The organism is Paludisphaera rhizosphaerae (assembly GCF_011065895.1).
GTDB classification, from domain to species: Bacteria; Planctomycetota; Planctomycetia; order Isosphaerales; family Isosphaeraceae; genus Paludisphaera; species Paludisphaera rhizosphaerae.
In genome coordinates this window covers 1-56,201 of record NZ_JAALCR010000034.1, presented here as the reverse complement: position 1 = coordinate 56,201, position 56,201 = coordinate 1, and the positions used below count along the sequence as shown (strand labels likewise).

At 66.0% G+C, this 56,201-nt stretch carries 39 protein-coding genes and 1 pseudogene; 10 read left to right on the top strand and 30 right to left on the bottom strand.

Annotated elements, in window-relative coordinates; all coding sequences use genetic code 11:
- Positions 1–100: 100 nt before the first annotated feature.
- The 5 genes from G5C50_RS27985 to G5C50_RS27965 all read right to left on the bottom strand — a co-directional run bounded on the left by G5C50_RS27985 (position 101) and on the right by G5C50_RS27965 (position 7,143).
- Entirely contained in the window at positions 101–3,118 is a 3,018-nt protein-coding gene (locus tag G5C50_RS27985) for a zinc-dependent metalloprotease (protein WP_165074358.1), read from the bottom strand.
- Positions 3,119–3,418: 300 nt separating this feature from the next.
- Positions 3,419–4,510: a serine hydrolase domain-containing protein gene (locus G5C50_RS27980; RefSeq protein ID WP_165074355.1), complete on the bottom strand. Its 1,092-nt coding sequence runs from the start codon at positions 4,508–4,510 to the stop codon at positions 3,419–3,421.
- Between the two features lie 35 nt (positions 4,511–4,545).
- Entirely contained in the window at positions 4,546–5,742 is a 1,197-nt protein-coding gene (locus G5C50_RS27975) for a rhomboid family intramembrane serine protease (RefSeq protein ID WP_165074353.1), read from the bottom strand.
- Positions 5,743–5,761: 19 nt separating this feature from the next.
- Positions 5,762–6,472 carry a CAAX prenyl protease-related protein gene (locus G5C50_RS27970; protein WP_165074351.1) on the bottom strand — a complete coding sequence of 237 codons (711 nt, stop codon included), beginning with the start codon at positions 6,470–6,472 and terminating at the stop codon, positions 5,762–5,764.
- Positions 6,473–6,486: 14 nt separating this feature from the next.
- Positions 6,487–7,143: an HAD family hydrolase gene (locus G5C50_RS27965; RefSeq protein ID WP_165074349.1), complete on the bottom strand. Its 657-nt coding sequence runs from the start codon at positions 7,141–7,143 to the stop codon at positions 6,487–6,489.
- Positions 7,144–7,330: 187 nt separating this feature from the next.
- Here G5C50_RS27965 and G5C50_RS27960 point away from each other — a divergent pair, with 187 nt between their 5' ends.
- The 3 genes from G5C50_RS27960 (at position 7,331) to G5C50_RS27950 (ending at position 11,783) form a co-directional block, all read left to right on the top strand.
- Entirely contained in the window at positions 7,331–8,284 is a 954-nt protein-coding gene (locus G5C50_RS27960; protein ID WP_165074347.1) for an aldo/keto reductase, read from the top strand.
- Between the two features lie 188 nt (positions 8,285–8,472).
- Positions 8,473–9,837, top strand: coding sequence for a BNR-4 repeat-containing protein (locus G5C50_RS27955; RefSeq protein WP_165074345.1), 1,365 nt, complete (start codon positions 8,473–8,475; stop codon positions 9,835–9,837).
- Positions 9,838–10,154: 317 nt separating this feature from the next.
- Positions 10,155–11,783: a dipeptidase gene (locus G5C50_RS27950; RefSeq protein WP_165074343.1), complete on the top strand. Its 1,629-nt coding sequence runs from the start codon at positions 10,155–10,157 to the stop codon at positions 11,781–11,783.
- Positions 11,784–11,827: 44 nt separating this feature from the next.
- Here the strand turns inward: G5C50_RS27950 and G5C50_RS27945 are convergent, their stop codons facing one another.
- The 4 genes from G5C50_RS27945 to G5C50_RS27930 all read right to left on the bottom strand — a co-directional run bounded on the left by G5C50_RS27945 (position 11,828) and on the right by G5C50_RS27930 (position 17,689).
- Positions 11,828–12,814: a glycosyltransferase gene (locus tag G5C50_RS27945; protein WP_165074341.1), complete on the bottom strand. Its 987-nt coding sequence runs from the start codon at positions 12,812–12,814 to the stop codon at positions 11,828–11,830.
- A 117-nt stretch (positions 12,815–12,931) separates the two neighbouring features.
- Positions 12,932–14,314: a TolC family protein gene (locus G5C50_RS27940; RefSeq protein ID WP_206107885.1), complete on the bottom strand. Its 1,383-nt coding sequence runs from the start codon at positions 14,312–14,314 to the stop codon at positions 12,932–12,934.
- A 171-nt stretch (positions 14,315–14,485) separates the two neighbouring features.
- The gene (locus G5C50_RS27935) at positions 14,486–16,054 is read right to left on the bottom strand and encodes an HlyD family secretion protein (RefSeq protein ID WP_165074337.1); all 1,569 of its coding nucleotides are present in this window, start codon (positions 16,052–16,054) and stop codon (positions 14,486–14,488) included.
- 48 nt (positions 16,055–16,102) lie between these two features.
- Positions 16,103–17,689 carry a DHA2 family efflux MFS transporter permease subunit gene (locus G5C50_RS27930; RefSeq protein ID WP_165074335.1) on the bottom strand — a complete coding sequence of 529 codons (1,587 nt, stop codon included), beginning with the start codon at positions 17,687–17,689 and terminating at the stop codon, positions 16,103–16,105.
- A 287-nt stretch (positions 17,690–17,976) separates the two neighbouring features.
- Here G5C50_RS27930 and G5C50_RS27925 point away from each other — a divergent pair, with 287 nt between their 5' ends.
- The gene (locus tag G5C50_RS27925) at positions 17,977–19,119 is read left to right on the top strand and encodes an efflux RND transporter periplasmic adaptor subunit (protein ID WP_165074333.1); all 1,143 of its coding nucleotides are present in this window, start codon (positions 17,977–17,979) and stop codon (positions 19,117–19,119) included.
- A 3-nt stretch (positions 19,120–19,122) separates the two neighbouring features.
- On the opposite strand, the gene G5C50_RS27920 is transcribed toward G5C50_RS27925, so the two are convergent.
- From G5C50_RS27920 to infC, 8 genes and pseudogenes are all read right to left on the bottom strand, one after another.
- On the bottom strand, positions 19,123–20,724 hold the full coding sequence (locus G5C50_RS27920) for a GTPase family protein (protein WP_165074331.1): 1,602 nt from the start codon (positions 20,722–20,724) through the stop codon (positions 19,123–19,125).
- A gap of 362 nt (positions 20,725–21,086) precedes the next feature.
- Positions 21,087–23,108: a phenylalanine--tRNA ligase subunit beta gene (gene pheT / locus G5C50_RS27915; protein ID WP_165074329.1), complete on the bottom strand. Its 2,022-nt coding sequence runs from the start codon at positions 23,106–23,108 to the stop codon at positions 21,087–21,089.
- A gap of 4 nt (positions 23,109–23,112) precedes the next feature.
- The gene (locus G5C50_RS27910; protein WP_240907400.1) at positions 23,113–24,681 is read right to left on the bottom strand and encodes an APC family permease; all 1,569 of its coding nucleotides are present in this window, start codon (positions 24,679–24,681) and stop codon (positions 23,113–23,115) included.
- 3 nt (positions 24,682–24,684) lie between these two features.
- On the bottom strand, positions 24,685–24,921 hold the full coding sequence (locus G5C50_RS27905) for a hypothetical protein (RefSeq protein WP_165074327.1): 237 nt from the start codon (positions 24,919–24,921) through the stop codon (positions 24,685–24,687).
- A gap of 75 nt (positions 24,922–24,996) precedes the next feature.
- The gene (gene pheS / locus G5C50_RS27900; RefSeq protein ID WP_165074325.1) at positions 24,997–26,004 is read right to left on the bottom strand and encodes a phenylalanine--tRNA ligase subunit alpha; all 1,008 of its coding nucleotides are present in this window, start codon (positions 26,002–26,004) and stop codon (positions 24,997–24,999) included.
- A gap of 34 nt (positions 26,005–26,038) precedes the next feature.
- Positions 26,039–26,440 (bottom strand): 50S ribosomal protein L20, encoded by a 402-nt coding sequence (rplT, locus tag G5C50_RS27895; protein WP_165074323.1) that lies wholly within the window; start codon positions 26,438–26,440, stop codon positions 26,039–26,041.
- Positions 26,441–26,637: 197 nt separating this feature from the next.
- A pseudogene (gene rpmI, locus G5C50_RS33325) lies at positions 26,638–26,817 on the bottom strand (50S ribosomal protein L35); the annotation flags it as partial.
- 274 nt (positions 26,818–27,091) lie between these two features.
- Entirely contained in the window at positions 27,092–27,604 is a 513-nt protein-coding gene (gene infC / locus G5C50_RS27885; RefSeq protein ID WP_206107886.1) for a translation initiation factor IF-3, read from the bottom strand.
- 290 nt (positions 27,605–27,894) lie between these two features.
- On the opposite strand from infC, the gene G5C50_RS27880 reads away from it, so the two are divergent.
- Together G5C50_RS27880 and G5C50_RS27875 are read left to right on the top strand one after the other, a co-directional pair.
- The gene (locus tag G5C50_RS27880; protein WP_165074319.1) at positions 27,895–30,888 is read left to right on the top strand and encodes a thioredoxin family protein; all 2,994 of its coding nucleotides are present in this window, start codon (positions 27,895–27,897) and stop codon (positions 30,886–30,888) included.
- Positions 30,889–30,911: 23 nt separating this feature from the next.
- Complete coding sequence (locus tag G5C50_RS27875) at positions 30,912–31,886, top strand: NAD-dependent epimerase/dehydratase family protein (RefSeq protein ID WP_240907398.1); 975 nt, start codon at positions 30,912–30,914, stop codon at positions 31,884–31,886.
- Between the two features lie 30 nt (positions 31,887–31,916).
- Here the strand turns inward: G5C50_RS27875 and G5C50_RS27870 are convergent, their stop codons facing one another.
- From G5C50_RS27870 to G5C50_RS27860, 3 genes are all read right to left on the bottom strand, one after another.
- Positions 31,917–32,204 (bottom strand): hypothetical protein, encoded by a 288-nt coding sequence (locus G5C50_RS27870; RefSeq protein WP_165074317.1) that lies wholly within the window; start codon positions 32,202–32,204, stop codon positions 31,917–31,919.
- A 384-nt stretch (positions 32,205–32,588) separates the two neighbouring features.
- The gene (locus G5C50_RS27865; protein ID WP_165074315.1) at positions 32,589–35,123 is read right to left on the bottom strand and encodes a heavy metal translocating P-type ATPase; all 2,535 of its coding nucleotides are present in this window, start codon (positions 35,121–35,123) and stop codon (positions 32,589–32,591) included.
- 766 nt (positions 35,124–35,889) lie between these two features.
- Entirely contained in the window at positions 35,890–36,426 is a 537-nt protein-coding gene (locus G5C50_RS27860; protein WP_165074313.1) for a DUF3568 family protein, read from the bottom strand.
- Between the two features lie 367 nt (positions 36,427–36,793).
- On the opposite strand from G5C50_RS27860, the gene G5C50_RS27855 reads away from it, so the two are divergent.
- Positions 36,794–38,581 carry a 30S ribosomal protein S1 gene (locus G5C50_RS27855; protein WP_165074311.1) on the top strand — a complete coding sequence of 596 codons (1,788 nt, stop codon included), beginning with the start codon at positions 36,794–36,796 and terminating at the stop codon, positions 38,579–38,581.
- 109 nt (positions 38,582–38,690) lie between these two features.
- On the opposite strand, the gene G5C50_RS27850 is transcribed toward G5C50_RS27855, so the two are convergent.
- Both G5C50_RS27850 and G5C50_RS27845 read right to left on the bottom strand, forming a co-directional pair.
- On the bottom strand, positions 38,691–39,341 hold the full coding sequence (locus G5C50_RS27850; protein ID WP_165074308.1) for a PEP-CTERM sorting domain-containing protein: 651 nt from the start codon (positions 39,339–39,341) through the stop codon (positions 38,691–38,693).
- Positions 39,342–39,638: 297 nt separating this feature from the next.
- The gene (locus tag G5C50_RS27845) at positions 39,639–40,838 is read right to left on the bottom strand and encodes a DNA methyltransferase (RefSeq protein WP_206107884.1); all 1,200 of its coding nucleotides are present in this window, start codon (positions 40,836–40,838) and stop codon (positions 39,639–39,641) included.
- A 510-nt stretch (positions 40,839–41,348) separates the two neighbouring features.
- Here G5C50_RS27845 and G5C50_RS27840 point away from each other — a divergent pair.
- Complete coding sequence (locus tag G5C50_RS27840) at positions 41,349–42,185, top strand: sigma-70 family RNA polymerase sigma factor (protein WP_165074306.1); 837 nt, start codon at positions 41,349–41,351, stop codon at positions 42,183–42,185.
- Here G5C50_RS27840 and G5C50_RS27835 read toward each other — a convergent pair.
- Positions 42,085–42,933 carry a PEP-CTERM sorting domain-containing protein gene (locus tag G5C50_RS27835; RefSeq protein WP_165074305.1) on the bottom strand — a complete coding sequence of 283 codons (849 nt, stop codon included), beginning with the start codon at positions 42,931–42,933 and terminating at the stop codon, positions 42,085–42,087. The two genes, G5C50_RS27840 and G5C50_RS27835, sit on opposite strands and share 101 nt — an antisense overlap.
- 810 nt (positions 42,934–43,743) lie before the next feature.
- On the opposite strand from G5C50_RS27835, the gene G5C50_RS27830 reads away from it, so the two are divergent.
- A complete protein-coding gene (locus tag G5C50_RS27830; RefSeq protein WP_165074303.1) occupies positions 43,744–45,315 on the top strand; it encodes a hypothetical protein in 1,572 nt (523 codons plus the stop codon).
- Between the two features lie 640 nt (positions 45,316–45,955).
- Here the strand turns inward: G5C50_RS27830 and G5C50_RS27825 are convergent.
- The 7 genes from G5C50_RS27825 to G5C50_RS27795 form a co-directional block, all read right to left on the bottom strand.
- A complete protein-coding gene (locus G5C50_RS27825; protein ID WP_165074301.1) occupies positions 45,956–46,642 on the bottom strand; it encodes a metallophosphoesterase in 687 nt (228 codons plus the stop codon).
- A complete protein-coding gene (locus G5C50_RS27820) occupies positions 46,639–49,260 on the bottom strand; it encodes a DEAD/DEAH box helicase (RefSeq protein ID WP_165074299.1) in 2,622 nt (873 codons plus the stop codon). The genes G5C50_RS27825 and G5C50_RS27820 overlap by 4 nt, the downstream gene beginning before the upstream one ends.
- A 97-nt stretch (positions 49,261–49,357) precedes the next feature.
- The gene (locus G5C50_RS27815; protein ID WP_165074297.1) at positions 49,358–51,238 is read right to left on the bottom strand and encodes a YXWGXW repeat-containing protein; all 1,881 of its coding nucleotides are present in this window, start codon (positions 51,236–51,238) and stop codon (positions 49,358–49,360) included.
- Positions 51,239–51,407: 169 nt separating this feature from the next.
- Entirely contained in the window at positions 51,408–52,211 is an 804-nt protein-coding gene (locus G5C50_RS27810) for an ExeA family protein (protein WP_240907397.1), read from the bottom strand.
- 31 nt (positions 52,212–52,242) lie between these two features.
- Positions 52,243–53,004, bottom strand: coding sequence for a tyrosine-protein kinase family protein (locus G5C50_RS27805; protein WP_165074293.1), 762 nt, complete (start codon positions 53,002–53,004; stop codon positions 52,243–52,245).
- Entirely contained in the window at positions 52,991–53,458 is a 468-nt protein-coding gene (locus tag G5C50_RS27800; protein ID WP_165074291.1) for a hypothetical protein, read from the bottom strand. The genes G5C50_RS27805 and G5C50_RS27800 overlap by 14 nt, the downstream gene beginning before the upstream one ends.
- Before the next feature lie 338 nt (positions 53,459–53,796).
- Positions 53,797–55,347: a hypothetical protein gene (locus tag G5C50_RS27795; protein WP_165074289.1), complete on the bottom strand. Its 1,551-nt coding sequence runs from the start codon at positions 55,345–55,347 to the stop codon at positions 53,797–53,799.
- 575 nt (positions 55,348–55,922) lie between these two features.
- Here G5C50_RS27795 and G5C50_RS27790 point away from each other — a divergent pair.
- Positions 55,923–56,201: hypothetical protein (locus G5C50_RS27790; RefSeq protein WP_206107883.1), on the top strand; the 279-nt coding region annotated here is incomplete at its 3' end.

Genomic DNA, 56,201 nt, shown 5'->3' with positions numbered 1-56,201 from the left:
GCCCCTACGAAGACCGGGCTGACGGTGGCCGGAAGCCTGTCCCGCGTTCCTGAGCGGACACCCCGCCCGGCTCGTTGGAGCGGGGCGGGGGATTGCTGGATCACAGGTCGCGCGCGTCGATGCGGGCGTCGAGGATCTTGGCGATCTTTTCCTTGCTCTCTTCCAGGTGGGCCCGGGACAGGTCGTCGAGCTGGGCACCCTTGGTTTCGAGGGTCTTGGTGATGCGGGCGGCGACGTCCTTGAGGTGGAGTCGCGCCAGGGCGCGGGCGTCGGCGGGGACGGTGTTTCCACCGCCGCCGCGGCCGAGGACGACGACGAAGCTGGCGCCGTCGCCGAGGCCGGAGTTGCCGGTGCCGACGACCATCGTCCCCAGGCGACGCAGGTGCTCGCGCTGGAGGTTGCGACGGATGGTGGAGAGGGCCGGCTTGGGGTTCTTCTCGTCCTTGGCCGGCAGGTTGTCCAGGTCGCTCCAGACGCCGTCGGTCAGGGCGCGGAAGAGTTCGTCCATCCGGAGCGGGGTCGCGCCGGGGTCGGCCTGAAGCTCCTGGTTCTGGAGCCGCGACAGGGTGGCGCCGCTGAGGCAGTGGCCCAGGACGATCCGCTGGATGCCCAGGATCCGCTCATAAACCGAGATGTCCGCGTTCGGACCGCTGAAGACCCCCTCGTTCCCCCAGTGCATCCAGCGCTCGTTGCCGAGGCGCCGCATCACGGCCGGGGAGAACGTGAAATCCTTGTCGGTCAGGACGTGCTCGGAGAGGAACTTCAGGCACTCGCGCTGCTTGTCGCCGGGGACCGGCTGGATCGGGTCGCGGGCGTCCTTGTCGGCCTTGTGGTCGCGCGAGACCGACTGGCCGGCGACGTACTGCGAGGCCAGGGTCGCGGCGTTGCCCCACTGGTTGAGCAGGACGCTGAACGCCCGACGCATCCGGGCCCAGGGCTCACCGTCCTTGACGACGCGGCCGTCCAGATCCTTCATCAGCTCGCTCGCCAGCGCGATGCGGCTCTTGGAGAACTCGCAGGGGTCGGCGCCGAGGTCCCAGCGGTTGACGTAGGGGTCGTCGTTCAGGACCACGTCCTCGTCGGTCGCGTAGGCCAGGTCCTTCTCCGCGGCCCGCGAGGCGATCTTCTTCAGCTCGGCCGCCTCGTCGCCGTCGACCTGCTTGTAGCCGTACTCGATGGCCCAGTAGTCGTAGGGCCCCAGGGTCGTCGTGTAGTAGTCGCCCTGCTTCGCTCCCTTGGGGGCGAGGTTCACCGGAGCGTAGTCCATGACGCTGCCGACAAGGCCCTTCTCATGCGTGACGGCCGTGTCGTTGAGCTTGTCGGCGGGGAGCATCGTGCTCGACTTGAAGTTGTGGCGGAGGCCCAGCGAGTGGCCGACCTCGTGCATCACGATCGACTTGATCGCCTGGCTGACGAACTCCTCGGGAAGCTCATCCTTGGTCTCAGCGCGACGACGCAGCATCTCGATCCGAGGATCTTTCTTCTCGTCGTCCTTCTTCTCGCCGTCCTTTTTCTCCTCTTCCTTCTTCTCGCCGGCGGGCGGGGCCTGTTCGGCGGCGAAGCTGACGGCGGCCAGGCTGAGGTCCTGGGTGAAGCCCTGCAGACGCTGGCAGAAGCCGCGAGCCTGCGAGTTGCGGGCCAGGTTCCGAGCAAGCTGCCACTGGAGCGGGCCCTGATCGGCGGGGATGAACTCGGGGATCATCCGGCCGGGGGTCTGCTGGAGCGCTTCGAGGCCGAGGAGCGAGGGGGGCGTGGGGTCGCCGTAGCCGAGCTTCGAGGCCAGGATCGGGCTGACGACCTCGCCCAGGGCCAGCGGCGTGGACTGGGTCGAGCCGTCGGCGGCCGTCGTGTTGCCGACGAGCAGGGCGTATTCCTGCCGCCAGTGGCGGATGAAGCTTGAGTCGAAGATCACGTCGCCGTCGATGATTTCGCCGGTGATCGGGCTGGCGCGGAAGCAGGAGCGGGCCGCGCCCGACTCGCTGGCCACCCAGCGGAACGTGCAGTAGTTCGCGTCCTCGGGATCGAAGTCGTCGCGCCCGGCCTCTTGCCAGCGGACGGCCAGCGCGTTGCGGAAGCCGATCTTCTCGAACGCCTTGTTCCACTCCAGAATGCCGTCCTCGACGTAGGGGCGGTACTCCTGCGGGACGGTGTCTTCCACGTACCAAACGATCTGCTTCTTGGGGGGCGAAAGCTTGGCCCGGGGGTCGGACTTCTCCAGCCGCCAGCGGTCGATGTAGCGGACGAAATTCCCGTCCTGGCTGCTGCTGCCGAAGTCCTTGGCGGCCGAGAGGAAGTAGCCGACGCGGTCGTCCGCCACGCGCGGACGGTATCCCATGTCGGGGGCCTTCATGATGCTGTAGTGGACGACGATCGTCAGCCCGCGGGGGTCGGCCACGGCGCCCTCGCCGCGACCTCCTCGGCCGGCGGCGTAGGTCGTCTCAAGCTGCAGCTCCATGTTGTTCGGGAAGCCCTTGATCTTCTGCCAGGTCGTCCGCGAGCGGTCGATCGGTCCCAGGCCGAGCTGGGCGAAGTCGCTCATGAAGACGTCCGACAGGTCGATCAACGCCGCGCCGCCGCGCATCGGGTTGAGGGTGACGATCGGCAGGGCCTGGATGATCGAGTCGGTGTAGTTCTGCTTGACCGCCTTCTCGATGGGCGTCCCCGACGGAGCCTTGAAGTGGATGTTGCGGCGGATGATCTGGACCCGGTCGCCGACGCGCTTCAGGACGATCACCAGGTCGTCGTCGCCGGCCGGCATGCCGGTGTTGGCCATGCCGCGGGCGATCGTGACGGGGACCAGCAGCGGCTGGTTGTACTGGTCGGGACGGATCTCGGCGTAGAGGTGGTCGCCGGTCTTGTACAGGGTGAACAGGCCCTCGATCTTCTCCGCGTCCTTGGTGACGTCGTTGAAGTCGCGGAAGTTGCTCGACCCGCCGAACCGGGGGCCGCCCGGGCCTCCGCCCTGAGCGGCCCTCGCCGCGGCGATGGCCTCGCCGATGTCGATCTTCGCGCCGTCCTGCTGCTGTTGCGCCGGCGGCTGCGCCTGCTGCGCGCTCGCGGCCGGGATCGTCCCCAGCGCCAGCGAGGCCAAAACCCCGAAACGACCGATGCGACTCATGAAGCCCTCCTGGAACCGTGGATGTGATGCCCTGGGATGTCGCTCAACGGGATGACGAAGGGAGCGCACGTCGACGACCGCGTCAAAAGGGTGGGAATGAAGCGGGGGCGCCGCCGGGGAGAGGGCGTCCCGTCGACGAGACCGCCCGGCCTTCTCCAGGACGTGCGACCCGTCCATCCTGCCTAACGCATTCGGTTTTTGCAACCTCGGCAATCGGCGCGCGGACGCCCGCCGCCGCCCACTCTGACGGGGTTTACGATTGCAGCGGATGAAGGGTTCGCTGGAGCCGCTGACGCTCGCTCATTCGATGGCGTCGAGAGCCTTCCGCGCCAGCTTCATTGGATTGAACCACTCTGAGTTCGACATGACCGCAACCCCCTTGCCGGTCTGAGGGTTGAGGAGCAGGCCGGTGCGGCTCTTCTCCTGGCTGCCGTCGTGGCCGACGAGTTTCCGGCCGTCATCGAGTTCGTGGATGAAGAACCCATAGCCGTAGGGCTTCGCGCCGGTGGGGTCGGACGGCTTGTTGGGCGTCCACATCGCCCGCTCGGTCTCCTGGTCCACGACTTTGTGCTGGATCAGCCCGACGCCGAATCGCGCCAGGTCGACGGCCGGCGAGGTGAAGCCGCCGCCTCCCAGCTTCCAACTGACGTCGTGCTCCGGATCGCGACGGACGATCTTGCCCTCGTTTTTGTGGTAACCGGCCGCCCGGTTGGGGATGGCTTCCCACTGGTAGTCGGGGCGGAAGTCCTTCATGCCGAGCGGCTCCGCGATCCGTTTGTGAACCTGGTCGGCGTAGCGCTCCCCTCCCGCACGCTCGACGACGGCCGCCAGCAGCATGAAGCCGTGAGTCGTATACGAGTATTTCGTGCCGGGCGGGCAGATCAGCGGCGATTCCTTGAACTCGTCCAGGGCCTTCACCACGTCGGCGAAGGGGTGCGGATCGGTGTAGGTCTGGAACGTTCGAACGACGGGGCCGTTCGTGTAGTGGACGATCCCCCCCTGGTGGCAGAGCAACTCGCGGGGCGTGATCTTCACGCCCTTGTCGGGAAACTCTGGGACGTACGATCGGACGTCGGCGTCGAGGTCGAGCTTCTTCTTCTCCGCCAGTTGCAGCGCCGCGACGGCCGTCACCGGCTTGGAGATGGAGGCCCAGCGGAACTGTGTTTTCGCGGGATCTACCGGCACGTCGGCCTCGCGATCGGCATGGCCGTAGCCTCGCGACCAGGCGATCTCGCCGCCGTCGATCACGACCACCGCCAGGCCGACCGCCTCCTGTGCGGCGAACTCCGCCTGGGCGAGGGCGTCGACGCGTTCCGCCTTCGGATAAACCGGGGCCTGGGCGAACGCGGGCGAGGCGGCCAGCAGGAACGCGAACGCAAGGTGACGAATCATGGCGGCTCCGTCGACGGTTCGAGGGCGGTTGACTCTCAGATGGCGTGCACGGCGTCGTCCAGTTCCAGGGTGCCCTCTTCGCGGAGGTGCTCAGCGATCGCGATCAGCTTGCGGCGACCCTCGGCGAGCGGCGCGGGGAGGTCCGACTCGGGGACGCTTTCCAGAGTCTTCAAACCGGCAACGGGGCGGTCCATGCGGCGGATCAGCAACTCGGCCAGCTTGAGGCGGATCTTGGGGGAGGGGAGCATCGACTCGTCGAGATAGGCCTGCATGACCCCCGCGGCGTCTTCCCACTGCTGGGCCGCGGCCAGGGCTTTGATCAGGTCGAGGCGTTCGGGGTCGGGGGGCCGCCACGACGGCCGCTTGCGACGCATCGCCCGATAGAAGCCCATCGCGGCCTCGGTCTCGCCGGCGTCAAGGTGCTCGCGCAAGGTCCTCAGCGCGGCGGCGTCCGGATCCTCGCCGGCCGCCCGCGCCTTGCGTGCCTTCGACACCTTCTTCTGAACCTTCTCCGTGAACGAACGGTGCGTCTTGCGTTTGGTCGGCCGGTGCATGGTCCCCGTCCGACCGTGCTTCATTCGCGAGAGGAGGTCCCAGCCTTCACAGTCGACGAGGTCCAGCTTCAGCAGCACCAGCCCGAGGATCAGGCCCCCGACAGCGCCCGTCGCGTGGGCCATCGCCGAGGACGCCGAGAACCCATTCAGCGCCGAGAGCATAAGCTCCCACAGGATGTAGAAGGTCGAGAACCAGAGGATCGGGATCTCCGGCTGGAAGACCAGCAGCCGCATGAAGCCGGAGAGGAGCACGATGCAGTACAGATCGTTCCGGGGCGCCCAGATCATGCAGAGGGCCATCAGCCCGTAGATCGCGCCCGACGCCCCCAGCATGTACCGGGCCTCGCCGGGGTCGATGAGGATCTGGATCGTCGCGCTCTGAAAGACGCCCATCGCCAGGTAGACCGCCAGGAAGCCGATCGCCCCCAGCTTCCCCTCGACGATGATCCCGAACGCCCAGAGGAAGAGCAGGTTGCCGGCCAGGTGGAGGATGTCGGCGTGCAGGAAGATGTTCGTCACCCACTGCAACGGATGGACGCCGTCGCCGAGGTCCAGCAGGAACTCGCGGTGTTCGTGGGTCGGGTCGACGAGAAACGCCAGAACGCAGGCGACCATCACGCCGATGGTGGCGATGGGCCGGTGGTAGATCGGGGCGTCTGTCCCCCACGGGATGATCATGAGCGTCCCCGAGCGATTCTCACCAGAACTTCCACGCCTGGGCGGCGATCACGTAGACGCCCAGGACCAGGTTCGCGACCAGGTGGCTGATCACGCAGGCGGAAAGCGACTTCGTATAGGCCAGCAGCCCCGCCCAGATCAGGCCAGTGAGGAGTGCGGGGAGCCATTCGGGATGGGCCATCGCGAAGAGGGCGGCGGTCGCGCCGGCCGAGATCCACGTCACCTTGCCGACGGGGACCTTCCCGAAGTCCTGATCGATGATCCAGCGGTTGAGGAACGACCGCCAGAAAAGCTCCTCGAAGACCGGCACCAGCAGCACTAGGCCGAGCATCCGCACGGCGATGAACGCCCACTTCCCACCCGTTCCCAGCGTGTTGGGGTCGAACGCCTGGCGCGGGCCTCCCATGAACGGCAGGTTGGGATATCGGCCGTCGAGCCCGATCCAGAGCCCGATCACCAGGAACCCGAGAGCCACGGCCAGGACGATATCCAGCAGGCCCGGCATCGGCCGGAGGTCTTTCCAGGTCAACCGATAATGCCACATGATCGCCGCGACGATCGCCGCTTTCACCGCGTAGGCCGCCGGGTACCAGCTCGTCGAGGGGAGGTAGCCCTCCAGGCTCGACAGAGCGACGTAGGCGAACATCGGGGCGACGTAAGGGATGAAGTCGTGATCCTTCGCCTGGACGGCGTCGGGGCTGGATTCGAGCGTCTCGATAGGCGAGGACATCGGCGGTCTCCTTGTCAGCGGCCCAGCCGCGCCAGCAGCGTGGGGGCGTCGAGGCGGGGGACGATCAGGTCGGCCAGGCCCAGACCTTGGGCGACGCTGTGCTCATGCGGCACGGCGACGACGAACGCCCCCGCGGCGCGCGCGGCGGCCACTCCGGCCCGGCTGTCCTCCAGCACCATAAGGCATTCGGGACGAACGCCGAACCCTTCAGCCGCTTTCCGGTAGATTTCCGGCTCGGGCTTCCCCTGTTTAACGTCTTCCGACCCGAGGATGAACGTAAACCGGTCCAGGATCCCATGCCCGCCCAACAGGCGTTCGGCATGGGCTCGGCGTGAGGAGGTTGCGACGGCCTTGGGCACGTCCAAATCTTCGAGATGGTCCAGCAATGTCAACAGCCCGGCCGTCGGCGCGGCGTCGGTGTCCAGGACGGCGAGATACCGCCCTCGGACGTCGGCCAGCAACTCTTCGGGCTCGGCCTTCACGCCGCTCATCGTCTGGAGGACGTGACCGGCCTCGACGGCCCGTCGGCCGATCATGGCGGCCATCATCTCGTGGGTGAACCGACTCCCGCGCGCCTCCAGCGTCTCGCAGGCAACGCGGAAGAACAGGGCTTCCGTGTCGAACATCAGTCCGTCCAGGTCGAACGCCACCGCCTCGATCGTCGCTTGCATCGCCTCGTCGATTCCCTTCACGCCACTGGCTTTCCGATCCCTTCCCGATAAAGCCGAGCTTACCCGCAATCGATGCTCTCCGCATCCGCGCCCTGCGGCGACGGTATTGCCCCTCGGTTAGAATTCCCCGAGGCCCGCAGCCGGAGCGTCGGCTGGATCAACGCGCAACCTGATGGAGGATCGAGAGATGCAGAAGCGGAAAGTCGGTCGATCGGGCCTGGAGGTGGTCCCGCTGTGCCTGGGAGGCAACGTGTTCGGCTGGACGATCGACGAGCCGACGTCGTTCAGGATCCTCGACGCCTTCGTCGCCGCCGGGCTCGACTTCATCGACACAGCCGACGTCTACTCGCGATGGGCCCCCGGCAACCAGGGGGGCGAGTCGGAGACGATCATCGGCAACTGGTTCAAGGCGTCCGGCAAGCGCGACAAGGTGGTGCTCGCCACCAAGGTCGGCATGGACATGGGGGAGGGGAAGGTGGGGCTGAAGAAGTCCTACATCCTCCGAGCAGTGGAGGACTCGCTGAAGCGGCTGAAGACCGACCGCATCGACCTCTACCAGACCCACAAGGACCAGGACCCAGACACGCCCCAGGAGGAGACGCTGGAGGCCTACGATCAACTTGTAAAGCAGGGGAAGGTCCGCGCGATCGGCGCTTCCAACTTCACGGCCGCGCGATTGACGGAAGCCCTGAAGATCAGCGCGGAGAAGCGACTGGCTCGCTACGAATGCCTGCAGCCCCACTACAATTTAGTGGAGCGTGCAGGCTTCGAGAAGGAGCTGGAGCCACTCTGCTTGAAGGAGGATATTGCTGTCATCCCATACTACTCACTGGCGAGCGGCTTCCTGACGGGCAAATATCATGGCGAGGCCGATCTCGCTAAGAGTCCTGCTCGAAGCGGCAATGTGAAGAAGTATCTTAATTCCAAAGGATTGAAAATCGTCCATCATCTTGATGAGATCGCCTCGGCTCTGAAGGTCAAGCCGGCGAGCGTCGCGCTGGCCTGGCTGATCGCCCGCCCCAGCGTCACCGCGCCGATCGCCAGCGCGACCAGCGTGGAACAGCTCGACGACCTGATCAAGGCTGTCGAAATCAAGCTCGACCCCGCCGCGATCAAGCTGCTGGACGACGCCAGCGCCTGAGTGCGACGCGAAACTTGGTTTGAGAAATTCCGCTTACCAGGAAGTCCAAGATCTCGGGTGCCATGGCCACGCTTGCGTGGCCATGAACCGGCTTGGGTCAACTCAGTGACCGACGCCGATCGCATGCCCACGACGAGAGTGGGCATGGCACCTGGCAGGATCTCTCGCGAGTCTCCGGAGAATCGTCCATGAACGTCCTGGCCCTGCTGCTCGTCGCGACTCTCGCCGCCGACGATCCCCGACCGCTCGAACAAGCCGACGGCTACGTCGGTTGCTGGTATTCGGTCGGCACGACGAAAGATGAATACAAGTTCAAGTACAGCGGCGGGCTGGGGACGTACCCGCAGCAGCAGTCGCCGATGGCGATCTACGACGAGCCGTCGAACCGGACGTATTTCGTCTACGGCGGGGCCGACCCGGAGCGGAAGTCGATCCTGCATATGGTCTCGTACTTCGATCATGCGACGGGGACGGTTCCCCGGCCTCGGATCCTTCTGGACAAGAAGACGAACGACGCCCACGACAACCCGTGCCTCGCCACCGACGCCGAGGGCTATCTCTGGATCTTCTCCAACGCCCACGGCACGGCGCGGCCGTCGTTCATCCACCGCAGCGTCAAGCCTCGATCGATCGACGCTTTCGAACAGGTCGTCGAGACGAACTTCTCCTACGGCCACCCCTGGTACGTACCAGGCAAGGGCTTCCTGTTCCTTCATACCAAGTACAAGTCTGGGCGCGGGCTCCGCTACATGACGAGCCCCGACGGCCGCACCTGGCCCGAAGCCACGCCGCTCGCGCACATCGACCAGGGGGACTACCAGGTGACTGGGGCACGCGAGGGGACCGTCGCCACGATCTTCGACTACCACCCCAAGCCCCTCGGCCTGGACGAGCGGACGAACATGTACTACCTCCAGACTCGCGACTTCGGCGCGACCTGGACCCGCGCCGACGGCCAGCCCGTCTCGCTGCCGCTGACCCAGCCCGACAACCCGGCCCTGATCCGCGAGTACAAGTCGGAGGGGAAGTTGGTCTACCTGAAGGACCTGAACTTCGACGCCGAGGGCCGGCCGGTGATCCTGTATCTGACGAGCCAGGGCTACGAGCCCGGCCCCAAGAACGGCCCCCACCAGTGGCGAACGACGCGCTGGGACGGCCGCGAATGGATCGACCGGCCGTTCACGACGTCCGACCACAACTACGACCACGGCCCGCTCTACATCGAGAAAGACGGGATTTGGCGAGTCATCGCCCCCACCGAGCCCGGTCCGCAACCCTTCGGCACCGGCGGCGACATGGTGCTCTGGACGAGCGCCGACCAGGGCGCGACCTGGACCCGCGTCAAACAGCTCACTCACGACAAGACCCGCAACCACACCTACGCCAAACGCCCCGTCAACGCCCACCCCGACTTCTACGCCTTCTGGGCCGACGGCGACGCCCGCAAGAAGTCCGAGTCGAGCCTGTATTTCACCGACCGCCTCGGCACGAAGGTCCGACGCCTGCCGATCAAAATGACGGGGGATGCACAGGTGCCAGAGGATGTGGAGTAAGTCGGGCCGGTTGATCGCCGGCAAGCGGCTCTCAGGCCGGCATTGATATCCCCACTCCCGCCGGGAGAGGGCAGCCGCGCAGCAGCGGGTGAGGGACATCGGATTTCGGAGAGCATGTTGGACGCAGGCGAACGAAGCTCCCGTCGTCATGCCTGCAGTCCGACGACCCTCACCCGGCCCTCCGGGCCACCCTCTCCCGGTGGGAGAGGGGACTAGATCGCGGCCTCCTGCGAGCTATGTCATGGTGCAGCAAGCCGCTGTATCCTCAGGTCACTGGTATTGGCGCAGTAGATTCGACCAGCAAGAAAGGTGCGTTCATGACGGGCGTTCGGAAGGTCGTCTTGTGGGTGGTCGTCGCGACGGCGGCGGTGGGTGGGGCTTCGGCCTGCACGAACATCGTGGTGGGCCGAAAGGCGTCGCGGGACGGCTCGGTCATGATCACATACACCTCCGACATCACGATCATGCCCCGGCTTCTGCGCGTCGCAGGCGGCGAGCACAAGGCGGGGGAGACGGTCGAGGTCAAGGGCTGGGAGACGGACGACGTCCGGGGCCGTATTCCGCAGGCGTCGCGAACGTACTCGGTCGTCGGCCTGATCAATGAGCATCAGGTGTCGATGGGCGAGACCACCACCGGCGGCCGTCGCGAACTGCGCGACCGCAAGGGACTGCTCGACTACGACGCCCTCATGCTCCTGGTCCTCCAGCGGGCCAAAACCGCCCGCGAGGCGATCTCGCTGGTGGACTCGCTCTGTCGCGAGCACGGCTACGGCAGTTCGGCCGAGACCTTCTCGATCGCCGACAAGAACGAAGCCTGGATCATGGAGTTGATCAACAAGGGCCCCGGTCAGAAGGGGATCGTCTGGGTCGCCGCTCGCGTCCCCGATGATTGCGTCACGGCCCATGCGAACATGAGCCGGATCACCACCTTCCCGCTCGACGACCCCGAGAACTGGCAATACGCCCCGGACGTGGTCTCGTTCGCCGTTGAGAAGGGGTATTACGACCCGAAGTCCGGCAAGCCGTTCAGCTATCGCGACGCCTACCACCCCGACCACGGCCCCTCCGCCCGACGCGCCTGCGCGGGTCGCGTCTGGAGCATCTACCGCCGCTCCGCCCCCTCGGCGAACTTCTCCGACGCCTGGTTCCGCGGCGTGGAGGGCGTCGAGGATTACCCGCTCTTCGTGAAGCCGGACAAGCCGCTGGCGGTCCACGACGTGATGGGCCTGATGCGCGACCACTTCGAGGGGACGCCCTACGACATGACCCAGGGCCCGGACGCCGGCCCGTTCAACAGCCCGTTCCGACTCCGACCGCTGGTCTTCCACGCCGACGGCAAGGAATACATGTGGGAACGCCCAATCGCGGCCCCGCATGCCGGTTTCACGGTCCTCCACCAGAGCCGGGCGAGCCTGCCGGACGCGGTCGGCGGCGTGACCTGGTTCACCCCGGACGACGCCTCCACGTCGTGCTTCACCCCGCTGTATTGCTCGATCGACGCTCTGCCGGCGTCGTACGTGGCGGGGGACTACCAGAAGTTCTCGTGGCAGTCTGCGTTCTGGATCATGAACCTGGTCTCGAACCTGACCTACGACCGCTGGTCGCACGTCTTCCCGGACGTTCAGGCCGCTCAGGCGAAGCAGGAGGAGGCGATCCTCAAGATGCAGCCGGTGATCGAGGAGGCCGCCGCGAAGCTCGTTGCAACCGACCCAGCCCTGGCGCGGTCGTTCCTGACCTCGTACAGCACGTCAACCGCTGAAAGCGTCTTCCGAGGCTGGCAGACACTGGCGGAGACCATCCTGACCCGCCACATCGACGGTTACGTCAAGGACGCCGACGGCGACGCTCACGCCACCGGGTATCCCGAGGAATGGCTCCGGCACATCGTCAAATCCCGCCCCGGCCAGTTCACCGTCCCCGCTAAGATCGGGCTGACCGACTATTGAATCGCGGTCGTCTCTCCGAAGACGGGGGCGTTGCCTCGGGGGGCTCAGTCCAATCCGAGGAAGCGTCCCTGTCGGCCGTCCTGACTCAAACAGTCGCGGAGGTTGTCGTTGAACTTCGCGTAGCGGCCGAGCGCCAGCTCTTTCAGGACGACCGGGGCCCGCAGGGCGCGAAACCGAGACAGCGTGGAACGACGGCGGAGATGGCGGATCAAACCATCGAGATGGGATTGATACGCCGGAAACCGCACCGGCCCATTCGCCGATGCGAACTCGCAGATCCGGTCGCGGCAGTGCTCCAACTGATCGGCTCGCTGCTTCATCAAGGTGTTGAAGACGGCCGACGGCGGCGTCGATCCGTCCCCCTTCGTCACCTGGGCTGCGTGGTCCCGATACTGGTTGAGCGGTTCCTCGACGATCTGGATCCGACCGACCAGGGAGAGGCAGAGGGCCACCCAGTCGTCATGGCCGATTCCGTCCGGGACCGGGGCGATGCGACGCCACCAATTCGCTCGGAACGACATCATACAGCCGGAGACGCGCGGCGTGCGGGCCAGGACAGTGAAGGCCTTGTCCCCAGCCATCGCATCGCGAAGCCCTGGATCCCGGTCGAAGGTCGTCTGAAAGACGTTCCTGTCTGAGATGAGTCGTGAAGATGCGTCGATATATCGTGCGTTGTTGAAGATCAACAGCACGTCCGGTTCCGAGGCGTAGATCTCTTCGTGGCGTTGCAGTTTGTCCTCACGCCAGACGTCGTCCTGGTCGCAGGGTGCGACGACGTCGCCGGTACAGAAATCGATCGTGCGTTCGAAGTTCTTGGCCCAGCCCAGGCGACGGGGATTCTCGTGGACCTCGACGGGGAACGGCGCGGACTTCTGGAATCGACGCAGAATCTCCAACGTGTCGTCCTGCGAGCCGTCGTCGCAGACGACGAACTCGTCGGGCAGGCGCGTCTGCGAGAGGATCGAGTCGAGCTGCTCCTGCAGATAGCGACCACCGTTGAACGTCCCCATCGCGATCGAGAATCTGAACATCGGCGGCATTCCCGAATCGAATAATGATGGAATACTCCGCGCATGCGGGCCTGACACCTCCAGCTTAGGCCGCATTCGGAATGATGTCCTCGAATTCGGTACTTCCGTGAGGCCGGATCAGAGGTCCCCAACGGCGCGGTGAAGACGGAACTCGGCGAGGGACTTGTCGTAGAAGGCGTCGTAGTATCGGGTGAGACTCTCCAGGCGGCGGGTCTCGGCGTCGAGGACCTCCGTGTAGGTGCTGACCTGCTCCTTATAGCGGTTGAGGACGACCCGGATGTTCTCCTCCGCCTGCCTGACCGAATGTTGCGCGACGCCGAGGCTGACCTTCGCTTCCTGAAGCCTGCTCCACTGGACGTGGACCTGAAGGGCGATGTCGTCGGCGGCGTCGGCCCGCTGGCGGGAGACAGCGGCGTGCTGCAGCTCATAGGCCGTCGATCTTCTCCGCGCAGCGCCGCCGTCGAAGATGTTCCAGTCGACGAAGGCCGTCCCCAGAAAGTTGGTCTGCGGGTTGAGCGAGGACGACCCGGCGTAGAGCAGCCCCGCGCCGACGGACACTTGCGGCTTGTTGGCCGAACTGGCGACCCGAGCCTTGGCCTCCAGGGACTGGCCTTGGTGGGCTAGCTCGGCCAATTCGGGGCGGCTGCGAAGAGCCTGATGCACCAGGGCGTCGACCTCGGGCGAGGGCCCGCGGGCTCCCCGCGACATGGCGACGGCGACGGGATCCCCCTCTACCGGATATGTCGGATCCGTCGACAGCTCGACCAGCTCGACGTTGACGTACGCCGGTCGGCAGAGATAGCGGTTGTAGACGGCCCAGGAGATGTCCAGGGCTGTCACCGCCTGGACTTCGCGCAGCCGGGCGTTGCTGAGGGCGACGTCGGCGGCGAGCTGGTCGTTGCGGGTGGCGACGCCCTGTTCGACCCGGTTGTTCACATCGCGATCGAACGATCCGAGCTGGGCGACGTTGCTGCGAGCCACCTGAAGGCGTCGCTGACCACGGAGGACGTCGACGTAGGCTTCCGCGACAGCCAGCTTGAGGTCGAGAGCCGTGCGGAACTCAACGGCGTGTTGGGCGCCCGCCTGGCTGCTCGCCGCGTCGATGGCGCCCTGGATCCGCCCGGACGTATAGAGCGGATGGGTGGCCATCGTGAAGCTGATCGGCAGCCAACTCTGGTTGGCGCCGAGGAGGGGCGAGGAGATAGGCGTGGGAGTCGCCGAGGCAGGCGTGGCAAGCGTCGTGGTGAACCGGGGCGACTGACCGAAGTAAGCCGCGCCGGTCGTACTGTGGATCGTGGGGAACCTTGCCGCCCGCTCGGCCGCCACCGATACGCCGGCGGCCATGGAGTTGGTCTGCTCGGCGCGGAGCTTCTGATTGACCCCCAGAGCCGAAGCCCAGGCGTCGTTGAGATCCTCTGCTCGGGTTGACGGAGCGGCGGCGAACGCCGTGGCTCCGAGAAGCGCGAGACCGACCAGCAAAGGCCTACGGCTGGTGAGCATCCTGTTCACCCCCATTCCACGGAGAGTTAGGCACTTGCGAGGCGAGTCGGCCATCCTGGCGGGTCGCCTATCTCGGACGCGCCTTTTATCGGTCGACCAGTCGGCGCGTGGGCACTCGAAGCCAGGCGTAAACGAACAAAGGGACTCGCCCAGACGCGCAGGCCGCAGAGTTCACCGGGCCGGTGGCGCGGCCTCGGAGGATTCTCGCGGTGAGGAAGGGGCGTTGAGACTCGGCCACGACGGCTCGACGGGGACGTTCGGGAAACTCCCCCGCAGACGCTGGCCGGCGTTGGGGCCCTCCGGCTGAGCGTGGATCAGGACGTGTGGACGCGCCGAAAGGCCGATGAACAGCGGCGTAACGGGCGGATTGCCGCCGATGAGTTCGACCTTCACGGGCAGACGCTGAACGATCTTCACGAAGTTTCCCGTCGCGTTCTGCGCAGGGAGCAGTGACATGGAAGAGCCCGTTCCAGGGCTGAAGCCTGTGACTCGGCCGTGGAAAACTTTGTGGGGATAGGCGTCGACCTCAAGCTCGACCGGCTGGCCGACGCGGATCGACTCGAGCTGCGTCTCTTTGAAGTTGCAGTCGATCCAGACTTCCTGAAAGGAGCGGATCGCCATCAGTCGCTGGCCGACGGCCACATGATCGCCCGGGTTGACGTTGCGGTTGGAGACGAAGCCGTCCACGGCCGCGCGAATCTCGCAGTAGCTCCGGTTCAACTCGGCTTCGGCGAGTCGGTCGCGCGCGATCTGGACCTGCGCCGCGGCCGAGGTCACGACAGGGGCCTCGTGGACGATCTTCCCGATCAGGGCGTCGATGTCCCCGTCGGGGGCTCGGCTCTTCAACTCGGCGATGAACTGGTCGGGGGATTCGTAGTAGGCGGGGGTTGGCACCCCCAGATCGGCGAGGTTCAAAGCGAACTTGCCCAGGGCGTCGAGGACGCTGGAGTGCTTTTGATCGACGTCGGCCGGGACTTCGTCGAGGGGGTGCCCGGGGGCGGGCTCGTCGGGAATCTCCAGGCCCACCCGCGCGCTGTGAACTTCGCCCAACGCCTGGCGGACGCGGGCTTGGGCCTGCTCGAAGTCGGTCCGTCGAACGTCGGCCATCTCCTGGGTGACGGACTTGCGTTCGGCGAGCTCGGCGTAACGGGCCGCTTCCTTGGAGGCGAGAGCCTCGGCCGCCTTCGCCTCGTTGAGCCGGGCCACGGCCACGCGAAGGGTTGCGGCCTGGTTTCGGACCGCCGAAATCGCCGAAGCCAACTCGAACCGCCCCGCGCGAACGGCCGCGGCGCCCGACCACGCCTTGGCCACCGCTTGGTCGCGGGCCCTCTCCTCGGCCGTGAGGTTCGACTTCGCCTGCTGAACCCGGATGTCCCACATGGCTGGATCCAGACGCGCCAGCATGTCGCCGGAACGAACGAAGTCGTTGTCGTCGACAAGCACCTCCTTCACCGTCTCAGGGATCCGAGGCGCAACGTGCGTCACGTGTCCGTTGACGAAGGCGTCGTCGGTCGAGACCGTGGTCAACGATCGGTGGATGCCAGGATAGAAATAGACGCCGGCCCCAATCAAAAGCCCCGCGACCACGACGAACCGGACCATCCGACTCAGAAAGCTCGGCCGCGAGGGCGGAGGCGGTGCGGGGGCCGCAACCCGCGCCTCCGGCGGCGCGGGGGCCTCGGCGACGGGAGCGGTCGACGGCGTCGGTTTGGCTGCGGGAGTTGAGTCGTTGGGGCTCATCGACTGGGGCTCGTGGGAAAACGGTCGCGTCGCGGCGCACGATCGGGGTCAATGAGCCCCGACAGGCGTCCCCTCGGCGGCCTGCGACGGTTTGAGCAGGAACGCCAATGGGATCAGAGTGAGTGCGAGCAGCCCAAGGACCCAGAAGGCGTCAAGGTAGGCCATGGCCATCGCCTGCTGGCTCCGAAGCGTGTCCAGGCCGTCCAGCGCCATGCGGCCGGCCGTTTCCGGGTCGCCCGTCAGTTGATAGAAGTACGCCCGCAGGTTCGCGTAGACCTCATTGTAGGCGTGACTGTATGACGAGAAGTATTCAGCGAGCCGATCGGTATGGAACGGGAACCGGCGTGTGACGATCGTCTTTCCCAGGGTCGTTCCCAGGCTTCCACCCTCATTTCGCACGGCCGCGAAGATCCCGGCGGCCGGCCCTCTCAAATGCGGGGGCAGGTAAAGGAACGCGGCCACGCTCAGAGGGGCGAACATGCTCGCCGTGCCGATCTGCTGCACCACGCGCGGCCAGACGAAATGCCCCGGGCTCACCTCCAGGTTCAGCCTGGTGAACCAGAGGGCGCCCGCCGCCATGAGCAGGGCCCCGACCACGATGATCGCGCGGATGTTGACTCCTCGGCCGACGAGATAGCCCGAAAGAATCACCGCCGGAATCGAGAACAACCCGGCCGGCGACATGATCAGCCCCGACCACACGGCATTGTAGCCGAAGAGGGTTTGCACCATCCCCGGAAGAAGAATCATCGAGGCGTAGGTGATTGCCATGGTCACATAGCCGATGATGCAGCACCCGGCGAAATTGCGGTCGAGAAACGGAGCCAGGTTCAGGACCGGCGAGGGGTGTCGCTTCTCCCAGGCGATCAGGGCGACGAAGCCGCCGACGAAGCCGAAGGTCATCACCTGGACGCGGCCGAAGGGGTCGTCGAACCAGTCCCATTCCTGCCCCTTGCTGAGCAGGACTTCCATGCAGATCATCGACAGCACGATCAATCCCAGCCCGAGCCAGTCGAAATTCAGCGGCTGGCTCCGAAGCCGCCGGCGCTCCTCGACGAGATACGGCGGGTCGTGCAGGAATCGTTGGTTCATCCAGAGGGCTAGCAGGCCGGGTGGGATGTTGATCAGGAAGATCCACTCCCAGCCGTAGTTGTCGGCGATGTAGCCCCCGACGGTCGGCCCTAGCACCGGGGCGACGAGCGCGGACATCACGAACATCGCCTGCGCCTGGCCCTGTTTTTCAGGGGGGAACGAGTCAAGGAGCACGGCCTGAGTGACCGGCTGGAGCCCGCCTCCCCCGAGTCCCTGGAGGACGCGGAAGAAGATCAACTCCTCAAGCGACGTGGCGAACCCGCACGCCGCCGAACTGGCGGTGAAGACGGCCAGAGAGAGCAGGTAGTAGTTCCGGCGGCCCAGGTACGCGCCGAGCCATCCCGAAAGGAGGAGCACAGAGGCGTTGGCGGCCAGGTAGGCGGTGATGACCCACTCGCTGTCGTCGGCCGCGGCGGAAAGCCCGCCAGCGATGTAGCGCAGGGCCACGTTGGCGATGCTCGTGTCGAGCACCTCCATGAACGTCGCGATCGTGACCGCCGTCGCAATCAGCCAGGGATTGACGTGACCAGCATTCTCGTCCATTACAACGGGCCGACCGCCCTCCGTCTCCATCACGATCAAAAAATGCTTATTCGTTGATTGGAGGCGATGATCCTCGACGAACCCGGGGCCGGATCGGCCCACCTTGAGGATGACCCGAAGGTGCAAAGGTCGTCTCAGCACGCCATTATGCCGTCCACCATTCCCGCGTCAAGGTTTCGCCGTCGGACGCATTCGTCGTAAGATGGACCTCGGGACGGCTTCGGCCGAGGTCGCTTCCGTCCTACACCTCCACGGACCACATCCTCCCCCACCCGAGGGCCAAGCCGATGAAGACCCGAACGCTCGCCGCTGGGATGATCCTGGCGATCTCGGCCTCCGCCCAGGGCCAGACTCTCCCGACCTCGGCGACGATCGACGCGGAGCCGATCTCACTCACCCCGCCCGAACGCTTCCAGGTCGTCTCCACACTTGAGCCGATTCGACGGGTGACGATCGTTGCACCGGCTGATGGACTGGTCAGGAGCGTCGACGCGACGGTCGGCTCGACGGTCCGCGAAACCCAGCAGCTAGCCGAGCTGGACCGCGCCGAGGCCGCCGCCCGGCTGAAGATCGCCGAGGCCGAGCAGCGCGAGAAGCAGGCCGCCGCGAGCCAGGCGCCTTCCGCCGCCGGCAAGGCCCAACTCGACGCCGCCGACGCTCGCGTCGAGATGGCTCGGCTGGCCCTGGACCGCCTGACGCTGCGAGCCCCCTTCGCCGGACGGATCGTCGCCACACCCGTGGCCTCCGGCCAGTACGTCCTGAAGGGAACCGTGATCGCCGAGCTGGCCGACGTGACCATCCTGAAAGCCCTCGCGCCGGTGGACCGTCGGGCGGTGAAGGCGGGGGGCGAGACGTCCGTCTACATCGAGGATCAGGAGCAGTCCGCCAAGGTTCAGAACATCGTCCCCTTGCCGACGGACGACGACTTCAAGCCCGTCCGTGAGCTGGCGGCACCCTTCGCCGCGGCCTGGATCCAGGTCCCCAACACCAAGGGGGATCTTGAGCCGGGCCTGCGAGTCCGGAGCGCCAGCCTCCCCGTGTCGCCGGTGGCCGTCGTGCCGCGGTCGGCCATCAAGCCCCCGGCCGCCGGAGTGCCCGACTCCACGGTCCAGGTCATCCGCGCCGAGCATGTCGTCGACGTCCGCATCAAGCCCCTGGGCAACCTCGGCCCCGAGCGCATTCAGGTCGCCGGCGCATTCCGAGGGAGCGATTCGGTGATCGTCTCAACGTCCGTGCCGCTCCTGCCCGGCACGTTCGTCCGCTTCGGCGGCGAAGGGAAGGTCGAAGGGGCTCCTCCCGACCGCAACCAGCCGGGAATGCCGGCCTCGGTCGCTCCCACCGCGGGCGTTCCAGCCTCCCGCCCCGCGAGCAACTCGGGACGACGTCCGACGCCGCCAGCCGGGAACGCGGCGGGAGCCACGCCCTTCTGAGGGTCACGAAGGCTTGGCCGACTTCCCCCGCCGGTTCTTGAGGTGGGCCCAGACGTTCTTTCCCTGCTGGCCGAGTTGACTGGCGACTCGGCCGAACTTCGACCGGTTGGCCGCGGCGTGGAGGCGGCGGAGCAGGGCGGCCCGCTCGGCGCGGTGGAGCTGCTCGGCGAGGGCGGGGAGGACGTGTTCGATCATCCCGAAGGGCGTCCCCTCGGGAAGGCCGGCGGCGGCGAATTGGGTGAACGTCGGCGGCAGGGCGGCGCGGAGCGTGTCAAAGAGGCTGCGGACGGCCGTCTCACGCATGCCCTGGCCGACGGACCAATCGTAGGGAGGCTGCCAGACCTGTCCGAACTCCTCGCGGTCGACGCCCGTCACCACGACCAGGGTGGGGGGGGGCTCGCGGTCGGGATGCTGAAGGAAATATGCATCCCACGCTTTGGCGAAGGCGACATCGGCCGCCTGCAGCCCCTTTCGGCCGTCGATCACCAGCACGAGCATGTCGGCGTCGACCGTCGCCGCCACGGCCGCGTCACGCGAGGAACGATCGCCACGAGACTCGCGATCCGCGTCCCCATTGGACGTGTAGCCGACGGCCTCGACGTACTTCACATGCTTCAGACGGTCGACGAGGCCCGGGTCCAGGCCCATGCCCTCCATCCGGGCGCGGACAGGACGGTCATCCCCCTGGAAGACCTCGCGAGCCGCCTCGATCAGTCGCGTCTTGCCCGACTCCCGCGAGCCCACCACGGCGATGGAGAGGGGCTCGTCGAGGTCGGCCTTGATCGAGGACATCGGCCGTCGGCGAGTCAATCGGCGGTATTCGTCGACCCCGATCGCCAGCCGGCCGCTGAACAGCTCGATCAGGTGGACGCCCAGTCGGTTGACGTAGGCCTGGAAGAACCAGCGCAGGACGTTCTGCTGCATGTTCTTCCATGCCGGCTTGACCACGAGTTCGCGGGTCCCGATCCGCGTCAGGCCGCTGAGCGGGTTGAGGAACGGCGAGACCAACGCATAAAGGTCGTTGGCCTTGGAGATGTAATTGGAAAGCTGCATCGCCCTCCGCCAGTGCGACAGCGTGATCATGTCGCCGCCGGGGATCTGGCGGGTCAGCTTCGCGAGGTCTTCCGCGGCCAGTTCCAACGCGCTGAGAAGCTCGACGACGGGCACCTCGTCGAGTGGATGCTTCGAGTCCGGGTGATAGTGAACGGCGAGCCGTTCCATCAGCGCGCGGCCGGTGGCGATGTAGCGGTCGCCGTCGATGAGGGCTTCCATCGCCAGGGCTTCGGCCTCGTGGGCCTCGTCCTCGACAATCTTCCAGGCCTCGCGATCCATCGGAGCGAAGGTGCGGGGCGAGTCCCAATCGAGCGGCGGCAGGACGGTCCGGGTGCTGGTCGTCCAGCGCGCCGCCAGGAACGCGAACAGGCCGCCGGCAATGATCCAGGCCAGCACTGCTGGAATGATCCAGCCCTGCTCATACAGCCAGATCGTCCCGAACCCGATGTAGGCCAGGAACGGGCCGAAAAACAGGAGCAAGAGGACCCCCGTCCGCCACTCCTGGAGGAGCAGTCCCAGATTCGTCCGCCAGCGGGCCAGGGTTTCTCGCACGGTCGGGTCCAGGGGTTTCGGCGTAATTCAACGCCACGCCGCGTCTCATGTCCCCTCTCCCCCCGGGAGAGGGCGGCCCGAAGGGCCGGGTGAGGGTCGTCGGACTTCGGATCGAATGGGTGGTCGAAGCCGAGGACGGTCTTCCTCCCTCGCGGGGGAAGACAGACCGCAAAGCGGTCAGATGAGGGGGACGGCCGCCGTGGGATGCACGGTCGATGGTCGGACGATCAACCCCACGCCGATCCCCCCTCATCCGGCCGCTGCGCGGCCACCTTCCCCCGCGAGGGGGGAAGGCCGTTATGGTTCCGGATTACAGAAAACGGACGCTTGTTCCAACCTTACTCGCTACAAATCCCGCGCCGTCAGGCTCGAAGCGAGGCCCCCAGCTTCCGCGAGCAGGACGCAACGACGTCCTGGACGGCCTTCTCGACTTCCTCGCCGGTCAGCGTGCGGTCGTCGTCGCGGAAGGTCAGGGCGAAGTGGACGCTCTGCTTGTCGTTGGGGAGATTGCCGCCTCGGAAGGTGTCCAGATAGTCGGCCTGACGGAACGTCGGGCCGGCTGCTTCGCGGACCACGGCCGAGAGTTCGGCCCAGGCGACGTTCCGGTCGAGGACCAGCGACAGGTCGCGGACGACGGCCGGGTACGACGGCAGGGGTTTGTACTGGGCGACCGTCCGGGCCTTCTCCAGCAGGAGCCCAAGGTCCAACTCGCAGGCCGAGCAGGTGTTCCGTAGCTCAAACGCCTCCAGCTTGGCGGCGTCGACCTCGCCGATCCATCCCAGGCGGACGTCGCCCAGCGCGAGCGTCGCGGCGCGGCCTTCGGAGAACAAGGGCAGCGAGGCCGGCTCGGCCGAGAGGGGCTCGGCGATCAGCAGGCTTCGCAGCAAGGTCTCGACGACTCCCTTCAGCCCGCGGAAGTCCAGGCCGGCGGCGATCGCCAGCCGAGGTGGTTGGTCGGGCGTGCCGCCTTCCTCGCGGGGGATGTAGACGTCGGCGATCTCGAAAACGCGGGCGTCGGCCACGCCGTGAGCCTCGTTGTGGCGGCGGACGGCCAGCAGGCTGGGGATGATGCTCCGCCGCAGGGCGTTCTCGCGCTTGCGGCTGGAGTGCGAGACCCGTAGCGGCTGGGCTTCAGCGCCTTCCATCGTGACGGGGACTGCCAGCGAGTCTTCTACCAGGCTGAACGTCACGGCCTCGTCGATCCGCATGGCCGTCAGCGATTCGCGGATCGCGTCCTCGACCCGCTCGCGACGCCCGCGCGGAGCCGTCGTGACGGGGATCGGGCGGTTCTCGACGATCTTCTCGTAGCCGTGGATCCGGGCGACCTCCTCGATCAGGTCGATCTCCCGCTCCAGGTCGGTCCGCCAGGACGGGGGAACGGCCTTGATCGTGGCCGCAGTCTCATCCAGAACCACAAGACCGAGGGCTTCCAGAATGCGCCGGACTTCCACGGGGTCGATGGCGATCCCCAGCACCCGGGGGATCTGCGCCAGCCGGAGAATGATCGGCTTGCGGGGCGAGGCCGGCGCGGCGACGTCGATGACGCCCGGATGCAGGACGCTCCCCGGGCAGAGTTCCAGGATCAACTCGGCCGTGCGGCGGCTGGCCCAGTCGGCGACTTCGGGGTCGAGAGGCCGCTCGAACCGGAAGCTCGACGGGCTGAACAGGCCCAAAGCCCGCGAGGTCTTGCGGACCGACATCGCGTCGAACCGGGCGGCCTCGATCAGGATGCTGGTCGTCCCCGGGCCGATCTCGGTCTCCAGCCCCCCCATGACGCCGGCCAGGCCGACGGGTCGGGCGGCGTCGGCGATGACGAGCATCTCCGGCTCCAGGGCGTAATCCTTGCCGTTGATCGCCTTGAGCTTCTCACCCGCGCGAGCCTTGCGCACGATGAGCCGGCGGCCTTCCAGTTTGTCGAGGTCGTAGGCGTGCAGCGGCTGGCCGCATTCGAACATGACGTAGTTCGTCACGTCGACGATGTTGCTGACCGGCCGGACGCCCAGCGTCTCCAGCCGACGCTTCATCCACCAGGGGCTCTCGCCGACCTTCACGCCGGTCATCACCCGTGTTGTGAACCGCGGGCAGAGGCCTGGCTCCTCGACGGCGACGGCGGCGAACTTCTCGACCGGATCTCCCGACGTCCTCGGCGCAGCGGCCGGCACGCTTAAGGGCCGATCGAAGAGGACCGAGATTTCCCGGGCCACGCCGATCTGGCCCAGGCAGTCGGAGCGGTTGCTGGTGACCTCCAGGTCGATCGCCAGGTCGCCGCCGACGTCCTCGGTGGACTCGTGGTTCAGGCCGGTCAGGGCCAGGCGTTCGGTGAGGGCCTCCACGGGCATGTCGAGGCGCACGTAGTCGAGAAGCTGGTTCCAGCTGACGATCATCGGGCTATTCGCTCGCGGGCTCGGGGCTCGGCGACGCCGTTCGGGGACGGGCCGCTGCTTTCGACTGGGCGCGGGTCCACAGGAAGTAGACGGGGAGGCCCGTCAGCACGATCAGGAACCCAGCGCCCGAGGTCAGGGGCTTGAGAAGCAGGAAGTCGGCCACCAGCAGCGAGGCCAGGCCGATGTACAAAGCGGGAGGCAGTGGATAGGCCAGCGTCTTGTACGGCCGGTTCAGGAACGGGGCCTTCCGCCGCATCAGGATCACCGCCGCGACCATCAGGATGCAAAAGAGCAGGTCGACGGGGATGATGTATTCGAGGAGTTCGCTGTAGAGGTTCCCAAACGTCGGCGCGCCCGTCTCCGGATGGACGCCGACGGTCGCCGGCAGGGTCAGCAAGCTGGCCCAAACGCCCTGGGCGTAAAGCGCGACGGCCGGAACGTGGTGCTCGTTGGTCTTGGCCACGGCCTGGAAGAAGAGACGGTCGCGGGCCATCGCGTAGTAGACCCGCGCGCCGGCCAGGATCAGGCCGTTGACGCAGCCGAAGGTCGAGATCAGGATCGCGCCCGCCATCAGGTAGCGACCGCTCGCCCCGACGGCCGCTTCCATCGCCGCCGTGCCGACGCGGTCCTGCGGGGCGTGCTGGATGCCGTCGAACGGCAGCGTCACCAGATAGGCGACGTTCGCCAGCCAGTAGAGGGCGATCACGGCGACGGTTCCCCGCAAGAGCGCCTTGGGGAGCGTCTGGGCGGGGTCGCGTGCTTCCTCGCCCACGAACGTGACGTTGTTCCAGGCCGACGACGAGAAGATCGGGCCGACCATCGCCAGCCCCACCAGGAGCACCAGGCCGAGTCCGCCGTCGAGGCCGATCCAGCCGTTGTAGGCCGCCTGCGGAGTCCAGCCGTTCGCCCAGGGATTCCACCAGTTGGACGTCCAGGCGGCGGCCTGCTTGTCGATCCCCAGCGCGAAGCAGACCAGGATCAGGCCGATCAGGGCGGCCGTCTTGGCGAACGTGAATGAATTCTGGATCAACGCCCCGAGCTTCAGCCCGCGGGTGTTGGCGATCGTCAGCAAGACGATCACGACCACGGCGGTCAGTTGCTGGGTTGTGATTCGAAGCGCATAACGGCCCAGATGGAGTTCGGCCAGCGCGTTCTCGGCCGAAACTCCAGGGATGAAGACGCCGAGGAACTTGGCGAAGGCCACCGCCACGGCCGCGATGGTGCCGGTCTGAACGACCAGGAACATCGACCAGCCGAAAAGGAAGCCCGCCAGAGAACCGTAGGCGGTGCGCAGGAAGTAGTACTGACCGCCCGCTTTGGGCATCATGGCGGCCAGTTCACCCACGGAGAGGGCGCCCGCGATGGTCATCAGCCCGGCGAGAACCCAGGCGACCAGCAGCCAGCCGGGCGATCCGACCTGCCGGGACGACTCGGCCGACGTGATGAACACGCCCGAGCCGATCATGGCTCCCATCACGAGCATTGAGGCGTCGAGGACGCCGAGATCCCGTGACAGGGCTGGCGCCCTTCGGGCCTTGGCGGTCTTCGCCGGTTCGGCTTCCTCGGTCGCCACCGCTCAGCCTTCCCGCTTGACGTATTCAGAGACGTCGGTGATCGCCTTGGTCAGCGATTGCCGGCGCCAGTCGGTCAAGGCGGTGTCCATCGCGGCTGCCAGCTTGTTCGCCAGCAGCGCCGCGGCCTCCTTGGTCGATTGCCCCTCGGCGCGAACCTCGGGAAAATCGTGGTGATGTACGCAGACGCCGTGGGCGGTCGCCCCGGCGGTCACGATCACGCTGTCCTGGACTTCGTTCATCGGAGGCCCCCTGCTCGGTACGAGCGTTCGATCGCTGTTCGCCTCGAAGTGGGTGCTGCGGGCGGCCGGCTCGGGTCAGAACTGGTCGAGGAAACGGACGTCGTTCTGGTAGAGGAGGCGGATGTCGTCGATGCCGTGCCGACGCATGCAAAGCCGCTCAATCCCCAGGCCGAAGGCGAAGCCGGTCACCCGCTCGGGGTCGTAGCCAACCGCCTTGAACACGTTGGGGTCGACCATCCCCGCTCCACCCATTTCAACCCATCTGCGACCGCCGTGCCAGAGCATATCGACTTCCACGCTCGGTTCCGTGAAGGGGAAGAACGAGGGCCGGAAGCGGATCTGGACGTCCTCGCCCAGATAACTCTTGGCGAACAACCGGAGGATCGACTTGAGGTCGCCCATCGTCACGCCGTCATCGACCATCAAACCTTCGATCTGATGGAACATGAACGAGTGGGTCGCATCGACGGTGTCGGGCCGGTAGACCCGGCCGATGGCCACCACCCGGACGGGGGGCGGCTGGGACTCCATCACCCGGATCTGGATGGTGCTGGTCTGGCTCCGGAGCATGCTCCCTTCGGACAGGTAGAAGTTGTCCAGAGGGTCGCGGGCCGGATGGACCGGGGGGATGTTGAGAGCGTCGAAGTTGTGGTGAACGTCCTCGACCTCGGGGCCGCGGGCCACGGCGAAGCCGAGCCGGCCGAAGATGTCGATGAGTTCCTCGGCCGTCTGCGTCAGGGGGTGGCGACGGCCCAGGCGGGGAGCGATCCCCGGAAGGGTGACGTCCACCGCGTCGTCGGCCACTTTCTTCCGTTCGACGCGGCCGCGGGCGGCGTCGAATGCGGCCTCAAGGGCCTGCTTGACGCCGTTGAACTGCCGCCCGTATTCCTTCTTGCCGTCCGACGGCAGCGACTTGAGCCGTTCCTGGGCGGCCTTGAGCCGTCCCTGCTTCAGGCCCAGGTATTCGATGCGCGCGGCCTCGACGTCGTCCGGAGAGGCGGCCGACGTGAAGGCGTGCAGCGCCCTCGCCTGGAGCTCTTCCAGCTCCAGGAGGGCGTCTTGAAGCGATCCGGTGGGGGTCATCTCGGCTCGATCCGGCTCGGGTCGGGCGTCAAAATCAGGCGGTCTTAGCCTTCTGCTGACGGGCCTTGAGGGCCTCGTCGAACTTGTCCAGCTCGGCCCGAACCTTGGCGACGATGGCGTCGAAGGTCTCGGAGTCGTAGATGGCCAGGTCGGAGAGGCTCTTGCGGTCGAGGCCGACCTTGGCGAGCTTCAGGCCGTGGATGAAGCGGCTGTACTTGATCCCGCGCATCTCGGCGGCCGCGCTGAGGCGGACGATCCAGAGGCGGCGGAATTCGCGCTTCTTGGCTCGGCGGTCGCGGAACGAGAACATGCCGGCGCGGAGGAGGGTCTCCTTGGCCGACTTCAGCAGCCGCCCGCGGCCGCCGACGAACCCCTTGACGGCCTTGAACAGCCGATTCTTGGCCTGGCGGCGGGCCGCACCTTTTCTTGCACGCATGGTTCAGACTCTCGTGGGGCTCGCCGGAGTCCGGGGGCCCGTTTCGCTAGGAGATTCGAGGATTCGGGATCAGTCGGTCACTCGGCGGCGGGGGCGGCGGCGGCCTGGGCTTCCAGGGCCTTGTCTTCGGCCTGGGCGGCGAGCCGGGCGGCCTCGACGGCGTGGGGATTGGTCGAGATCCGGCGACGGACGGCCTTCCGCACGCGCTTGGTCTCGGCGGAGACGCTCAGCCAGCTCTTCTTGCGGAGCCGACGGATCTTCTTGCCGCTCTTGTGGCTGTTCAAGTGCGAGGATCCGCAACGCTTGTGCGAGACCTTGCCGGTGGCCGACACCTTGAACCGCTTCTTCATCCCCTTGTGGGTCTTCATCTTGGGCATTGCGCTACCGTCCTGTTCAGTCCAGTAAGTGTCGGCCGCGGGGCGGTCGCCCAGAAGGGGGGCGGAGCGTCGTCGCGGGTTCGGGTGGGCGGGCCGCCATGCTCGATGCGGCCCGACGCCCGTGAAGCATTCGGCTCGTCCGGGGGGACGCCGATCGTGAGCCGAGCGGAACATCGTAGCAAAGCGAGGCCGTCGTCGTCCAGACTGCCCGGCCGGCACGCGCACGAAAATCCGCGCCGGCGGGCGAAAATCAGGGTCGACGTCGGACCGGGCGTTACGCCCGAGGGGCCAGGATGGCGGTCATCCTTCGGCCTTCCATGGAGGGCGTCTTCTCCAGTTTGCCCACTTCTTCGAGGGCCTGGAGAACTTCGTCCATCACCCTGCGGCCTTCATCGATGTGCGCCAGCTCGCGGCCCCGGAAGAGGACGTTGACCAGCACCTTGTCCTTGGCTTCCAGGAACTCCTTCGCCCGCTTCACCTTGACCTCGATGTCATGATCGCCGGTCTTGGGGCGGACGCGGATCTCCTTGATCTGGACCTGGTGCTGCTTCTGCTTGGTCAGACGCTTCTTCTGGGTGTACTTGAACTTGCCGTAGTCGATGATCTTGCAGACCGGCGGCCGTTCGTTCGGCGCCACCTCGACCAGGTCCATCCCCGCCTCGCGTGCGGCCTCGAGCGCCTTGTTGGTCGGCATGACGCCCAGCATGGCGCCTTCCGCGTTGATGACCCGCACGGGGGAGATGCGGATCTGCTCGTTGACCCTCAGTCCTCGCTCGATCGGTCCGATGACGTCCTCCTCGGGGACGGGTTACTCTGGAAGCCTTGCAGGAAAGGTATGACGCGGGTCGCTCCAGCGGCCTCGGCTCCCCCGAAAACGACCCCGAAACGGCCAACCACAGCCGTTCGACCGATCGTTGCAAGGCAACCTTAACCATTACGGCTCGAGCGGGGGATTGTCAAGGTCGACCGCTCGCCGTGCTCTTCATTTTTCCTCCACACTTCCAATGATTGACTTGGCCCGTGGGCGCTGTTGACATGTGGCGACGCGACCATCCCGGCTTCACTGGAGCGACTTCCATGCGAAGGTCTGCCAAGTCCGCTCAAAAATGGTGGATTCTCGGGCTTTTCCTGTCGGTGATTCATCTTCTGGGTTCGCCCCGCACCGAGGCCTTCGGAAAGGCCCCAGACGAGACCATCCTGACGGGAGTCGTGGTCGACGAATCGGGAAAGCCAGCCGTCGACGTGGAGGTCGGCGCCGAAGGCCTGATCGCGTCCAACTCGACGAAGACAGACGCGAGCGGGGTTTTTCGCGTCAAGGTCGCCAGGGATCTGCAGGGCCGACCGATCGCCCTCGTCAGCGCACGCGACGGTGCGGGGAGGCTTGGTACGCTCAGGCTCGGATTTGGAGATCCTCCGGGGATTCCTGTCCGCGTCGTTCTCAAGCCGGCGCGAAGACTCGAGGTTCAGGTGGTCGACGGTCAAACTCGGCCAGTCCAGGATGCAGAGGTCCGGTTCCTCGTAGATGGGTTACCGTTCGTCGGCGGCCGTACCGACGCCTTAGGGCGATGGACGGCGAACGTTCCAACCGACGTAGCTCCTTGGGGAGTCTACGCCCTCAAATCGAAGGTCGGACTCGACTACCAGCAGGCCGAGCGGGCCCGGAATTCGGCCGAGCCCCTAATACCATTGCCGGAGAGGATGACGCTCACTCTCGACGGCGCGCGTCCCCCGCTGCGGGTTCGAATTGTGGCACCGGACGGAAAGCCGATCCCTGGTGTCATGCTCATGCCGACGAACTTCCAGAAGCCTGGTCGTGAAAGCACGTTACTGGCGTCGATGGCGGACGTCCTTCGACCGACAGACGCGGACGGCTATGCGATCTTCGACTGGCTGCCGGAGCGATTGGTCGACCACTATTACGTTTTGGACCGTTCTCCCGACTACTACCGGCAGAACGGAGTCACGAGGGTCCTCGCTGACAAGCCCGTCGATCAGGTCACGATCACCTTGTATCCGTACGTCCGCCTCTCCGGTCGCGTTTTAACACCCGATGGTCGGGGGGCGTCGAACGCAAAGGTCAATATCGAAGGCCATGGGGCCGGAATTGAGACCTTCCGCGGTCAGGTCGAAGCCGATGGCGACGGCCGATACGAAATCAAGGTCTACGGTGAATACGCCTATATCCTTAAGGCCTCGAAGGACGGCATGGCCGCCCCACTCCGCCCGGACGTGATCGTACGAGCCGGGAAGCCGGCCGAGGGCATCGACTTGGTGCTCGGTCGAGGGACTCGAGTGAAAGGCCGGGTAACGGTCGGCGAGGAGCAACCGCCGACCGAGTCCACCTATATCAGAGCCATCATCAAGAAGGGGGACGTTCCGGCCGACATCCTGCCTCCCGGGGTCCGAGCGCGCACGCTTTCGATGTCGTTCGACGCGCCGGTTGACGTAGATGGCCGTTACGAGTTTCTGCTTGGCCCCGGCGAATACCGGGTTGAGGGGCCTGCCCGAGTCGAGCCCGTCCAAATAGTGATCCCGGCCGAAAATCCACCTTTAGAGATCGTCCAGAACTTCGCAATGCCTCGGCCTGAGTTCGGCCAACTGAAGCTCACGGTGGTCGACGGTGACGGCAAACCCGTCGTCGGCGCTCTCGTCGAGGGGGGATACCACGCGGCGAGAGGCCAGGTCACCCCTCTCCGAACCAAGGAGGGAGGAGTCGCCCGGATCCGCCGGTGGCTCGATCCGCTGGTGTTGGGGGCGGCGACGCCCGACCGTACCCAGGGAGGCGTCGTGCGGCTGAACCCCACGGCGACCGAGGCGCGGATCGTCCTCAAACCGACGGCGACCGCTTCCGGCCGCCTCGTCGACCCCGAGGGAAAGTTCGTCGTCGACCGCGAGTTGACATACGCGGTTCGGGTCGTCCGTGGCTTCGATCGCCACGGGTCGGCGGGCGAGTACTTCGGCGGGGTGACCAGGACGGACCACGAGGGACGTTTCCAACTCACGGGACTGGTCGTCGGCGAGTTGTACGGGATCCATGCGGAGGACCGAGGGAATCGGAGGAGTTATACGGTGCGGACGGAGGTGATCGCCGATCGTCCAGGGCTGCTAGATCTGGGGCAGGTGTCCGTCGATATGAGTCCGAGCAAGCCCTACTCCCCGCTCACGGAGGAGCAGATCACCACCGCTTCATTCACCCAAAGCAAGGATAAGACCCCATCCGAGAAGCTGAAGGCCGTTCTTGAGGGGGCCGAACTCGAATACACTCGGCCCCTTCTCCTCTTCGGGAGAGCCGAGGATCCTGCCTGCCTCGAACTCTTCCGTCTCTTTAACGAACGGTCGGAGCAGGACGATATGACGTCCGACAATCCGAGCCAAAGGCAGGCCTTCTACAGGCTTCGATGGGAATTTGAACTGGCTTCTCTGGACGACTCCCAGGCCGACGTGCAGGCGTTCGCGAGTGACCTCGGAGTCGCGGCGAGAGAAGGAAAGCCGCCGGTCCTCGTCGTGCTTTCCGGTGAAGGCAAGCCGGTCGCCTCGCATTCGCTCACGCTCGAGCCTGACAGGAAGCTGGACGTCTCGGCGCTTGGTACATTTTTGCTGGCCCACAAGCTTCCCACGCGCGATGCCGAGGCCATGCTGTCCGCGGGCTTGAGGAGAGCGAAAGCCGAGGACAAACGCCTCTTCGTGGAAATCGGGGGTTCCTGGTGCGGTCCCTGCCGGAGTCTCGGGCGGTTTCTCGAGGCTAACAAGGCCGAGTTGGAGCGACACTACGTTCTGATCCGGCTCGACGCAAGCCGTGACGTGCACGCCATGGCGGTCGCAATCCAATGCTGGGGGACCGACCGATTCGGCGTCCCCACCTTCGCGATCCTCGACGCCGAGGGTAAGACACTGATCACCTCCAACGTCCATGATCTCGACGAGTACGTCGAAGCAAGGAACATCGGGTTCCCCTCCCCCTCGTCGAAGTCCGGGATCAACCACTTCATGACGATGTTCAAGCAGACCGCGCCGAGGATGTCCGACGAGACGCTCGCCGGGCTGCGGCAGCAGCTTGAGAAGAAGCCCTGACGGGACTGGAAGGGAGAACGCCGGTGCGGGTTTTGATGACGGGCGGCTACGGCTGCATTGGGTCGTGGGTCGTGAAGAAGCTGGTTGAAGGCGGGCACGACGTCTGGGTGCTGGATCTGGTCGAAGATACACACCGGCTCGATCTGGTCCTCGACGCTGACCGTCGCGCGGCGGTGCGGTTCATCGCGGGAGACGTCTCGGACGCGGCGGCGGTGCGGAAGGCCGTTGAGGAGACGGCGGCGACGCATATCCTTCACCTGGCGGGGCTCCAGGCGCCGACCTGTCGGGCGAACCCGATCAAGGGGGCGATGGTCAACGTGGTCGGCACGCTGGCGGTCTTCGAGGCGGCGGCCGACCTTCGCGAGCAGGTTTCACGCGTTGTCTACGCCAGCTCGGCGGCCGTCCACGGGCCGCCGGAGGAAGGGGCGACGGGGCCGCTCGCGGACCGCATCCGACTCGCCCCGCTGACGCACTACGGCGCGTTCAAGGTCTGCAACGAGCTGAACGCGCGGGTCTACTGGCTCGACCGGGGCGTGACGAGCGTCGGCCTGCGGCCGTGGACGGTCTACGGCGTTGGCCGGGATTTCGGCATGACCAGCGAACCGACGAAGGCCATCAAGGCCGTCGCCGCCGATCGCCCCTATCAAATCAGCTACGGCGGCTATCAGGACCTCCAGTACGTGGGAGACGTCGCCGATACGTTCATCCGCGGCCTGGAAGCCCCCTTCGAGGGTGCCGAGGCCTTCAACCTTCGCGGGGCCGTCGAACCGATCGAGGCGTTCGTCGAGACCCTCGTCCAGGTCGTCCCCGCTGCCGCCAAGCTCGTCAGCCACGGCGACCGGCAACTCCCCATCGCCCCCAGCCTCGACGACTCCCGCCTCCAGGCCTCCCTCGGCCCCATCCCGCGCACCTCGCTGCGACAGGGGATCGCCGAGACCTACGAGCGCTTCGCCGCCCTCCGTCGCGAGGCAAGGCTCGACCTGTCCGATCTGGGTTGAGCTGAGCCGAATCGTTGCTGACCGGTCTGATCAGTCTTCCGCGATCGAGTAGACGGCCACTTCGAACTTGCCGTCTGCTCGACGCGCGACCTTGAAATGATCATCCGACGACTTGTACGCCACGAGAAATTCCTCGTCCGCTTGGGCCTTGCGCGAAGCCCAAGCCAGTGCGGCCTTTTCGACATCCACGTCCACGGGGATGCCTTCCAGCACCATGATCATTTGTCGACCGGGAAAGATCGCAGTCGGAAGATAGTCGTCAAAACCCTGGTTGGAGATGACCCGCCGCGTCATACGCGCGAACTCCTCGAGCTGCATATACGACTTCTCCAAGCATGGATTCCGTGGGAGAGGATTCCGCGTCGGACCGCGACCAGAATTGGCCCCTAGGGAACAGAATATCTTTAGGTAAGCGGTGTGCGACGGCTTCGCATCGGACACCAGCCGCGTGTCGGGCAAGTTATCTCAACTACCGTTTTAAATTCCGTGAGGCCGTCTCAGGAAGCACGCGAAATGGCCGAACAAACCCAATTACCGGAGGCCGAAATCCGACGCCAAACCAATATGGGCGTTGAGTTTGCGGCCAACGGGTTCGGTCGTCGGCCAAGAGAAACCAACCCAATCGGCGAGGAGTCAACGGGCGACCGAGACGGATGCGCAGAGCCCCTCGAGGAGGAGAGTCGGGCCGGCCGAAAATCCGATTCAATCCTCCAGATCGATTTTCGAGAGCAGGCTCGATCGGGCGACAACCGTCACCGAGCTGAGCGACATCGCCAGGGCCGCGATCATCGGGCCGTATCGACCGAACAGGCCGAGCGCCGCCAGGGGGATGCCCAGCGTGTTATAGGCGAAGGCCCAGAACAGGTTCTGACGGATGGCGTGGAGGGTCTCTCGGCCCAGTTTGAACGCATGCGGAACGGCGCGGAGGTCTCCGGAGGAAACCACCACGTCGGCCGACGCCTTCGCCAGATCCGCTCCGCTGCCGAGAGCGACCCCCACATCCGCCGCCGCCAGGGCAGGGGCGTCGTTCAGGCCGTCGCCGACCATCGCCACCCCCTTCGTCCCCGGATCGTTCCGCAGCGCCTCGATCGTCGCCGCCTTGGCGTCGGGGAGCACGCCGGCGATCACGCGGCCGGCTGGGAGCCCCAACTCGCCGCCGACGGCCCGCGCAGTGGTCGGATTGTCGCCGGTCAGCAGGACGACCGTGGAGCCCTCGGCCTGGAGTTTCTCGACAACCTCCCGCGCATGGGGCTTCAACCGATCGGCAAGGCCGGCAGCGCCGACCGCCCGGCCGTCGACCGCGGCGCACAGGACGGTGTTCGCCCCAGCCTCCCAGGCGTCGACGATCTCGTCGAGCGGCCCAACGTCGACTCCCTGCTCGGCGAGCAGAGCCCGCGAGCCGACGAGCACCTTGCAGCCGTCGACGGTCGCCGAGACGCCTCGGCCTCGAATCGCCCGGAAGTCGGCAACGCTTCGGCCGTCCCCCTTGCCGGCGAAGGCGCGGGCCAGGGGATGCTCGCTGGGGCCCTCGGCGGCGGCGATCAGGGCGATCAATTCGGCGTCGGTCATACCGGGCAGGGCGCGGGCCTCGACGAGGCTGGGACGGCCCTCGGTCAGCGTCCCGGTTTTGTCGAAGACGATCGTATCGATGCGGTCCATCTTCTCCAGGGCGGAGGTCTCCCGGATGAACAGCCCCGCGCGGGCACCTCGGCCGCTGGCGACCGCGACGGCCATCGGCGTCGCCAGGCCCAGAGCGCAGGGGCAGGCGATGATGAGCACCGCCGCCGCGTTCAACGCCGCTCGGCTCCAGTCGCCCCCCAACAGCCCCCAGCCCAGGAAGGTCGCCAGGGCGATCCCCAACACGACCGGCACGAAGACCGACGAGATCCGGTCGGCCAGCCGCTGCACGCCCGACTTGGACCCCTGCGCTGCCAGAACCAGGCGGACGATCTGCTCCAGTGCGCTTTCCTTCCCCAGTCGCTTGGCCTCGATCACCAGGGCGCCGTCGCCGTTGAGCGTCGCCCCGGTGACGCGGTCGCCGGGCCGTTTGGCGACAGGCGCCGACTCGCCGGTGAGCATCGACTCGTCGACTTCGGACTCGCCCTCGACCACATCGCCGTCGACGGGGATCGTCTCGCCCGGCTGAACCCGCACGCGGTCGCCCCGCTTCAACTCGGCCAGAGGAACCTCGATCGCCCCTCCCGCCGAATCCAGCCTTCGGGCGGTCTTCGGCGAAAGGTCCAGCAGCCGCTCAACCGCCGCGCCGGCGTCTCCCTTGGCCCGAACCTCCAGGAATTTCCCGAGCGTGATGAGCGTCAGGATGATGCCCGCGTCCATGAAATAGTGGGATTGGTGCAGGTCCCCCCTGAGGAGATGGACAAGGCTGTAAATGAACGCTGTGGAAGTCCCCAGCGCGATCAGGGTGTCCATGTTGGCCGCCCCTTGTCGCAGCCGATTCCACGCCCCCTGGATGTAAGGCCCCCCCAGCACGACCTGCAGCAACGCCGCCAGGCCGAACATCGTCCAGCCAACCCAGGCTGCATGACCCCAGGCGGGAACGAACATCGACCCGAACCCAAGCAGCAACAAGGGGACCGTGGCCGCAACGCCGACCAGAAGACGTTTGCGCCAGAAGTCGACGGCCGCCGCCCGCTCCTCACGAAGCCTCGCCGCGGCCGCCGCCCCGAACGCAGCCTCCTCGCGACGCGCCGAGTACCCGGCGTCAGCCACGGCCTTTGCCAGGTCCGCGGGGTCGACCCGAGCGGGATCGACCACCACTGTCCCTCGTTCGGTCGCCAGGTTGACCCGGGCGTCTTCCACCCCGGCTACACCTTTCAGGGCGTTTTCAACCCGTCCGACGCAACTCGCGCAGTGCATGCCGCCGATCGCCAGGTTCCACTCTTCACGCTCGGGATTGGATGCGGCGGGTGGAGTCGGAGCCGGTTCAGCCGGCAGTGGCTTTGCTACCAGCCCGCCGATCGTCACGAGCGTCGGCGGAGCAGGGGGAGCCGGCTTCGAGGAGCCGACCTCATAGCCGGCGTCGCGCACAGCCTGTTCGACGGCCTCGCGACTCGCGACGGCCGGATCGACCGACACGGCGGCCCGGCCGGATTCCAGGTCGACGTTCGCCGACTCAACCCCAGGAGTCGCCTCCAGGGCCTGCGTCACGGCGCGAACGCAACGGCCGCAGGTCATCCCTCGGACAGGCAATTCCCACATCTCGGTTGCGATCGACATCGCTCGAATCCGCATGGGAGCACTTGAGAAGCCCTCGGCCGTCGAGCGGCCCCGGCCGTCATTATAGAGAAAACGAACGAGGACAAGACCCGTCGCCGAATTCGCCGAGAACCTATGAGAACGTCTACACAATCAAACCAGTCCGGATTCGCCAGGTCTACTTTGGCCAAACAAGGATGCTCGCGACCGTTCGGGCCCTCGGCGACCGCGCGGGCTCTCACGATCGACTTCGGGGTTCTCGACGCGCCTCTCGCAAGGCGACAAGCCGGAGAATGTCCGCTCATTGCGAGGGCCAGGCCGGCCCCGCCGATTTTGCGGACCTCTCCTAGAAAAAAGGAAGGAGGGTTGACGCAGGGGCGGATTGATCGTAATTTGTCGTTCGTTCGCGGCACGACAGCGAAAAAAACGACAAACAACGTCGTACCGCAGTGCGATTTCATCCTAACATCGACATCCCTTCATCCGGTTTCGCCGCTTGCCGATTCCAGGCGTTGCGGCTCCCCACCTGAAACTCAAGGTCCGATTCCCGGCGGCAAGGAAGCGCGCGTCGAGTTCGGCCTTTTTTCGAGCGGATCCCTCCGGTTGCGCCGGTGGTTCCGTTCCCGTTCGGCCACACGGTCCGGACCCCGATTTCACATGGATGTGAAGATCGGACCGGACCGCGGTTGGCCAACGAATCCGCCAAGATAAACATACCGACGAAACAACACCGGGCCCGCAAAGGGCCCGTTTTCACGCGCGTCGAACGTCGTGAAAACGGGAGGCTTCAGGGAATGACGCGGTCGGTGTAAGGTGCGTCGGCCTGGTCGCGGAGCATGACGGCATCGGGGACGGCGCTGCGTGAGAAGAAGGGGTTGGAACCGGGCGTGCTCGGTGGGGATTGGGAGACTGGCTGAGGAGGAAGTTCCCCAAGTCGGACGGCGATCCTCTCCAAGATCGCGCGAGAGAGGGCCTCGTCGCCGAACCACCCGACACGCGCGGAGGCCGCCGAGGAACCACCCAGGGAGCGGATCGTGACCGAGGCCGATCGGTTGTCGCTGGTCACGGCCTCGCAACGGACGACGGTCCCGTCGCGTCGGACGTTGACGTCGTGCAGTCCCAGGTCGCCGAGGGCCTCGCCGGCGGCCGTCGCGACCGCGACCTGCGAGGCTGAGAAGGACTGAGAGCCCTGACCGGCCGAGAACGAGAACCCGGGTTCCTCGGGGGTCGACGCGGGGACGACTCGCGGAGAGGTGACGGCGCATCCGGCCGTGGCCAGCAGCAGGCCCGCCAGTGAACATCGCCCCACCACTCGACGTATCATCCTGCATCCCCCTTGGTGCTCGTCTCCTGATCACACGGCCTCTCCATAAGGCGTGCGTCGACGATCGACCTGCGGGGGGACGCTATCGCGGGCTCCGGAACAGGTCAAGGTCGTCCTCGAAGCGGTCGACCGGACGCGTCGTCGGACAAGTCCCGTTGTCAAGGTCGGTCGTCCCACGCTACTATTGATAGAGTCCATCCATCTCGCGCGTAACGAGGTGGTTTTTTCTTTTTCGGCTTTCGCTTTTGTTCCCGCGACGAGTCGTCGAGGTCTCTCGATAACCCGTTCCGACGCGTCCCGGAACCAGCGAGTCCGTCTCGGCGTCCATGTGAGGCGTGGGGGCGGAAGACATCACGAATCGGGATTTATGGTAGATCGCAACCTCCTTCGCGAATTTGACGTCAACGAAGAAGAGCTGGCCTCGGTGGTGACCGCCGACGACGGTTCGAAGACTCTCGACCACTTCCTGAGCGAGGGACAGAGCTTCGAGATCGGCGGCATCGTCTCCGGCAAGGTCATCGAGATCGTCGGCGACCAGGTGGTCGTCGACGTGGGATACAAGTCCGAGGGCCTCGTGGCCCTGAACGAGTGGGAAGACGAGCCCGCGCCGCAGCCCGGCGACGAGGTCGAGGTTCTGCTCGAAGGGATGGAGGACGAGACCGGCGAGATCGTCCTCTCCCGCAAGAAGGCTCACCGTAAGCGAGCCTGGGAGCAGGTCATCTCCAAGCACCACGAGAACGACGTGGTGCGCGGCAAGGTCACCCGCAAGATCAAGGGCGGCCTGCTGGTCGACATCGGCGTCAACGTCTTCCTGCCCGCCAGCCAGGTCGACATCCGCCGTCCGTCGGACATCGCCGACTTCATCGATCAAGAGATCGACTGCATGATCTTGAAGATCGACGAAGCCCGCCACAACATCGTCGTCAGCCGCCGCAAGCTGATCGAGCAGACCCGCGAGCAGCAGAAGAAGGCTCTGCTCGAGGAGATCGCCGAGCGTCAGATCCGCAAGGGCACCGTCAAGAACATCGCCGACTTCGGCGCGTTCGTCGACCTGGGCGGCATCGACGGCCTGCTGCACATCACCGACATGAGCTGGGGCCGCATCAACCACCCCAGCGACATGCTCAAGATCGACGACCAGATCGAGGTCATGGTCCTCCACGTCGACAAGGAGCGCGAGAAGATCGCCCTGGGTCTCAAGCAGAAGAGCGCGAGCCCCTGGGAGAACGTGGCCGACAAGTACCCGGTCGGCACCCGCGTCGTCGGCGAGGTGGTCAACGTCATGTCCTACGGCGCCTTCGTCAAGCTCGAAGAAGGCATTGAGGGCCTGGTCCACATCTCCGAGATGTCCTGGACCAAGCGCATCAACCACCCGAGCGAGCTGGTCAACACCGGCGACAAGATCGAGGTCGTCGTCCTTGGCATCAACAAGGACAAGCAGGAGATCTCGCTCGGCATGAAGCAGACCCAGGTCAACCCCTGGGATCAGGTCGCCAACAAGTACCCGCCGGGCACGATGGTCGAGGGCACCGTCCGGAACCTCACCAACTACGGCGCGTTCATCGAGATCGAGGAAGGCATCGACGGCCTTCTGCACATCTCCGACATGAGCTGGACCCGCAAGATCGGCCACCCCAACGAGGTTCTCGAGAAGGGTCAGCGGATCTCCTGCCAGGTGCTCAACGTCGATCAGGACCGCAAGCGGATCGCCCTGGGCCTCAAGCAGCTCAAGGAAGACCCGTGGGAGACCGACATCCCCGGCCGCTACGAGCCCAACGACGTCGTCAAGGGGAAGGTCACCAAGCTCACCAACTTCGGCGTCTTCGTCGAGCTTGAGCCGGGCCTGGAAGGCCTCCTGCACATCTCCGAGCTGGCCGACCACAAGGTCGACAGCCCCGAAGAGGTGGTCAAGGTCGGCGACGAGATCGAGGTCAAGATCCTCCGGGTCGACCGCGGCGAGCGCAAGATCGGCCTCTCCCGCAAGAAGGCCCACTGGTCGCCTCGCGACGACGAGGAAGAGGGTGGCGCCGAGTCCGAAGCCCAGGCCGCTCCCGCCAAGGAGCCGAAGGAAGGGCAGAAGGAACTCAAGGGCGGCCTCGGCGGCGGCGGCCCGCTCTTCAGCATGGGCGGCACGCCGTCCACCGACGAGAGCTGAGCCTCTGGCTTGATCCGCTCCAACGACAACCACGACGCCGCCCCGGTGAATTCCGGGGCGGCGTCGTTTTTGCGCCTCGACCTCTCGACCCCCACCTCGGCCCGCTCGATCAGGAGCGAGTCCTACGGCCCCGCACCAGGCGGACGCCGACGAATCCCAGGCCGGCCCCCAGCAGCGCGATGCTGGACGGCTCAGGAACCGCGGTGGTCGCGAAACCGTACCGGACGTTGTCAAAGTCCACCACGTCCCCGTCCTGCGAATTCGCGATGCTGATCGACGTGAAGCCGATCGTGCTCGTCAAACCGAAGAACTGTTCGACCCCATGTGAATTGCTATGGTAGCCCGTGATGAAGCTCCCCGAATCAAAGGATGAGCCATTGCTCAGGCTGTAGGTCAGCGACGTCGTTCCGGTCAGGGTTCCGAGATCGTAGACGTTGAACGCGAAGGCCGTGATCGCCGACGCGAAGGTGAACGTGATCCCACCGCCGGTGTTCGTCGTGATCTCCAGGGCCTGGTTCGTTCCATAGGACGTGTTGCCGAGATACAGCCCCTGATTGGAGCCGTACTGGCTGACCGTGAAACCCGTGACGCTGATCGGAGGACTGAAGTCGTTCGGGCTGCTGTCGAAATTCTGCAGCGTCGTTCCCGGTGCGGCCGCCGTGAAACTCGACGACGTCGTATAGATCGTCGAGGCCGCCTGCGTGGAGGCGACGGTCGTCATAAACGCGATGCCGAACAACAAAACCCTGTGCTTGAGCATTCCCCCTCCCGGTGTGATGTCGATGAAGCGCCCGCGAAATCCACGCCTTTGAAGAACCAGGATCGGTTCTTCCTTCGCGGACCTAACGCGGCGTCGCGATCGATGGGGACGAGGGGGGCCTCCGTTTCAACATCGCCGCCCGCCAGGTTTCGGAGAGCCCGCTCTCGCTACAACGCGGCAACGTCTTCTCACGAGTCGGCCAGGGCGAACTATCTTGACGGGCAGGCGGGGGCCTCGAGGACGAACTCCCGGACCTCTCCGCTGGAGTGCAGCGTCCTCTATCAGGGTCGGGCGTTCCTAGCCCAGAAGCAGCTTGATCTGCACCCCGGGGGATTCGATCGCTTCCACGTCGGCAGGCCAGTTGGAACGATCGACGATGGGCTCGCGGACGATGAGAAGGAGCCGACCAGCGGCTTTCGACGCCCCCGCACGATGTAGTTTGGCCGCGGCGTCGGCTGGGCTTTCCCCCACGCGCTGGACGCGCACCAGAATCGGTCCACTGGGGCTCCGCTCCGTCAGAATCGCATCGACCCCCGCATTGCGATGAACCGGAGCGTAATCGAGGCCTGCGAGAAGAGCGAGGCACTCGGCGTCGGCCGTGCGATAGGATTCCCGGCCTCGTTCCACGAGCTTCGAGCGGCTGCGCACGGGTTCTTTGAGGCGTGAACGGGTCAGTTCAACAGCACGCTCCGAGACGTCGATCCCGACCGCTCGGCGGCCTAGCGACACAGCAGCCACCAGCGTGGTACCGCTGCCGCAGAAGGGGTCGAGCACCAGGTCGCCCGGCCTGCTCGCCAGCGCGATGATTCGCTCCAGAAGGACGAGCGGCTTCTGGGTGGGGTATCCCGTTCGCTCGCGGGCCTTGGGATTGAGGTGGGGAAGGTCCCACACGTCGCTCAAAGGCACCCCGCGTTTGGCGCCCGCCGGCACGGGACGGCCGTTCTCATCACGCTCATAGACCGACTTCGCAAACGCATCGCGTCGACGCCGCTGAAGCAACTGGTCCACGTTCGTCGCCGGCGAGTATTCGCCCCAGATCGTGTTGAAAACGAAGTCCTCCGACTTCGTGTAGTAGTGGATCGTCTGATGGGCCGGCAACAGCGCCCCGCTGCCGCTCGACCACCGCCGATAGTGCCAGACGATCTCGGAGCGAAACCGGTCGGGCCCGAAGACCTGATCGAGAAGGCCGCGCGCGATGTGGCCGGCGTCTCGACCGCAATGAACGAAGATCGAGCCCGTCTCGGCCAGGACCCGACGGACTTCGACCAGCCGTTCGAGCAGGAAGGCCGAGTAAGCCGAGGGCGACTCCCAAACGTCCTCGAATTCAAAGGCCTGCGACCGATCGCGAGGGCTCAGGCGATGGACCCGTCCCGTTCCGAAAGGGGGGTCCAAATACGCCAGGTCGACCGTCCCGGCCTCCATCTCGCGCAATCGTTCCAGACTGTCGCCCAGATGAAGACGCCATCCCGACGTATCGCGCGTCGCGTCTGTCGTCACGTCTGACCAACCCTCCCTCGGATCCCTCCAACTCAGCCACACGCCAGACGGACGACACGATCCGCACGACCCCGACGCCCAGCACTCCTTTACCGACCGTCAATCCACCCCGAATCCCCACGTTCCATGTATTCACAATACGTCCCAGATTTCCGGCTCCCTCTCAGCTTATCACGCGCAGGGAAGGCGTCCGATATTTCGATTGTCAAGCGGCGGAGCGAAGTAGGGAGGCCGGTAGGTGGGAAGCGCCGGAGGCGACGGATCGTGGGAAAGGCCGTTCAGGCCGGTTCCCGTCGACGTTGCTTTGAGACGCTGATCGCCTGATGCAAGGCGGATCGGTGAACGATCGGTCCGCCCGACGGCGCCGTGGCTTTGGGATTTGTCGCGTGGCTGAGTCGGACCGACCGCTCGGACGTTTCGTCGGAGTCGCCGGCCGCTCGGCCTTGGTTCTCGTCTACCGATTCGGGGACGTGAGCAGACCTTGTTACGTCCGATACAACGAGGATCTTCATGGCCCGGATTCGACGACATCGCCGCGACACGGTGCAGAGCCCCCTGGAGACTTATCTCCGGGAGATCAACGAGGTCGGCCTGCTCAACGCGGACCAGGAAAAAGACCTCGCCCATCGGATCGCCGCCGGCGACGACAAGGCGCGCGAGCACATGGTGCGGGCGAATCTCCGCCTCGTGGTGAACATCGCCCGAGGGTACGTCGGCAAGGGGCTGGCGCTCCAGGATCTTATCGAGGAAGGGAACCTGGGTCTCTTGCGAGCCGTCGAGGGTTTCGATCCGGCGGTAGGGACGCGGTTCAGCACGTATGCCAGCTACTGGATCAAGCAATCGATTAAGCGGGCCCTCGTGAACACGGCCAAGCCGATCCGCATACCTGCCTATATGGTGGAGCTGCTCTTCAAGTGGCGTCGGACTTCGGCCGAGCTGCAAGAGACGCTGGGCCGAACGCCGACGGTCGACGAGATCGCCAAGACGTTGAAGCTCCCGAAGAAGAAGCTGGCGATCGTCAAGAAGGCCATCAAGGTTTACAACCTCGTCCCCCAGACCGACCAACCGGAGAACGGCTGGAGCCTGGGCGAAATGCTGATGGACGAACGTACCCGCGCCCCAGACGTGGAGATGGTCGAAGCCGACAACCTCCGTCTGGTCATGAACCGACTGGACGAGATGGACAAGCGCGAGGCCACGGTGCTCCGGATGCGGTTCGGCCTCAACGACTGTCCGCCGAAGACGCTCAAGGAAATCGGCGAGTCGCTCGGGCTGACGAGGGAGCGCGTCCGGCAGATCGAGAACGAGGCGCTTGGCAAGTTGTCGGCGTCGCTCCAGGCCGACTGACCGACGCCGCGAGCGCCGCCTGCCGCCTCCGGGCCCGCCTCCGGCGAATCCCGCGACGGATGAGCAGGCCTCCCCCGCAGGTCCCCAGAAAGACGAGGAACGTGGGCTCGGGGACGGGGACCGGATTGGCCTCGCCCCGGGTGGCCCGCAGGCTCGTCTGCGGCCGCCCCCCGGCGAAGCTCTCGCCGAAGTCCCCCTGAAAGGTGCTATCGCCCTGGGGGGTGATTCGGAAATAGGCTTCGGGGCCGAAGACCCCTTCCAACTCGCCGCCAGTGACCTTCAGGCTCAGGTCGAAGACGCCGGCCGCCCCACCTCTCGCCTGGGCGCCGAAGGCTGTCGGTCGGGCAGTGAGCAATAGACCCTTGTAGATCTTGCCGCCGATCGTCACCGACCCCCAAAGTTCGAAGCCGTCTCCCGGCTGATGGATCAGCCTCCCCCGGCTGTCCAGTGTGATCTGCAAGGTCTCGTTGAGCGTCCCGTCCACGTCGGGGAGGACGTCGACCATCGCCCCCTGGCTGGGTCCCAGGGCGATGACGTGGGGGGCGTTCGTGACCCGGAACACCCCTCGTTGCAGACGCTCGTCGTAGCGGTACGTCTGCTCGCCGGCAAGCTCTCCGGCGATGTTGGGGTAAGCGCGGAAGCCGTGGGGGCGGATCAGCTCGGCGCGGAGGGGAACACCAAAGCTTCCCAGCGCGAGCAGGAACAAGGGGAAGAGCCGTCGACGGAACTGGTTGCGCATCCGGTGCATGGCGTCGTTCCTTCGTACGCCCGCGTCCCGCGGGCGCGACCTGACCTCCTGGTGATCGGCATCATGCTGATCCCTGCGGACGCGCGGCGGAGCGAATCGCGACGGCGCGCGAGCCGAAGAGCGTCGGCGGGGGCCCAGGGGAACGGCGAGGTCGTCAGGTCGTATGGTGCGGGGCTGGGCTTTCCGCCGGCCAGGGCGTTCGAGCCGTCCTGTAGGGGAAGGACGTCCGGACGACTCCCGGCGGCTGGGATTAAAGCCCGGACCGGCCCAGCCGTCAAGATCGGTTTTTCCCCCGATCGTCCGAAGCCGGACATTGCAATAATTACAAAGCCGAAAGGCGCGATCGTCTTGCAATTATTACAAACCAACGCGCAACCTCGATTTTCCAATGGTTCCATCGCACGAGACGCGCGGGTTTTGCGTACATTGAAGGTAGTAGCGATCTGAGGCGTTGCGAAACGCCGGCGCGCTGCTTGCTTCAAATCACCTGATGGACACACGCCTTCCTTTCGACGCATCCGTTGCGATCGCTAGAGGAAGAACCCAGCCTCCGGGAATTCCGGCCAATTCCTAAAGTCGCGAAAAAGGCCGGTGATATACTCCTTTACGTAAGGCCCTCATGGGGCTGGGAACGTATTGATTTCGGCATGAACGGGTCGGCTCCTTGAGGGAGTTTTCGAGGAGCCGGAAGAATTTTGCAGGGGAGGGCTTTCTCAGGGAAGAGACAGCGCACTCCTTCGGGACTCGCCGCGGGGCCTTAAGGGTCATCAGCGGCGAGGGGAAGCCCGAGGTTTCGCCCAGGAGTTCCGCATGTTCAAGTCCTTGAGAGCCGCCGGCCTGGGAGTCGGCGCAGCCGTCGCCCTGCTGACGGGGTCCGCCTCGCCGGCCTGGGCCACCTACGGCGGCGGGGCCTGCCATTCGTGCGCCCCGACCCCCGTCGTCGCCACAAGCGTCGTCGCCCTGGCCCCCCAGGTGCAGACCGTCTACCAGACCGTTTACGAAACGGTCTACGAGAACGAACCCGTCACCGTCATGGAGACGCGGTATCGCACGGCCTACCAGACGGAGAACTACACCGTCATGCGGCCGGTCGTCGAGACCTCGTACGTCCAGCGCAAGTACACGGTTACGAAGCCCGTCTATCAGACCGTCAATCAAGAGCGCAAGTACACGGTCATGAAGCCGGTCTATCAGACCGAGCGTCGCGAGCGCCGCTACACGGTCACGAAGCCCGTCTATCAGACCGTCAATCAAGAGCGCAAGTACACGGTCATGAAGCCGGTGGTGCGCACCCAGCAGATGGAGCGGCGGTACACCGTCGCCAAGCCCGTCTACCAGACGAAGCAGATGGAGCGGCGATACTCGGTGATGAAGCCGGTCTATCAGACCGAGCGTCGCGAGCGCCGTTACACGGTGACGAAGCCCGTCTATCAGACCGTCAACCAGGAACGGCGATACACGGTGATGAAGCCGGTGAGCGAAACCGTGATGGTCGAGCAGCCCTATACGGTCTGCCGCCCGGTCACGACGGTTCGTCAGGAGGTCGTGGAAACCGGCTATTACGAACGCCAGTACACGACGATTCCCGGCCCGGTCGTCGAGCGTCAGGTTCGAGTCCCGGTCAGCGAATGCAACGAATGCGGCTACGAAGAACGCCCTCGCGGCCTGTTCGGCTGCCTGCACAAGCGGAAGGTCACTGCGACCGTCGCCGTGCAGTGCCCGCCCCGAACCGTCAGCCAGCGGGTCTTCGTCTCTCGGCCCGTCACCCGCGACGTGACCGAGACTCGGTACGTCCGCGAGACGATGGTCCGCCAGGTCCCCGTCACCCGCTGCCGGACCATCGCCGAGGAACGCGTTGAGTCGGTCCCCGTCACGACCTGCCGATATGTCGCCGAAGAGCGGGTTGAACCCTACGAGGTCCAGACCTGCCGATACGTCGCCGAGGAACGGGTTGAGCCTTACGAGGTCCAGACCTGCAGCTACGTCAACGAGGAGCGGGTCGAACCTTACGAGGTCCGCACCTGCGAAATGGTGGCCGAAGAGCGGTCGGAGACGATCCCTGTCACCACCTGCAACTACGTCGCCGAGGAGCGGGTCGAGCCCTACGAGGTCCAGACCTGCCGCTACGTCGCCGAGGAGCGATCCGAGTCGATCCCCGTCACGACCTGCAGCTATGTGGCTGAGGAACGCGTTGAGAACGTCCCGGTGACGCAAACCCGGATGGTGGCCGAGACCGCCAGCCGCCAGGTCCCCGTGTGCGTGGCCGAGCAGGTGCCGGTAACGACCAACCGCGTCGTCGCCCGGTATGTGCCCCGGACGATCGCCGTGCAGCAGTGCACGACCGTCCCCGTGGTTGTTCCGACCTGCATGGGCTGCAACTGAGCCCACCGAGGCCGGTCGATTCGCCGAACCGATCGGCCGGCCTCAGGACCCAGGGGCGGCGGCGCTTCTTTCGAGAACGCCGTCGCCCCTGATCATTTCGAAGTCGATCGGCTCAGTCGTTGAGACTCAGGTCGAGTTTCAAGGGCTCGGCCTTCAGATCGACGAAGAGAACGGGTTTCTCAGGATTGAGATACTTCTCAGGGACGGGATAGCCCGAGGTTGATTGGCCCGACTCTCGGGAGGAAACAGCGGACTGAGGCGGTCGAATGGAAATGGCGTAGCGCCCAGGGATCAAGTCGATGTCGGATCGAGACGACTGAATCACGAAGCGGCCCCGAGAATCGAGAGGCCCTGCCCCCGCGCTATTCGCCTTCTCCGAAAGGGGCATGAGGATCACCACGCCATCGGTCAACGGCTTCCCCTTGCAAGTCACCCGGCCCCAGACGTGGGCTTCCGGATCTCTCGCTTCGCAGCCGACGGACAGGACGATTAGAGCGGCTGACCCGAACGAGACCGCTGCGCGACGAAGCCGAGCGGTCGAGAACCAGCATGGCATAATCATGAACGAGCGACCTTGTTCAATCGACGGCCTCGGGCGACTTGCTCCCCTCATCGTAATAGGTCGGTCGGACGCGATCAATTAATGAGAGCGGACAGCAGCCGTGAGTCGCTCCGTCAGCGTGTCCAGAGGGCCGAAGTCGAGCAAGGAGTCGTCAACCGCAGCTAGACATCGAAGATCGACGCCCTTCCAGGCCTTCGGCCGCGCCGCCGATACCACGTCGAGGCCCGCCGCATCGCGGGAGAACGCGGGGAGGACGAGAAGCCTCGGGCCCGCCACGAAACAGCGCGTCGACAAGCCTCCTGCTCGCAAGGCCGGGTGAAAATGGCCGATCACCGCGAGATCGCCCTCGACGGCTCGGTCGCCGTGCTGGATCGTCCAGCCTGCGACGACGAATGAGGCCACGGTCCTCGGCGCGTGCTCCCAACTCGACAGGCCGCGATCGTGGTTGCCGATCGCGAGAACCAGTTCCACCTCTCTCGCAGCCAGCCAGGCTCCCAGCCGGCCGACGTCGGCGGCCGTTCGAGCGCAAGGGCGGTGAGACTCCACGAGATCGCCGGCGACGACCAGTCGGCGCACGTTCGCGCGGCTCAGAACTCGCGCGAGCCCCTCGCAGGTCTCGGCCAGCGAGTGGGATGGGACGCAGTCGCCGGCGGCTCCGCGAGCCCACTCGTAGCCCAGGTGGACGTCCGCCACAACGGCCGTCGCCTCCTCGGGGCGGATCGCCGCCCCCTCGGGGGTCAGGAGCCAGCCCTCGTGATCGATCACGAGGACGCCCCTCCCGCCACAGCCGTCATTCGAGCGTGAAGCCGGCGCAGGGCGTCGCCCGGCGACTCATACTGCAACGACTCACCTTCGCCGGGCGCCAGCCAGGCCGAGGCGAACGGCGAGGGCGTCGAAAGACGCCGCAGCCGGATCGTCGGAGACGTGCCCAGCCAGCGGGCTGCGGCGGGGAGGTCGAGGACGTCGTTCAGAATCTCGCGGCGAGTCTCCCGGAGCAGGGGATGGTCGGGACACGCCGCCTTCACCAGGGGAAACAGGCGCGTCGAGACCCAGTTCATCCCGCCGACTCGCACTCGCCGGCCCGGCTCCGGGTTACGCAAAACCATCAGGGCCGTTGAGGCGACGTGCCGAAACCTCCGCGCCGCCAGTTCGCCCCGGTCGACGCCTTCCAGAACATCGTCCTCAAGACTCTCGACCGAGCCGATCCCGGCCAGTTCGGCCTCATCGAGCCGCACCTCGTCGGGAAACCGGATCGTCCAGCCGAGGTCGGCCGGCTGGAATACGGCGTTGCGACCGTGGCGACGAGCCAGCCGCGCCGAGACGGCCCGCCCCAGGGCCTCGCTGGCGGAGCGGTTCAACGGGACATGGAAGGCATACGTCCAGCCTGGTTCGAGGGGCGTTGGAAACTCCTCGACGAGCAGAACGTCGAGGCCCGGAGTCTCGCTCCAGCGATCCTGGGCCTCGATCAGTTCGGCGACCACCTCGGCGGCGCGGAGGTCGATGCGAAGCGTTTCCGATAGCCATGCTCGAACCGACTCCGGCCCGTCGCACGCGGCCCGTTTTGACGCCTCACAACGGAACGCGGCCAGTTCCTCGGCGAGCTCGGTGGAGAGGGCCTGGCGGTCGCTGTGCCAGACTGGCAAAGCGCCGGCCTCGCCGCCGACGGACTTCGCCTGAAGAACCAGCCCGTCGAGCCGACGGAACTCCAACGTCCGGCCGTCGAGCACGAACCGATCCCCGGGAGAGAGCCGATCCGCATAAGCGCTCTCCACGCTCCCCACCGCGACGCCGTCGGCGACGACGGCCGCGGATTCCTCGGCGTTGATCGTGCCGACGTTGCTCCAGAACCAGCGTCGGACCCGACCGGAGCGGATCCCGAACCAGCCGTTGCGCTTCCAGATCCGGGGCGACGTCCAGCGCGGAGCGGCCCCCGGTTCGGGCTCGTAGGCGCCGGCCGGAGAGGATAACTCACCGGAGAGGAAGTTGATACATGCGTCGAAATCGTCGCGTGTCAGGTCGGCGGTCGGCCCAGCCGTGCGGAACAACTCATAGGCGGCGTCGACAGAGGTCTCGCCCGCGCAGGCCATGCCGATCAATTGCTGGCAGACGACGTCGAGCGGCGACGCGACGGGTTTGAGCGGCTCGATCTCACCCGCGCGGGCGGCGCGAGCCGTCACCGCTCCTGCGGCGACCTCCGCGGCCGTCGCGGCCAGGATCAGCCCCCGCGCCCGACCTCCCACGCGGTGCCCCGATCGACCGATTCTCTGGACGCAACGCGCGACGCCGCCGGGCAGCCCGATCTGGATCGTCAGGTCCGCCGTTCCGATGTCCACGCCCAGTTCCAGACTGGTGCTGGTGACGACGGCTCGCAGCGAGCCCGTCTTCAACCGCTCCTCCACGTCTCGCCGCTTTGTCGCATCGAGCGCGGAGTGGTGAACGGCGACCTCGGTTTCTCCGTCGAATGCGGCGAGCCTCTCGCCTCGACCCGGCGGCGCATTGCGGAGGTCGTGCGCCACCTTCTCCGTCATCGGCCGGCTGTTGGCAAAGACGACCGTCGTGCGGTGATCGGCCACGGCTCGACGAACCCGGCGCAGGAGTCGGCTGTAGGTGAGGCTGCGGTGAGAGGCCTCGCCGGGCCTTATCAGCGACTCGACCTTGATCGCCAACGACTGAGACCCCTCGGGCCTGGGAGCCTCGACGATGCTGCAGGGCCGCGAAGGCCCCACCAGAAAGCGTGCGACCGGGTCAGGAGGCCGGCAGGTTGCAGACAGACCGACGCGCGACGGATCGCCGTCCGCGGCATCGGCGAGCCGCTCCAGGGAGATCGCCAGATCGGCCCCGCGCTTGGTCGCCGCCAGGGCGTGGACCTCGTCGACGAGCACATGCGACACGCCCCTCCAGTGGTCGCCCCAGCCGGGTTGGCTCAGAAGGAGAGAGAGGCTCTCAGGTGTGGTGATGAGGATATGTGGCGGCGTTTCGCGAAGCTTCCGCCGCTCGTGGGCCGACGTATCGCCGGTCCGCACTCCCACGCGGATGGGACACGTCTTCAGCCCCAGTCGTTCCTGAAGCTCACGGAGCGGGATCGACAGGTTCTTCTCGAGGTCGTATCCCAGACTTCGCAACGGCGAGACGTAAACGCATCGCAGGCCGGGAGCAAGCGTATCAGCCGCATGTTCGCGCATGAGACGGTCGACGATCGCGAGGAATCCCGCGAGTGTCTTCCCCGTTCCGGTCGGCGAGATCAGCAGAGCGTTTTCGCCCGCGCTGATCACCGGCCACGCCAAACGCTGAGCAGGAGTCGGCCCGCCCGGGAAAGCCCCGGCGAACCACTCCCGCACCGGATCGCACAGCATTCCGAGCGCATCATCCCTGGCGTCGGTCATGGGACATCCTGGAGACGAGTACGGCGATCGACTTCCGTGCACGTGTCCAGATGATACCCGACCGACGATTTCCAGGGAACAGGTCGCAGCGATTGAATCAGGAATCCGGGCCGGGGCGGGCTCCCACGCCGGCGGGACGCCGCGGGCCAGCCCCAGCCGGCCGAGGCGTCGGAGGAGGCCGACGAACGTTCGAACGCGGTCCATCGCCCGCTTCGGCCGGCCTGGACGCGACGCCCGGGCGGAGATGGCGAGGCGTCAACGGCCGACCGGTCGCTGCGTCATCCTGGCCATCCCTGTGAGCGACGGCAGGTCGGCCGGAGTCTGGCTGAGGCCGATGCGCGGGGAGGGGAGTCGTTGGGTTGGCGATCACGGGAGCTTCCGTGTGCGCCGGGCGATTCATGGGCTCGGGTCGGTTTACAGGGTGCCGGGGAGCCATGGGCTGACGAGCCTTCTCTGTGACAGAAGGTTCGACATGCTCGGGACGGCGCATCGGGCCGATCGTCGTGCGATCGGGCAGGGGGGCGGCGACCGGCGAAGCGGGCATCGCAAAAGGTCTCGGACGGGTCTGCGCTAATGGCTGGGCCTGCGGGAGTCGAGGACCGCCGCCTCCCGGTCGGGGACCGGCCGCAATCTCCCGATCAGCGCGCTGGACTCGGAAATCGGCCAGTTCCTGAGAGCGACTCCGCCACTGCTGGCGGGCGGCCATGTCCACGCGCTCCATCCTGGGCCCGTTCGTCTCGGCGCGTCGCATGGCGACCTGCTCGATCGGTCGGCCGATCAACTGGCCGGGTTGGGGTCCGGGACCCGGCCGACCGCCGCCTTCACGGATGATCGTCGTATTGCGCGTGATGTTGATGTTGGTCTGGACGATCCGGGTTTGCTCGATGTACGTCCGGGGCGGCCGCATGTCCATGTGGTCGCGGCGTTGGACGTAATCCTGGCGGCACTGGGCCATCCAGCCGGGATTGCTCCGTACGTTGACCGAGGCGTAGAAGGTGAAAAGCGGATCATAGAACGCCGGCGGCCGAGGGCCGGAGACATACGCGAACGAGAAGGACGGGAAGACGCCGACCGCCAGGAAGGAGGGGTCGTAGTAGTCGCCGAAGCAGTAGTGGTTGTAAGTCGGCTGAACGAACAGGTTCGCGACCAGCCCCGGCGCGGCGATGGTGATCGTCGGCGTGTAGACGTAGGCAGGCTGAAGGTAGACCGGCTGTGCGTAATAGACCGGGGCGAAGAGGATGCCGCGATCGATGACCGGCAGATCCCAGAAACCGTCGACGAACAGAAATCCGCCGGGCGTCCAGACATAGTGCGCCGGGACCCAGACCCACGCCGGCTGCACCGCAGCCCAGAAACCCGGCCGCCAGACGTATCGCGTCTGTCGCCACATCCAGCACCCGGGACTCCAGAAAACCTCGCCGGCCGGCTGGGGAATGTTGGGACCGACCTCCAGGCTGGCGGGAGGCTCCGGGAGATAGGCGGCCTCGCCCTGAGCGGCGACCACGCTCGCGTCGAGATTCCCCGGCGCCGTGTTCGCGATTGGGATCCAGGCTCCCGGCACCCACTGGACGCCGTCCGCGATCGGGTTCCAGTAACCGGGGACCCACTGCCGTCCCGGCGGCGGTTCGCGCCAGATCCCGCTCACCCAGACGAAGTCCTCCCGGCCCTGATCCCAGCTCCAGTATCCCGGCATCCACTGGACCTGATCGCCGGCCGGCTTCTGGTCGGGTGGCATCTCCTCGATGGGCTTCGGCGGCGTCTTGCGAACCACCAGCCCTGGTTTCGGGTCGTTGACGACGGGGACCGCGAAGGCCTCGTGGACGGGCCCTCGGGTGAGAACCTCCACCCCTGCCTGATCCCCGGCTCCCGGCGTTTGGGCCCTCGCCGCGACGTAGATGGTCGACAGCCCGACCAGCCACACTCCGACGACCGTCCGCGAACCTCGATACATGGTGCATCGCCCGGTTGTGTGAAACATCCCTGCGTCCCCCGGCGCCGGATCACAGCGGGAATCGGCGGACGCATGCAACGATTGCGTCCCGACCACCCCCGTCTGATCCGTCTATGAAGGAATACGCGGCTGCCGTGCCGCGCGGGGGGATTTCTACCAGAATCCGTCGCATCGGTCCCGGGCAATTCCGAGGAGGTCAGGCAGCCAGGGGCTCTGAAGAGAACTCGCGGGAGGCGACGGCGACGATCCGGGGATCGACCTGCGGCATCCCTTCAGCGTAGGCGATCAGGAGGGCGAGGTCGGCGATGTGGTTCAATCGCCTCGGCACACCCAGGGCCGCCTGGTGAAGGTCGAGAATCGCCTCAGAGGTGAAAAGCGACTCATGCACGCCGGCCGACGCGAGCCGGCCGACGATGTAATCGGCCGTTTCAGACTGCGACAGCGGCGGGAGCAGGCTGCGAGCCGCGAGCCGATCCTGTAAGCCGCCGGGGAGCTGGAAGACCACTTCGCCCGTCCCCACGAGCAGCAGGGCCAGGTCGGGCGTTCCCGCAGACTGAAAGTTGAGCAGGAGTCGAAGGGACTCGAAAACCGAGGCGTCCTGGACGAGTTGGGCCTCGTCGACGATCAAGAGCGGCCGACGTCCTCTCGCGACGTGCTCCGCCAGAGCCTCACGCAGCCTTCGCAGGGCGACGGCCATTGTGAAAACCTCAAGAGGCGATCCGCCGAGTTCATGGGCGAGATGGGCGAGCAAATCAACGGCCGGCATCGAGGGAAAGGTCAGGTGGACGGTCGGCGAGCCCATGTCGGCGGCCAATCGATTCGCGGCCAGCGTCTTGCCGACTCCCACGCCGCCGTAGAGCAGGGCGGGCCCCAATCCCTGTTCCAGGCCATACCGGATTCGTCTCAGGGCGGCCGCGCGGCTGGGAAGCGCGACAAAGGCCGAGGCGCAGGCGGTTTCGCCGAAGGGTCGTCGCTCCAACCCGAAATGCGCCTCGTACACGCCCGCGTCCTCCTGACGCCGTTCCGTCCGCTCAGGCGAAGGTTTCTGCGAGCCCCAGCAGGGGCACGCCTCCGGCTTCGAGGACCTCGCGAGCCCGCAAAATCGAACGCTGGCCCGTGGCGTCACGGCTGTGGACCAGCACCGCCGCATCAACCGAGCGGTGCATCACGGCCGCCGAGAGGCCCGTGAACAGGGGACTGCCGTCGACCAGGACCAGATCGAAATCGCGCCGAAGTTTGGCCATCGCGCAGGCCCAGCCCGCGCTCGCCAGGAACTCCTTCGGATGGGAGACCGCCGCGCGCATCGGCAGAACCCAGAGGTTCTCGCCGGGAGCCTCGATCAGAGCATCCTCAACGTCCCTGCCGTCCTCGATCACGTCGTCCAGGCCGACGGTCGTGCGAAGCCCCAACGACCGGGCCAGCATTGGGCCGGAGAGGTCGGCGTCGACGATCACCGTCCTGAGCGGGCGGCGGGCGAGGGTCCGGGCGAGGGTCAGAACGAGCGTTGTTCGGCCCTCGGCGCGGTGGCAACTTGTGAAGAGCAGCACACGAACGCCCAGGCGTTCGCGCGCCTGCAGGATGCGGTCGGCCATCTGACGAAAGCGATCGCCCCAGGTCTGCTCCAGAACCCCCACAACCTCCGGCCACTCCAGAGCGGCTCCGGCGGGGGCCTGTGGCATGAAGATCCGCGACGGCCGAGCCGGCGGCGATCTCCGCGCCGGTGAGTGGGGCGTGACGGACGCCTCGGTCCGCTGGGCGTAGGCTCGGCTTAGGGCCTCGTCAACTTCCCTCATGGGACGACTCCTGGGGATGCTCGTCGGGAAGAAGGTAGCCCGGGAAGACGACGGGGATTTCGGGCTCGGCCTCGACCGGCTTGATCGAGAGGCGAATCTTCATCGAGCCAGCGTCGGCGTTCTCCTCGGCGTTCGTCGCATCAGCGACCAGCGCGGCGGCAGCCGACCGGACCGGAGGCAGTCCCCAGGCCCCAATCGCCGTGGCGATCGGCGCGAAGACCAGGCAGACGCAGGCGGCCGTGCGAAACTCACGACGCAGCCGACGACGCGGACGGCCAACTCTCGTTCTCGGGCGCGTCCGCTCCGACCACGACCGCTCCCAGGCGTCGATTCGCGTGGGCTGTGATAGGACCGAGCGGACGTCCGGCACCTGAATCAGAGCCATTCCCCACTCGAACCCGTCGTCGTCGAACCGGGCGGTCGCGTCGTCTATGGGTGCGAGGATCGAAGTCATGGCTGTCGCCCCTGTGTCAGGCTGCCGTGGAATGCGTGTGTTCGGGCGGAGAGGTTGGAAATCGCGCCACGGGATCGTCTGCCTACCCTCAGCGCTGATGTCTCTCGCGATGCTTTATCCATCGACCTCCACGGCGGGAAACTTGAACAGCCGTGACGAAAATACCGAACTGGAAAAGACGTCCGGCTCGGCAAACGCTTCCGCTCAACCGGATACAACGATCGTCCGGATCACCCGGGCGAATCGGTCGGTCGTGGGTAACGAAAAACGCCCGACCGGACCTCGCTGAGCAGGGTCCGGTCGGGCGATGCGATCGTCCAAATTCGCTCTGGAACTCGTCAGCGTCCGCGGAAGAATCCGAGGAAGCCGCTGCGTCGTGGGGACGAGCTGTTGTCGCCGGTGGCTCCAGCGAACATCGTTCCGACGCTCGGAAGGGGCCGACCCGCCTCATACTGAGCGACTGGCAGGAACTCGGGCGCCTTCCCGGCGAACCGGTTGTTGGCCGCACCGCCGTTGGCCATGTCGAGCGACCGAACCTTGTCGATCGTCACGTACGGGTTGTGGCCCTGCCAGGCGGAGTCGATGACCTGCAGAACGTTGAGAGGAGCGTAGAGCGCCTCACCGCTCACAGAGATCCAGTCAGCCGCGCCAGGATTCGATTCATCAACTCGACCGTCGAGGCCGTACACCAGGTTGTACTGGTAGTTGACGACGCGATCCTTATCGTCCTGACCGTTCAACGACGAGCCGGAGTTCGCGTGCACCTCAATGTTGATGTTCACAGCGCGAGGGCCGCGGCCGGGGATCGCCTTGTACTCCGCGACGTACATGTGGACGGCCTGATTCCAAACCTCGGCCTCGGTTCCCCGGGGAGGGAAGGCCCGCATGTTCGAGAGCAGAGCCTTCCGCTCGCCGCGGATGTGGGCCTCGTACATCGCATGGACGCGAGGGGCCTTCCAGTCGGTGGGATCTGAACCCGGACGGGGCGGACCGGCGGGAATGTCGGTCGCGTAGTCGCCGATCCGGTGGTTGAGATGATTCTCGCCCAGCTCGGCGTAAAGGGCCTTAAGCTCGTCCTTCGTCATGCCCGTTCCGGGAGCCGGGACGGGATCGTTGAAGAAGATCGACGCGACCGCTCCACCCAGGCAGTGGCCGGGCCACCGGGTGATGTCGTTGTTCTGCGTGTTGACCGCTTCCCAAATCCGCGCCGACGTTCCGAAGAGTTGGTCGTACTTCAGGAGCGGGGAAGGGGTCTGGAACAGGGTGTTGTTCGGGCCCGCCCAATAGAGGTCGTCATAGAGGTTCGGGAACCACGTCGCGTCGTCGCCGGAGGCGGGGACCGTTTCCAGGAGGCCGTTGCGGCCCGCCAGGATGATGTCCTTCCCCGGCTCAACGTAGCCGCCAGGGGAGTAGACTCGAACGTCGTCCCCCTTCAGATCGTACGTGTCGACTCGCGCATTGCCGCCCGCCCAGGGCTCATGCAACGAGTCGGCCTTCGTCGGCCAGTAGTAGAAGTTCCAGGGCTTCTTAACGCTCTGGGCCTTCTGAATGAACTTCGTCTCCACCCGGTACGGCTTCTTCGCCCCGATCACCTTGAAGGTGTACCAGCCCTGCTGGTCCACCCCAACCTCCTGACCATTGGTCCGCCCCGCACCGTTAGGACCCTTGATGTCCTCGACGGTCCCTTCGCTCGTCTTAACGGTCAGTTCGCCCCCGAAACGAGTAGGGACGTACACACCGTAGTAATGCTCGCCTTCCCTGGCCTCGAGCGAGCCCCCCAGGGGGACGGCGACGACTTGCTCCGCAGACTCGGCCCGAACGGTCGTCGCCCCACAGAGGGCGACGGCCATCCCAAGCACCGCGCCGCCGAGCCGGTTGCCGATACGCATGCTGCCTCCCGATACCGGTGTAGATTAGAGGATGCTGCATCCTAATGGGGCGCCCTCGTCGAAGACCACCTTGTCTTCGCCCGAGAACTCATACTCCACCGCCCTCGAAGGACGGCGCCTCCTTGCTAGACCTCTCAAGGTTCGGCATCACATCCGCCAGGGGACGATCTCAATTCGTCATACCTTGACCCCCATGCTATTGAAACTCGTCAAAGCCCCCAAATCTCCCCAAGGCGGCATGCTCTCGATTTTCACAAGTTGAGTGAACGCTCTCGAAGGTGTTGCCGATAACCACCTCTGGCCACCCCGGCAGTGGAGCGGCGGACGTCGGCCATGACGACCGCGCCGCAGCTTCCGCCACCATCCCAGGCCTCCTAGGCTGTTTCCTCTAAAACGGAAGGGGAAGCAGACCCCGACGAACGACTCCTCGAGTCGTTCCGAAGGGAACGACAGGGTGGTGGTGTTGGAGTTCGGACTATGAGCATCATCGACCGAGCCCAGACCAGCAGGGGACTGTCAGTTCACACAGTCGATCGAGACGTCGACCGACAATTCTCATCACAGAGGACATCGCGATGACCAGCGCGGTTCTAGTTATTGCCCTGAGCGTCTCGGGCCAGGTGTCGCCGCAGGCGCCTGGTAAGGTCGCCCCCGCCCCGCAGGCCCCTGCCAAGATCGCCCCGGCTCCTCAGGCTCCTGCCAAGATTGCCCCGGCTCCTCAGGCCCCGGCCAAGATCGCCCCGGCTCCTCAGGCTCCGGCCAAGATCGCCCCGGCTCCCCAGGCTCCGGCCAAGATCGCCCCGGCTCCTCAGGCTCCGGCCAAGATCGCCCCGGCTCCTCAGGCTCCGGCCAAG

Excerpts from the sequence above, each read along its gene's own strand:
- G5C50_RS27985 (WP_165074358.1), bottom strand. The coding sequence starts at position 3,118 with ATGAGTCGCATCGGTCGTTTCGGGGTTTTGGCCTCGCTGGCGCTGGGG.
- G5C50_RS27980 (WP_165074355.1), bottom strand. The coding sequence starts at position 4,510 with ATGATTCGTCACCTTGCGTTCGCGTTCCTGCTGGCCGCCTCGCCCGCG.
- G5C50_RS27975 (WP_165074353.1), bottom strand. The coding sequence starts at position 5,742 with ATGATCATCCCGTGGGGGACAGACGCCCCGATCTACCACCGGCCCATC.
- G5C50_RS27970 (WP_165074351.1), bottom strand. The coding sequence starts at position 6,472 with ATGTCCTCGCCTATCGAGACGCTCGAATCCAGCCCCGACGCCGTCCAG.
- G5C50_RS27965 (WP_165074349.1), bottom strand. The coding sequence starts at position 7,143 with ATGCAAGCGACGATCGAGGCGGTGGCGTTCGACCTGGACGGACTGATG.
- G5C50_RS27960 (WP_165074347.1), top strand. The coding sequence starts at position 7,331 with ATGCAGAAGCGGAAAGTCGGTCGATCGGGCCTGGAGGTGGTCCCGCTG.
- G5C50_RS27955 (WP_165074345.1), top strand. The coding sequence starts at position 8,473 with ATGAACGTCCTGGCCCTGCTGCTCGTCGCGACTCTCGCCGCCGACGAT.
- G5C50_RS27950 (WP_165074343.1), top strand. The coding sequence starts at position 10,155 with ATGACGGGCGTTCGGAAGGTCGTCTTGTGGGTGGTCGTCGCGACGGCG.
- G5C50_RS27945 (WP_165074341.1), bottom strand. The coding sequence starts at position 12,814 with ATGTTCAGATTCTCGATCGCGATGGGGACGTTCAACGGTGGTCGCTAT.
- G5C50_RS27940 (WP_206107885.1), bottom strand. The coding sequence starts at position 14,314 with ATGCTCACCAGCCGTAGGCCTTTGCTGGTCGGTCTCGCGCTTCTCGGA.
- G5C50_RS27935 (WP_165074337.1), bottom strand. The coding sequence starts at position 16,054 with ATGAGCCCCAACGACTCAACTCCCGCAGCCAAACCGACGCCGTCGACC.
- G5C50_RS27930 (WP_165074335.1), bottom strand. The coding sequence starts at position 17,689 with ATGGACGAGAATGCTGGTCACGTCAATCCCTGGCTGATTGCGACGGCG.
- G5C50_RS27925 (WP_165074333.1), top strand. The coding sequence starts at position 17,977 with ATGAAGACCCGAACGCTCGCCGCTGGGATGATCCTGGCGATCTCGGCC.
- pheT (WP_165074329.1), bottom strand. The coding sequence starts at position 23,108 with ATGATCGTCAGCTGGAACCAGCTTCTCGACTACGTGCGCCTCGACATG.
- G5C50_RS27905 (WP_165074327.1), bottom strand. The coding sequence starts at position 24,921 with ATGAACGAAGTCCAGGACAGCGTGATCGTGACCGCCGGGGCGACCGCC.
- pheS (WP_165074325.1), bottom strand. The coding sequence starts at position 26,004 with ATGACCCCCACCGGATCGCTTCAAGACGCCCTCCTGGAGCTGGAAGAG.
- rplT (WP_165074323.1), bottom strand. The coding sequence starts at position 26,440 with ATGCGTGCAAGAAAAGGTGCGGCCCGCCGCCAGGCCAAGAATCGGCTG.
- G5C50_RS27880 (WP_165074319.1), top strand. The coding sequence starts at position 27,895 with ATGCGAAGGTCTGCCAAGTCCGCTCAAAAATGGTGGATTCTCGGGCTT.
- G5C50_RS27870 (WP_165074317.1), bottom strand. The coding sequence starts at position 32,204 with ATGCAGCTCGAGGAGTTCGCGCGTATGACGCGGCGGGTCATCTCCAAC.
- G5C50_RS27865 (WP_165074315.1), bottom strand. The coding sequence starts at position 35,123 with ATGTCGATCGCAACCGAGATGTGGGAATTGCCTGTCCGAGGGATGACC.
- G5C50_RS27860 (WP_165074313.1), bottom strand. The coding sequence starts at position 36,426 with ATGATACGTCGAGTGGTGGGGCGATGTTCACTGGCGGGCCTGCTGCTG.
- G5C50_RS27855 (WP_165074311.1), top strand. The coding sequence starts at position 36,794 with ATGGTAGATCGCAACCTCCTTCGCGAATTTGACGTCAACGAAGAAGAG.
- G5C50_RS27850 (WP_165074308.1), bottom strand. The coding sequence starts at position 39,341 with ATGCTCAAGCACAGGGTTTTGTTGTTCGGCATCGCGTTTATGACGACC.
- G5C50_RS27840 (WP_165074306.1), top strand. The coding sequence starts at position 41,349 with ATGGCCCGGATTCGACGACATCGCCGCGACACGGTGCAGAGCCCCCTG.
- G5C50_RS27835 (WP_165074305.1), bottom strand. The coding sequence starts at position 42,933 with ATGCACCGGATGCGCAACCAGTTCCGTCGACGGCTCTTCCCCTTGTTC.
- G5C50_RS27830 (WP_165074303.1), top strand. The coding sequence starts at position 43,744 with ATGTTCAAGTCCTTGAGAGCCGCCGGCCTGGGAGTCGGCGCAGCCGTC.
- G5C50_RS27820 (WP_165074299.1), bottom strand. The coding sequence starts at position 49,260 with ATGACCGACGCCAGGGATGATGCGCTCGGAATGCTGTGCGATCCGGTG.
- G5C50_RS27815 (WP_165074297.1), bottom strand. The coding sequence starts at position 51,238 with ATGTTTCACACAACCGGGCGATGCACCATGTATCGAGGTTCGCGGACG.
- G5C50_RS27805 (WP_165074293.1), bottom strand. The coding sequence starts at position 53,004 with ATGAGGGAAGTTGACGAGGCCCTAAGCCGAGCCTACGCCCAGCGGACC.
- G5C50_RS27800 (WP_165074291.1), bottom strand. The coding sequence starts at position 53,458 with ATGACTTCGATCCTCGCACCCATAGACGACGCGACCGCCCGGTTCGAC.
- G5C50_RS27795 (WP_165074289.1), bottom strand. The coding sequence starts at position 55,347 with ATGCGTATCGGCAACCGGCTCGGCGGCGCGGTGCTTGGGATGGCCGTC.